Here is a 56,108-nt window from a genome sequence, read left to right as displayed (position 1 = left end):
AGAGCGTCGACGACACCCTGGTCGAGCCGATCCGTGGACAGAGCCTTCCGGCGCGCCAGAAACGCGTCGAGCTTGTCTCTCAGGTTCACGTACTCGAACGGTTTGATGAGGTAGTCCGTGGCACCACCGGTCAGCGCGGCATTGACGGTATCCAATTCGCGAGCGGCGGTGATCATGATGACGCCGACGGCGTTGTTCTGCGCGCGTAACGTTCGGAGGACTTCGAGCCCAGATGCATCCGGAAGATGGACGTCGAGCAAAATCAGATCCGGCTGTAGTTCGGCAATGGCAGTGAGTGCTTCCGCTGCAGTACGAGCTACACCCACTGCCCTGAAGCCGTCTGTCCGGTCCACGAAGCGACGATGAATGTCGGCCACCATGAAGTCGTCGTCGACCACGAGGACGGTCGTCGATGCGGTCATCGTTCTCCTGTGCTCTCTCGCTCCGGCAACGGGATTCGCACCCGGAATCTGGCGCCCCCGGTAGCGGCGTCGTCCACCATCGCTGTTCCGCCGTGTTGCGTACTGACCAATCGGACCAGAGCGAGACCGATTCCGCGCCCGCCGGGTTGGTCGGGTTTCGAGGTCACTCCCCGTGAGAACACGGATTGTCGCATGTGTTCCGGCACCCCTCGGCCCGAGTCGGTGACATCGATGACCAACTCGTCTGTGTCGTCAATGACGACCGTGATGGCACGCTCGCCGCATTCGCGCGATGCGTCGAGTGCGTTGTCCACCAGATTGCCCACCACCGTGATCACGTCCGTCGACATCGCGGGGTCGAGCGGTCTCAGGTTGGATGCGGGGTCGAGAGTCAGGCGCACACCGATTTCTGCGGCCAACGACGTCTTCGCAATGAGTAGCGCTGCCACCGCTGGATCGTGGATGTGTGCGGTGATCGATTCGCTGATCTCCGCGCGCCTACGGGTGAGGGTGCCGACGAGGGCTGTCACCTCGTCGTAACTGCCCAATTGGGCCAAGCCGGAAATGGTATGGAGTTGATTGGCGAATTCGTGAGTCTGGGCGCGGAGCGTGTCGGTGACACTGCGGTGTGACGTCAGCTGACTCTGCATCGACGCGAGCTCGGTGCTGTCACGCATCGTGGTGACGGTGCCGATGTGTTGTCCGCGGCTGGTGGCGGTGCGGCGGTTGAGTGCGAGCACCCTGTGCGCGGTCGTGACGATGAAGTCCGCCACCTCTCCGTCGGACTTCAGAACGTCCAGTACCCCGTCGTCGATGCCGACGTGGTCCACCTGCTTGCCGACCACGGTGGGATCGAGCCCGAGAAGTGTGCATGCGCTGTCGTTGATCACGGTGATGGTGCCGTCGTTTCCGATGGCGATCACCCCCTCACGGATACTGTGCAACAACGCTTCTCGATGGTCGGCGAGGCTGGCGATCTCTGCTGTCTCCAGGCCGAACGTGTGTCGCCGTATCCGGCGAGAGAGCAACCACGACCCCACGGCACCCAGACCGGCACCGATTGCCAGGTACAGAATCAATCTCGCTCCGGACTCGGACAACAGCGTCCACGTAGACGGGTAGCGCTCCGCCACGGTCACGATGGCGAGCACCGAACCATCGGGTGCCAGGACGGGGACGTGGCCGGCAATGGACCGGATGCCCGCAGCTTCGATGTCACCCGACCACCCGCGGCCGTCGAGGACGTCGCTGTCCCCCAGGGCGGCTGAGCTACCGATTCGGGTGGGATCGGTGGACACGATCACAGCACCGTCGGTGGACACTATTTCTGCCAGCGATGCGCCGGAGAGCGCGACCGCCCGATCTACGTCGGGTGCGAGCACTCGTTCGACCAATGGCGCGTCCAGCTGATCACGAACGACGGGAGTCGACGCCAGATTCTCGGCAACGGAAAGCATCCGAGCTCCGCGCAGGTCGCGAAATTCGTCGGTGGACTGCTCTATCGATATCGCGGCGACGGCACCGAGTACGAGGGCGAGGACGGCGAGCTGCAACACCAAGTACTGCCCGGCGAGGGTGAGGGTGTGTCGTCGGTTGACTGCTCGTCGACTCTGTCGTGACCACAAAGAACTTAACTTCCATTGGTTTCTCATCAGTGACTCGCATCACGTTGGAATCGATACTTGCTACCGATCACAGTCTCACAGAGACCGAACCGAAACGAGGACCGATGCCCAGAAGGCTGACAGTGGTGTTGGCACTGATCCCACTGCTCGTGCTGGCGCTCGCATCATGTGGCGTCACCCGAGGCGACGAAGGCGAGGGGCTGCACCGCATCCGGATGATGGTGCCCAACAGTCCCGGTGGGGGTTACGACCTGACCGCGCGAACCGCAGTGAAGATCATGGAGGAAACCGACATCACCGGCCGCGTCGAGGTCTTCAACGTCATCGGAGCAGGCGGAACCGTTGCCATGGCTCGATTGATGAACGAGGCAGGCAACGACGACCTGATGATGATGATGGGACTCGGTGTCGTCGGCGCGATGTACACCAACGGCTCGACCGATCGAGTCTCCGACGCCACCCCGCTCGCCAAGATCGTCGAAGAACAAGAGGGAATTCTCGTCCCCGCGGATTCGCCGTTCCAGACCGTCGCCGACTTCGTCGAGGCGTGGAAGGCCGACCCGTCCTCGGTGACGATCGGCGGAGGATCCTCTCCGGGCGGGCCCGACCACCTGTTTCCGATGGAAACCGCGCGCACGGTGGGCGTGGATCCGACGGCCGTGAACTTCGTGTCCTACGACGGCGGCGGCGATCTGTTGACGGCCCTGCTGGGCAACAAGATCTCCGCGGGCACGTCGGGGCTGGGCGAGTACATCGATCAGATCGAGGCCGGACAGGTGCGAGTGCTGGCCGTGTCGGGAGCCGAGCGACTGCCCGGCATCGATGCACCGACCCTGACCGAAGCCGGTATCGATCTGCAGTTCACCAACTGGCGCGGTGTTCTCGCACCGCCCGGAACACCCGAAGACGTTCGTGCACAGATGGTTGCGGCGTTGACCGAGCTGCACGGCACCGAAGAATGGAAGGAAGCGCTCGTGACCAACGGATGGATCGACGCATTCGAGACCGGACCTGCTTTCGAGCAGTTCCTGCGAGATCAGGACGCCCGGGTCGAGTCGACACTCACAGAACTGGGACTCGTATGACCGCCACGGTCGACCGCACCGACGATAGCGGTGAGACTGGGTCGGAGAAGGTCGGTCCGGACCGCGCGCAGCTCCTGGTCTGCGCGGTACTACTGGTGGTCGGCGTATTCTTGATCGTCGACGCGCTTTCTCTCACAGCGGAATTCGCCAAGGTCGATCCCGTGGGTCCCAAGCTGATTCCCATCGTCGTGGGGATCGCGATGCTCGTCTGCTCCGTCTTGCTCGCCGTGGCAACCCTCAGGGGTAGCCGAGGTGAACAGGACGGTGGTGAAGACATCGACACCTCTACTCCGGCCGACTGGAAGACCGTCGGACTGCTCGTCGGGCTCTTCGTGGCAACGATCGTGCTGGTGGACACGCTGGGCTGGGTGATCGTCGGGGCGATGCTCTTCGGCGGGGCCGCAACGATTCTCGGCAATCGACACTGGATTCGTAACCTGGCCATCGGGCTCGTTCTCTCACTTCTGAGCTTCTATGCGTTCTACGTCGGGCTCGGGATACCGCTGCCTGCAGGCATTCTGGACGGAATACTCTGATGGACAATCTGAACTGGCTGATGCAAGGCTTCTCCGAAGCCGTCACCCCGATGAATCTGCTCTATGCGTGCATCGGAGTGCTGTTGGGCACCGCGGTGGGTGTACTGCCGGGAATCGGCCCGGCAATGACCGTCGCACTGCTCCTTCCGATCACCTACAACGTCAGTCCCAGTGCGGCATTCATCATGTTCGCCGGTATCTACTACGGCGGCATGTACGGCGGCTCGACCACATCGATCCTGCTCAACACTCCGGGCGAATCGTCGTCGGTGATCACCGCTATCGAAGGCAACAAGATGGCCAAGGCCGGGCGGGCCGCGCAAGCACTCGCCACGGCCGCCATCGGATCGTTCATCGCCGGATCGATCGGAACCATGCTTCTGGTGTTGTTCGCCCCCATCGTCTCGCGCTTCGCGGTGTCGTTGGGAGCGCCCTCGTACCTGGCAATCATGGTGCTGGCCTTGGTCGCTGTGACTGCGGTACTCGGCAGCTCGAAATTGCGCGGATGCATCTCTCTGCTGCTGGGACTCGCCATCGGACTCGTGGGAATCGATTTCCTCACCGGCCAACCCCGGGCCACCTTCGGTGTCGCTCAACTTTCCGACGGAATCGACATCGTGGTCATCGCTGTCGCCGTATTCGCACTGGGCGAGGCCCTGTGGGTCGCTGCGCATCTGCGCCGCAAGCCGGCCGAGGTGATTCCCGTCGGGCGCCCATGGATGGGCAAGAGCGATTGGAAGCGATCGTGGAAGCCGTGGTTGCGCGGTACCGCATACGGATTCCCGTTCGGCGCGTTGCCCGCCGGCGGGGCGGAGCTGCCGACGTTCCTGTCGTACATCACCGAGAAGAAGCTGTCCAAGCATCCGGAGGAGTTCGGCAAGGGTGCCATCGAGGGTGTTGCAGGTCCAGAGGCAGCCAACAACGCTTCTGCGGCAGGCACTCTCGTGCCGATGCTGTCGTTGGGTCTGCCCACGAATGCCACTGCAGCAGTCATGCTCACCGCGTTCGTGTCATACGGAATTCAGCCCGGACCCACGTTGTTCGACAAAGAACCGCTGCTGATCTGGACGTTGATCGCGAGCTTGTTCATCGGTAACTTCCTGCTGCTCGTGCTCAACCTCCCGTTGGCACCATTGTGGGCGAAACTGCTGCGCACACCGCGGCCGTACCTGTATGCGGGAATTCTGTTCTTTGCCGTGCTGGGTGCCTACGCCGTCAATCTCCAGTGGCTCGATCTGGTACTGCTGCTGATCTTCGGATTGCTCGGACTGATGATGCGGCGCTTCGGACTACCAGTCCTGCCACTCATCATCGGTGTCATCCTCGGTCCACGGGTGGAGCGTCAACTGCGCCAGACGCTGCAGCTCGGCGGCGGCGAATGGAGCAGCGTCCTCTCCGAACCCATCGCCATCGTGGTCTACGTCGTCATCGTTGCGCTACTGGCTGCGCCGTTCGTGGCAAAGCTCGTACGGCCCCGTACTGCACCCACCCTCCAGAAGACGAAGGAAAATGCATGATCGTCGTCGGCTACACCCCTGACAAATTCGGTGCCGCGGCACTCGAGCACGGAATCGCCGAGGCCAAGTTCCGCAACACCGGCCTCAAGGTCGTCAACACCTCCACCGGCGACTCCTTGGCCGATCCGCGATTCGCGGATTCCGAGGCCGTGACGGAGTTGCACGCCACCCTCGATCGCTCCGGCGTCGAGTACGTCCTGGACCAGGCTGTGGTCCCGGATACCGTCGACGCACTGCTCACCGTCATGGACGGCGACGATGCCGATGTGCTGGTCATCGGAATCAGACACCGGTCAGCAGTGGGCAAACTGCTGATGGGCAGCTCCGCCCAGCAGCTGCTGCTCTCGTGCCCCAAGCCGGTGCTGGCAGTCAAACCGCCTCGATAGCACCGGTTGGGTCCTGCTGTTGTCGCCTGCTCCGCCACACGTGCGGAGCAGGCGACAGCCGTGTCAGACGAGAGGCTTCAATGCCTTTCCTGCCAGCTCGACGGCTCCTGGCTGGTGCCCGTTGGTGATCAGGTTGATGATGACGCCGTCGATGCCCTGATCGAGGACGCGCTTCTGCACCTGCTCGGCGACATCGTCGGGGGTTCCGCAGAAGTGGCGATCGGTGGCCTTCGCGGCATCCTCCTCGGAGAGGTTCGTCAGATCGAGGCCCTGCTTCAGCACGAACTCGCGCTGCAATTCCTTGGCCTTGTCGCCGTCCTCGTCGATGATGACGAACGCGAGGAAGCTCGTTTCGAGGTCCTTCGGGTCGCGGTCGACTTCCTCGCACCGAGCCTGAACGGCCGCCATCTTGCGCGGCAATTCGTTTGCGTCGCAGATGATGTTGAGGTGATCTGCGAACTGGGCAGCCAGGCCGAAGGTCTTCTTCTCGCCACCACCGCCCAGCATGATCGGCAGATCGTCGCGAATGCGCGGCTCGTTCATGGCGTTCTCGACCTGGTACCAGAGGCCGTCGAACGTGGGACGCTGGCCGCGGAGCATGGGTTCGATGATCTGCAGGGCCTCGTCGAGACGCTCGAACCGATCGGTGAAGGTGCCGAATTCGAGTCCGAAGCTCTGGTGCTCGAGTTCGTACCAGCCGGCTCCGATGCCGAGGATCGCGCGACCGCCGCTGACGACGTCGAGCGTGGTGACGGTCTTGGCCAGGATCGCCGGATTGCGGTAGGTATTTCCGGTGACCAGGGCGGAGAGCTGGATGGTGTCGGTGGCCGTCGCAAGGGCGGACAGCGCGGAGTAGGCCTCGAGCATGGGCTCGTCGGGCTTGCCGATTCCAGGGAGTTGGTAGAAGTGATCCATCACGAACGCGGTGTCGAACCCGGCCGCTTCGGCCTCGCGCGCCTGCGCGATGACCTGGGGAAAGAGTTCTGCGACCGAACCGTCGTAGCTGAAGTTGGGCATCTGGTAACCGAGGCGAATAGTCACGGAAGCCACGCTACTCGGATATCGGCCCACAGCACGTGGGAGAGCGCGATAATTCGTCCATGACCACCATTGATCTGGCCCGAGCACCGTTCTCCGGATTCGCCGTCGACGACCTGCCTGCGGCCCGCACGTTCTACGCCGACACCCTCGGTCTCGAGGTGACCGACAACGAGATGGGGATGCTCGAACTACACCTGGGAGCCGCGACGGTGCTGGTCTACCCTCGGCCCGGCCACGTGCCGGCGCAGTACACCATCCTCAACTTCCCGGTGGTCGACATCGAGGCTGCAGTCGATGTGCTGACCGCAAAAGGTATTGCGTTCCAACAGTATCCAGATATGGGGACCGACGACAAGGGAATCTTTCGACACGGTGGGCCGCTGATCGCCTGGTTCACAGACCCGGCGGGCAATGTGTTGTCGGTGTTGCAGGCCTGATCGCCCTCAGGCGCTCGGGGTTCCCTGGGCGAGAGTGACTGTGCCGGTGGTGGTTACGCCTGCATCGTCCACCCACTCCACGACGGCGGTATCGCCCGGGATGCGACCGACGAGTGCCTCCGACAGATCCGCGGAGGACTGCACGTCCGTTCCATCGAGCGAGACGATGATGTCTCCCGCCGACAAGCCGAGAATCTCCGCGGGAGAATCGGAGTTCACCGAGACGACGGCCGCACCCATCGCCGGTTTGTTCTCGAAGACCGACACGTCACGCACCGAGACCCCGAAGTACGGCGTCGGGCCCACATGCACTGTGCCGCCGGACCGCCCGGCCAGCACCTGATCGAGTACGGCAACCGCCTCGCCGATCGGGACGGCGTAGGCCTCGGGTGCCTGTGGTGGTGTGAACTCGGTGCCGTTGCGCGCCTCGTCCGACAGTCCGGCGGTGTTAACACCCACCACCCTGCCCCAGGCGTCGAACAGTGGCCCACCCGAATCTCCCGCTCGCACATCGGCATCGACGCGAATCATCTTGTCCAGCGTGTTACGTGAGCCGTCCACCGAACTGCGAGTGCGCACCTGCTGATCGAGGGCGGTCACAGCCCCGGGCGCCGGTACCAATACCCCTGCGCCCGAGGCGTTCCCGATGGCAGTGACTGCATCACCCACGTCGGGAAGTGGGTCCGTGGCCAACTCGACCACTGGCAGGTTTGCCGCGGTGATCAATTGCACGACCGCCACGTCACGAGATTTGTCGTAACCCAGCACGGTGGCGTCGTAGATCAGTCCGTTGCCCATGTTCACTGCGCTGATCTCGGTGGCGGACTCGACGACGTGAAAGTTGGTGAGCACGATTCCGTCCGGGGCGACGACGAAGCCGGTGCCGGCGACCCCGGAAAACCCGGCTGTCGCCGTCAATGTGACGACGGCGGGATCGACCCGAGCCGAGAGCTCATCGAGGGTCAGGGGCGGTGGTGCGACGACGGGAGCAACGGGTGGGACGGGTGCAGGCGCGGCAGCGAAGTCCGCGGTTCCGGGGTCGAGTGGGGGCGTCGCGAACGCCCACATACTGGCAGCGACCAGCGTCAGAACCACCGCTCGTCCACCCGACCGCATAGGGATCGATTATGGTCCGATGGCGTCGGAGGTGCCAGCTAGTTGACGATCACGGCCCGTGGAACGTCGGCACGCAACGTGAAGTCGGTGACGAACTCGCCGTCCTCGGGCCCGTACCGGTTCTTGATGTCGTAATTCTCGACGTCGAACGCGTCGAGTGACGGCGAATGCGTCGTGACGGCCATCGAGCCGCCGTCCATGTCGAACTGAAGCAGACGCTGAAAGCCGGTACTTCGCTCGCCGTCGACCTCGAAGTACTGGTAGTCGGCCAGCAACTGCACGACGGTGCGGTCGGTGTCGCCGACATTCTCGTCGACCACGGCAACCTGACCGTCCACGTGCCCGGACAAGACGAGGAAGACCGACTCGTGGGGTACGACGAGCCGATTCCAGATCTGCTGGCCGGAGCTCGATCCGATGTCACCGAACCCCATCAGCTTCTTCTCGCCGAGTTCGTCGAGGTAGTAGTGCGTGCCGACGACAACGTTGCGTTCGGGGTGATCGTCGAGTACCCGTTCTGCCCACTGCATGACCTTCTCGGGCGGGTTGTAGCCGATGAAGAGCATGAGGAATTTCGCGCCGGCGATGTCCACCAGATCGTAGTGTGCCGAATTGTCCTCAGCGGTAAAGGAACCGCCCCAGTACGGCTGATCGCGATAGCGCTGCGGGCCGAAGTACTCGTTGTAGAGCGCGTGATTCTTCTCGTGCTCACCGGGCACCAACTTGCCCGCTGCGTTCCAGATGTTGTCGTGGTTGCCGGGCAACACGCCGTGCGCGATGCCGGCGTCCTCGAGGATCTGCATCGATGCGCTGGCGGCCTCGAACTCCTTGCGGGACTGGGCATCCGGCCGACCCGGGCTGATCCAACTCTGAATGAGGTCGCCGGTGTGCATGCTGTAATCGATCTTCAACTCGCCGGCGTTGTCGGCAGTCCATTGCGTCATGTCCGAATACACACCGGGGTCGTCGCGCGAGATGTACTGGGTATCGGTGATGTGCTGAAGCGCGAAGTCGTAGGTGTCGGCGTCCGCGAAGGCCCTGTCGGGGGTGGCGTTGGTCTCGGCGAATGAACGATCCGCTCGGGGGCTGTCGATGACGAGAACCTCGACAGTGCCGCTTGCACTGGCGACCTCGGCGCTCAGTTCGATAGGCCCGCCGGGTGTCGGAGGTTCGGCTGCCGCGAGCGCCGGACCCCAATCGGCCGTCGCTTCGTTCCACACGTGCAACGCGAGATCGTTGTTGTTGACCGAGCGCCCGGACCAGTTCAGCGTGGTTCTCTCGGTTCCCGGCACCACCGACACTGTGTAGCGAAGATACGGGTACTCGGCCCACCCGGAAGTCTGCATCTCGGTGGTCGACGATTCGGTCCCGACCTCGTGCGTTGTCGGATCCGACTCTGCGGCGATTCCCGCCACCATCGACGTGGTGATCGCTGCGGGAACCGTCGTCAACCCGACACCCGGTAGCGCAGCGGCCTGACGAGGCGTCGTCTGGTCGCGACGTTCGGCTGCCGCGTCGGCGCAGCTGACAGTGAGTAACGCACAGACCAGCGCCAGGGAGCCGAAAGCCGATGGGCGCTGCATGCCATCGAGGCTACCGATACCAGCGCCGGAGCCGCGGCGTCACGACGACGAGCAGCACCGCGAGGGCTGTGACCACAGCCTGGCCGACGCGGCCTGCTGTCACACCCTCGGCCGGATCGTGCGGCGGGTAGTTCACGACGGCATTGGCCGCGGCGTCGAGCATCAGTGTCGTGCAACCGATCAGCAGGCCGATCCGTCTGCGCCGCGCGATGAGAACCGCCGCGAGCGGATCGAGGACGACGAGTGTGACGAAGAACCACGCGATCACAACGGGTACACCCGGGTATGGATCCCCGCCGCCGCCGGCCAGTTGAACCAGATGAACCGCCGTGCCGTAGGCGAATACGGCCGCGAACAGATACGTCAGCACGTCGACGTGCCGTGGGACGGAGTGCACGAGAGCGACGGTACCGCCCGTCTACAGTCGGCTCATGTCCGCGCAGCGTCGACCTCGGGTTTCGATCGGTATTTCCGGCTGGACGTACGCGCCGTGGCGAGGAGATTTCTATCCGGCGGGCTTGGCGCACCGCAAAGAGCTCGGGTACGCCTCCGAGCACTTGACCTCGATCGAGATCAACGGCACCTTCTATGCGATGCAAAAGCCTTCGAGCTTCACCAAGTGGCACGACGAAACGCCCGACGACTTCGTGTTCGCCATCAAGGGTGGCCGATACGTCACGCACATCAAGCGACTTGTCGGTGTCGAGTCGGCCTTGGCGAACTTCTTCGCCACCGGGGTCCTGACGCTCGGTGACAAGCTGGGGCCCTTCCTGTGGCAGCTTCCGCCGAATCTCGAATTCGACGCGCAGAAGGTGGCGGACTTCTGTGCCCTGTTGCCCAGAACAGTCACTGCGGCAGTGACGTTGGCCGAGTCTCGGGACGACAAGCTGGCCGAGGACCGGGTGTTGCTGCCCGCCGCGTCGTCTCGGCCACTGCGGCATTGCATCGAAGCCCGGCATGCCAGCTTCGCCTCCGACGCGGCAGTGGAACTGTTGCGCGAGAACGGTATTGCAATCGTGGTTGCCGACACCGCCGGAAAGTACCCGTACATCGACACCCCCACAGCGGATTTCATGTACGCCCGGTTGCACGGGGACGAGGAACTGTACGCCAGCGGTTACACGGACGAGGCCCTCGATCGATGGGCACAGAAAATTGCCGAGTGGACGTCGGTGGGACGCGACGTCTTCGTGTACTTCGACAACGACATCAAGGGTTACGCGCCATTCGACGCCATGAAGCTCATCGAGCGCGTCGGTAGGTAAGTATTCTTCTCTCTACCGCCGAGGCTAGAGATTTGAATACTCGCGTAGCTGTTAACTCGATGCAGGTAGAGCCTCGGCGACCCGAGAGAGGCTTCGCGCCGCCGCAAGTATTGTCTCGATCTTGTCCTTCAAGGCCTCGCCCTCGAAGGTCTCCACGCGGCCACCGACGCTGATGGACGCCACCACCACCCCGTCGCGTCCGAGAATCGGTGCGCCGACTGCTGCGACACCCGCAAGGTAGTCGGAGTTGCTCAGTGCATATCCCTGTGAGCGGATTCGGTCGAGATGGCCGATCAACTTTTCGGGCGAGGTCAACGTCCGGTTCGTGTACGCGGGGAGTTCGCCGCCCAGCCAACGATCGCGAATGCGGGCGGAGAACGCCAGCATTGCCATCGGGCCGGCGGTGGCGTGATAGGGCAGGACGGATCCGATCGAAATGCCGGCCACCACAAGCGGATTGCTGCCTTCATGGCGATCGATGCACACCGCACCCTCGTCTGCGGGGACCATCAGGTAGGCGGTATCTCCGAACTTCCGCGCGATGTCGGACAGGTACGGCTGGGCGGCGCCGCGGATGTCGAGCTGCGTCAGCGCGGACGAGCCGATCTCGAACACCGGCATGGCGATCCGGTACGAACCCTCCGCCGTTCTGTCGACCCAGCCGGCATGAATCAACGTCGTCATCAAACGGTGCACGGTCGTCTTGTTCATTCGACTCGCTGTCGTCAGATCGTTGAGCGTCCACACCGGATGCGTCGTGTCGAAATGGTCGAGCAGAGCGCATGCCTTCACGACGGCACCGACGATGTCGCGGCCGGCCTGGGCGTCGGACTCGGTGGGAACTGCCACGGGTTGTTCCTTCCGGTCGGGTGAAGCGTCGACGCCATCCTACGAACCGACGGCCGATGCGGTATCGATCGACGGGTGTTGACTTGTGATCCGAGCCACTCTAAATTCGGAAGGCGTTCCGCAATACGAAACGGAGAGTGCTCGTGACGATGACTTTGAGAGGCCTGACCGAACAGGGCCTGGTGTATGCCCCGGGCGTGTGGGACGGGTTGACGGCCAAGCTGGCCGAGCAGGCAGGCTTCTCGGCGCTGTGCGCGTCCGGCTTCGCCGTCTCGGCTGCGCTGGGATTGCCCGACGCCGAGCTGTACACCATGACCGAGAACCTCCAGGCGGTCAGAACCATTCGGGAGGCGTCGCCTCTGCCCCTGGTCGCAGACATCGACACCGGCTACGGAAACGCCGTCAACGCTGCGCGCACCGCGACTCGGTTCGCCGAGGCCGGTGTCCAGGGCGTGTTCATGGAGGACCAGCTGTCGCCCAAGAAATGTCCGATCTGCGTCGGCGAGCCGGTGGACTTGATCTCCGCAGAGGAGGCGTCGGGCAAGGTTCGGGCGGTGCGTGATTCGATGCCGGACGACGTTCTCCTCATCGCACGCACCGATGCGCGTGGCGATGATGCGATACGGCGTGCGCAGGCCTACGTCGACGCCGGAGCCGACATGATCATGCCGGTGACGAAGACGTTCGAAACCATCGAGCAGTGGGAGAACTGTCACCGAGCGGTCGGGGTTCCGCTGATGGCCACGCTCACCGCATCGACGTGGACCGAGCGGGAGTTCACTCCAGAGGTGCTGGCGCAGATCGGCGTGCGGCTGGCCCTGCTGCCCACTCAGGTGCTGATGGCCGCAACCGGTGCCGCGCGCGAGGCTCTGCGCCGCCTGGCCGCCGGCGAAGCTCCCGCAGATGTCAGCGCCGACGCGTTGCAGCACAACGAGTTCGTGGACCTCATCGGCTTTCCCGAAGTCGAAGCGCAGCAGCGCAAGTACCTCCCCGCGGAGTCGAACCGATGATTCCGGACTCTTTCACGATGGTGGAGAAGATCCTCGGCAGAACCTGCGGCGACGATCCCGTGCGCGCCGGTGAGAATCATGCGGTGCGTCCGGCTCGGATGATCGCGTACGACTTCCCCGGATACACCGATGTGATGTTCCGCCAGATGCGTGATGACTTCGGTATCACCTCGCTGGAGGACCCAGCCCGGTACGTCGTCTTCATCGATCACATGTTGACCAAGCTCAACGATCGGGAGCAAGAAGTCCACCAGGTCACCCGGGAATGGTGCGAGTACTACGGAATCGAGCTGCACGAGGGCCGCGGCATCGGGCACCAGCTCACCGCCGAGCTCGGCCTGGCCATCCCCGGTGACTTCCTCGTGCACTTCGACGGCCACATCAGCGGAATCGGCGCGTTCGGTGCGTTGGGCTGGGGTATTCGCCGCGACCTGATCGAAGCGTGGGTGACCGGCCAGCTGTACGTGGACATTCCAGCGACCACGCGGTTCGATCTGTACGGCGAATTCGCGCCGGGAGTGGACAGCCGCGATCTGGTGCACTCCATCATCGACCTCGTCGGGGCCGATGGATGCGCACATCAGGTGATGGAATTCGGTGGCCCCGGTGCCCGGTCGATGAAGATCGATCACCGGCAGGGGTTGTGCGGCATGGCCATGTTCACCGGAGCTGTGTCTGCGATATTCGAACCGGACGAGACCTCGCTCGCCTACGCCAACGATGTTGCGAGACAGTCTTTCACGCCGGTCTATCCTGACTCCGGTGCGACCTACGCAGCTCGGCACACCATCGATCTCACCCAGATCGTGCCGCAGGTCGTTCAGCCCGGCTCGGCGCGTGCAGCCAACACCCACACTGCCGCCGAACTCGCCGGCACGCCGATCACCAAAGCGTTCATCGGCTCCTGTGCCAGTGGGCGAATCGAGGATCTGCGCGCCGCAGCCCTTGTACTCGACGGGCGCACCGTCGCCCCCGGCGTGGAGCTCAATGTTGTGCCGACATCGCAGAAGGTGCACGATCAGGCCGAGCAGGAGGGTCTGCTCGACGTGTTGCGAGCCGCCGGTGCGCACATCGCAGTGTCGAGCTGCGACTTCTGTTTCGGCTACCAGAAGCCGTTGGCGGCGGGCGAGAATTGCATATCGACCGGCGTGCTCAACATCTCCGGACGGATGGGCAGCTCGGACGCCAACATCTACATGGGTTCCCCCTACACCGTTGCCGCCAGTGCGCTGGCCGGCACGATCCAGCAGGTGGGCTCGTGAGCGCCTACCCGCCTCCGCCCGACGTCATCTCCGGCCGAGTTGCCTGGGTCTTCGGCGACGACTTCGATATCGATCTTGTTGTCGGCGTTGCGAACATCAAGTCGTACGATCCCGAGCATCTGCGGTCGGTCTGCATGGCCGCATACGATCCGGGTTTCGTCGATCGCGTTCGGCCGGGCGACATCATCGTCGGCGGCCGGAACTTCGGCTACGGCCACCCGCATTACCCACCGATGGTGGCTCTGCGTAACGCCGGTATCCACGCCATCGTGGCGGAGTCGTTCTCGCCGGGGTTCTGGCGTGGAGAGACCTTCAACGGAGTACCCCTCATCACCGTTCAGGGTGTCTCCAGCGCGGTGGAAACCGGTGATGCCGTCGAACTCGATTGGCGACGAGCATCATTGACCATCGCCGACGGCCGATCGATGGTGGGCACCGCGCCGAGCCCTCGTACAGTCGCAGTGATCGAGGCCGGCGGATCGTACGAACTACTTCTTGCCGAACACCGAAGCAAGCAACCACTCACAGGACAGGGACTAGCGCGATGACGAACGTCGACCAGCCTTCTGCGGTCACCAGCGCACCGAAAGCCGACACCAGCACCGCACGCCGTGCGGCGCTGGCCGGTGGCGTCGGCACGCTGATCGAGTATTACGACTTCGCCGTCTACGGCTTTCTCGCCGTAGTCATTGCGCCACTGTTCTTCCCGTCCACGAGTCCCGGCGTATCCATCCTCGCGACGCTGGCTGTATTCGGAGTCGCATACGTCGCACGCCCTCTCGGAGGCATCTTCTTCGGCCGCCTCGGCGACAGAAAGGGCCGTCGACAAGCGTTGGTCGTGACGGTGGTCTGTATGGGTATCGCGTGTGGAGTCCTGGGAATGCTGCCCACTCACTCGAGTGTGGGAGTGCTGGCACCGATTCTGCTCGTCATCATCCGCCTGGCCCAGGGCTTTTCGGCCGGAGGTGAAATCGGCGGTGCGGCAACCTATATCGCCGAATCAGCACCGCCGAACCGGCGCGGATTCTTCGGGTCGTTCACCCCGGTCGGTTCCACCCTCGGGTTTGCGGTCGCCGCAGCCGTCGTCGGAGTGGTCGCCCTCATCACGACCGACGACCAGATGTCGTCGTGGGGCTGGCGCATTCCGTTCCTGCTCGCCCTTCCGCTTGCCCTCGTCTGCCTGCGAGTGCGGCTGAAGCTCGAAGACAGTCCCGAGTTCGAGGAAATGGCAGCCAAGAACGAGGTTGCGAAAAGCCCGCTGAGCGATGTCGTGAAGAAGCAGCCGTGGTCGGTGCTACGTGTCGTCGGTATCGCCATTGCGATGAACGGTTCCGGTTACATCGGTCTGACGTACTTCAGCGTGTACCTGATCAACGACCTGGGATTCTCCAAGGATTCGGTCTACTGGACATCGGCAATCGCAATTGCATTGGCCTGTGCGACTTTCCCGTTGAGCGGCATGCTCACGGACAAGTTCGGTCGTAAGCCTGTACTGCTCGGCGGCTATGTGGCATACGTGGTGATTGCGCTGCCGGTGTTCATGATCCTCGGTGCGACGTCGTCGATCATCGTGGTGGGTTGCGTGTACTTCGTCTACATGGTTCTCAACGGAGTCGTGCAGGTACCCGCGTTCCCCCTGTTCACCGAACTCTTTCCCCGGGCAGTTCGATACACCGGAGTGTCCTTGGGCTTCAACATCGGAACCATCGCCGCGGGCGGAACAGCTCCGTACGTCGCCGCCCAGTTGGTCGAATCGACCGGCAACGCGATGTCACCCGCTTACTGGGTCATGGGTGTCTGCGTGATCGGCGTACTCACAGTGCTGACCATCAAGGAAACCGGACGCGACACACTGCCGGTGTAGTTGGGCCGATGCCGTCCACGGTTCGAGACTCGCCCCACCACGTGCCACTCTGCGTGGTGGGGCGTCTTGCGTGTGGGCGGCCGAGGACGCAGTCGACCGAGGTGGCAAACGCGAGCGCACTCGTCAGGCGCGTTCGGATTTGCGACCCGGGCGGTGTCTACTTCGCGCGCGTCTGGCAAACGCGCGGGCGTTTGCGGAAATCGGGGCCGCTACCCCAGTATTCGGGACTCTTGCGCCACGCTAGAAACGCGTAGACACCGCTACGGAGTGCAGAGTCGCCGCACAGCCGCCTCGATTTTCGACGCCCGACGCTGAATTTCGGCGTCGTCGGCCGACTCGGCGGATGTACTCGGCGTGGTCATCCAGGCCGAGGTGATGCCGAACATCATGGTGATCAGATCGTCGACGGTGAAGGCGTCGGAGATCAGGCCGTTCCGTTGGGCTTCGGCCATGGCATTGCGTCGCTCTCCGATGACCGAGTGGATGTCGTCGGTGCCCGATGCTGCCATGCCGCCCTGGAGTTGGGTCCACAGAAGTAGGCGGTGTTCCTCGGGATGCGCTGCGAGATGAAGGTATTCGCGCGCTGCATAGCCGCCGAGGTCGTCGACCGCGAAGGGTACTTCCTCGATGAACCGGGCAAACCCGTCCTCGACCACAGCGCGGAACAGTGCCTCTTTGTCGCCGAAGTACGCGTACAGGCGCTCCTTGCTGGCCTTGGCCGCTACCGCAATGCGATCGACCCTCGCCCCGGCCAGTCCGTGCACAGAGAACTCGTCACGGGCGGCGACGACGATGCGGGCGCGGGTCGCGCTGGCGTCAGGTTTCATGGCGGCCACCCTACCGCCAACCAACTAGTTCGTTTGACACTCGGCGCCGAGTGGCCTACCTTTCTGCTCGGGACATTTTTCGTGCCCAGAATCAACGAGTACGAGTGGGGTAGAAACATGTCGCAGCACTCCGAGCGCGAAGCGCCGGATCTGAATCCGAACTACGAGCGCCGATGGCTGGTGCTGTGCATCGTCGCCATCACGCAGCTCACCATCGTGCTGGACGGCACCATCGTCAACATCGCGTTGCCGCAGGCGCAGCTGGACCTGGGCATCAGCGACACCAGTCGGACCTGGGTCATCACGGCCTACGCGCTGGCATTCGGTGCCCTGCTATTGCTCGGTGGTCGTATTGCCGACTACTGGGGACGCAAGCGTTCGTTCATCGTGGGCATGGCCGGCTTCGCCGTCGCCTCCGCTATCGGCGGGCTCGCCCAAGAAGGCTGGCAGTTGTTCATCGCGCGCGCCGGCCAGGGTGTGTTCGCTGCGCTGCTCGCCCCGGCAGCACTGGCCATCCTGACGGTCACCTTCACCGACACCAAGGAGCGCGCCAAAGCGTTCGGTGTGTTCGGCGCAATCGCCGGTGGCGGCGCAGCCGTCGGCCTGCTTCTCGGTGGCGTGCTCACCGAGTACGCGAACTGGCGCTGGTGCCTGCTGGTCAACATCCCTGTCGCAGTGATCGCCATCGCCGCAGCGGTCCCGCTGGTGAAGGAGAGCAAGGCACACGGAGACACCCGCTACGACCTGCCCGGCGCAATCCTCGTCGCTCTCGGTCTGGCCTCGCTGGTCTACGGCTTCACCGAAGCCGAGGACGGCTGGGCGACGGTACCCACCATCTCGTTCATCGCGCTCGGCCTGGCCCTGCTGGCGGCATTCGTCTTGGTCGAATCCAAGTCCGACAACCCGTTGCTGCCGTTGAGCGTGCTGCTCGACCGCGACCGCGGAGCCGCCTACATCGGCTCGGCCGTCATCGGTGCTGCCCTACTCGGTGGCACGTTGTACCTCACGTTCTACTTCCAGATCGTGCTCGAGATGAGCCCGGTGATCGCCGGCGTCGCGTCGCTGCCGATGACCGGCGGAATCCTGATCACGGCTGCGCTCGCGTCTGCACTCGTGCCGAAGATCGGACCCAAGCCGCTGATGGCCGTCGGCCCGATCGTCTCTGCGATCGGCCTGCTCCTGCTGACTCAGATCGGCGTCGACACCTCGTACTTCACGCACGTGCTGCCGGGAGTCGTGCTGCTCGGCCTCGGTCTCGGCCTGCTGATGGTCCCGATGCAGAACGTCGCGCTCATCGGCGTTCCGGACCACGACGCGGGTGCCGCATCGGCACTGATCAACGCCACCCTGCAGGTGGGCGGCGCACTCGGTGCCGCGGTGTTCACCACCGTCTACACCTCGTCGAAGACCTCGTACCTGGCCGAGAATCCCGCGCCCACTCCGCCCGCCGGAGTTCCCGCGGAAGCTCTCGCCGGCCAGGAAGTGCCCAGCGACGAGATGCTCGCCGCGCTGCCGGAGCCGATCCGCAACTTCGTACTCGCGACCATCGACCACGCGTTCTCGGCCGAGGTCTCCGGCTACGCCTGGGCGTTCGGCACCGCGGCAATTCTCGTCGCGCTGGTCAGCCCGGTCGTGCTGCTGCTGGTCCGCGCGAAGAAGGACGACCTGCCCGTCGGCGACACCCCGGTTCACATCGGATAACGCCGGTAGGACACAACCCCGCTGCTCACCCGTCGAGCAGCGGGGTTTTCGTTATTCGAAAGTGTGTTTTCAGTCCGGATCGATCGCGTCGGCCTGCGCGGTGAGCAGCATGTGCAGCAATTCCGGAGGCAGAGCCATCGGGGGCATCGCACCGAGGGTGATGGAGTTGTCGGAATCTCCGTTCAATTCCTCGACCTCGTCGTGCAGACTCTCCATCTTCTCGTCGAGTGTGTTGGCCGTTTCGGCGGCCTCGGTCAGTTCCGCCAACAGGTTGGGCGGTATCTGCCCGCGATACTTGTAGAAGATCTTGTGCTCGAGGCTCGCCCAGAAGTCCATGGCAATCGTGCGGATCTGGAGTTCGACCTGTACCGGTTGGACGCGGTCGGACATGAAGACCGGGATCTCGACGATGAGGTGCAAACTCTTGTAGCCGTTGGCTTTCGGGTTCGCGATGTAGTCCTTGACCTCGACGACCCGAATGTCGCTCTGACTGCTGAGCATGTCCGCGATGCGGTACGTGTCGGAGATGAAGCTGCAGGTGATGCGTACACCGGCGATGTCGAAGATATTCGCGCGAATGGCGTCGAACGTCAGGGGGCAGTTCTTTCGCTGCGCCTTGTCGAGGATGCTCTCGGGTGTCTTGAGCCGCGACGAGACATGCTCGATGGGGCTGTAGCGGTGGATGTGGGTGAATTCTTGCTTCAGGATGTTGATCTTGGTGATCAGCTCGTCGATCCCGAACTTGTAGCTCATCATGAAGCGTGTGAAATCGTGCCTCAGCCGCACCAGGTCGACGACGGTTTCACTGTTGCTCATGCTCTCGATTGTCCACGATCGACGGTCGTGACCGCGCGGCGCGGGAATCGAAGCTGGCATCGCTGCACGTCGGACCGAGTTCCGGGGTGAAACGCACGAGACCACAGCTCTCGCATTGATGGGTTCGGTGATGGCCTCGGTCGCACGAGCAGGCACGTGAACCCACCAACACCGAGCCGGGGACGAGCGGATGGCCATTGGTGCAGTGGGTAGGCGCTCGTTCGGCCCATCGATCGCCGACGCGATAGAGCGAGCCGGCAACCGGGTCGGATTCACGCTCGCCGGATGCCATCGCGCGCAACCGCCTTCGAGAATATCTACCGCCCGATATGGACCGCCCGAAGTGGCTCGGCTGGCTGCGTCGCCAACTCCGGGGGCCTGCTCATGTTAGCAGCTATCGAACGTATGTTCTAACGCCTGGCTAAAACCACGTCTTGCGGCCACCGACTGCGCGCCCCATCGAACCGAGCAACGTCAGAACCGCGCCGACGACCACCAAAATGATCCCGATCGTCGTCAAAATTGAAATGCCGGCGAAATAGCCGATGAGGGCGAGGATGATTCCGAGAACGATCATGACTACTCCTGGTGCCACTGTGAGCCCACTACCGACGAATGTCGATGGGACCGAACCTACTCGGGCACGTGGAGGATTGCTCACAATTGTCGCTATTTTTCGGCATCCACTTTCGCCGCGAGGAATGCCTCCGGGTCGATCAGATCCGCTTGCCCGACGATCGATCCCAGATCCGCGATGCGCTCGATGCCGGTGAGCACCATTTCCTCTTCGACGGTGCCCTCGGCGTATCCGTAGTAGCAGGTCGACGTCGTGTGGTTGTGGTCCTTGTCGATGCGGTTGGCGCGGCCCTCGATCTGCCTGATGTCGATGGGTGTCCACCGAGGATCGTGAATCAGAGTCACGCGCGGGGCGAGAGTGGACACTGTCCCTTCGGGAAGCAGTAACTCGTTGGTGTGCAGGTTGATTGCGCTGGTGGTGGTCGAGACGATGACCGACGCGTCGCCAGTCTGGAAGCGCCTGATCGACGCCTCCTGCTCCGGGCTGCTCATACTGCCGTCGACCACGGCAACGTCGAGTCCCTCGTCCCGCAGAGTCTGCGCCAGCGCGGAGACGGACTCGCGGTAGAACATGGAGACGAACACCTGGTTGCCGGCCTTGACCCACGTCCGCACCTGGTCCGCCGACGCGGGAATGCGCAGGTACGAGCACTTCTGGCGAAATCGCAGCGTCGCAGCGCGCGTACTGGGGTTCTTCTGCAGCACTCGCCTTCCTCCGACGGCCTTCCAGTTCGGCAGGCCTACCTCCTTGCGGTAGTCCACCCACGCGGAGTTGTACAGCCGCTTCTGCGCGGCGGTGAGTTCCTGGCCGAGAGGTTCCCGCGGGGTCGGTGGAGACGGCCTCGAAATCGACCACGGCACGGCACCTCCCGACAACCAACCGTGCACCGACGCGATGTCGCGGGCCCGTTTCGACGCGTCCTCCGGCTCCCACCGCCACGTGGTCAACCCCGTCGTCGCCTTGCCTGCCTTGACGGCGAACCCGGACTCGATCAAAAACTCCGCCCACTTCATCGTCACCGCGTAGCCGAGATATTCGTCGTCCCCCAGAATCTCGACCCCGCGGCTGCGCTCGACTGCGCGAGCCATGTACGCAAAGTGCAACGGCTGATAGCCGGGCGTCGCAGACATCCACACCACCGAGCGGGCCGCCTCCTGATACCGCCAGAGGATCTGCGACTGCTGGGACTCGATGTTCATCAGTGCGTGCGATTCGTCGGCAATCACCACATCCATATCGAATCGCAGCTCACCGAGCGAGATGGTTCGTTTGTTCTGTGTCCGTTTGCGTTTGCCCAGATCGGTCTCGGGAGGAACAGACAGCAGCTTCTTCGTCGACTGATACGTGATCAGCAGCCAGCGCTTGCGATCGGACGGCGCGATGTCGGCCTCGCTGTCGGCAATGGTGCGACGCCACCCCGGCAGCGCACCCTTCGGTGCCACCACCAGAACGGTCCCGATCTCGGCGGCCGACATCTGCCGGACTGCCTCGCACACAGCCAGCGTCTTGCCCAGGCCCGTCGAATCCATCTGCGCGAAGTACGGGAATCCCGCGTCGAGCGCAGCGAGGTGTCGTCGTACCGATTCGAGTTGAGTGTCTCTGGGCTGCATCGCCCGCTCCCGAACCGTCTCGTCACGCCAGACATCGTTGGCGTCGTCCTCGAGCCACCGTTGCAGGCTGTACGGCGTCGACTCGTAGGGCTGCAGATACTCGGGCAACTCGACGCCGTAGTACGCGAACACCCGAGGACCGGGATACCAGCGCGCCCCGGCCGCGCCCGCCGCCGATCGATCCTCGAACGGCACGTCCAGTACCCAGACACGCTCGCCGGGATCGGGAACCCGGAGGTCCGGTGCGGCAGCCTTCCGTGGCGAGGTCTTGCGCGGCGCTGCCCGCTTGCGTGGTGCGTTCTTCTTCGGGGCAGCCTTCGTCGTTGCAGGCTCACCGTTCTTCGTGGCTGCGAACTTTCGCGCAGCACTGCTCTGCCCGGCCTTGACGGTGCGGGCAGTGGTGGATCGGGCTGTGCGTCTACGAGGTGGCATCGGATCCAGTCTGTCGTACGGTGTGCACGAACACCGTAAAGGAGCCCTGTGACATACCCGAACCACCCGCGCGCCGTCGTTCTCGTCCACGATCAGGATCCAATCCTTGCGCGACGCGACATCGGCACTCTCGATGCCGAATTGCGCACCAGGGGTTTCCAGTTGGACGTGCACTCCTTCGACCACAGCCCCGATGTCGCTCCGCCGACGCTGTCCGACGCGCAGGTGCTGGTGGTCATGGGCTCGCCCGATGCTGCCTACGACGACACGCTGACGTGGCTCGCTCCGGAGATTGCCTACGTGCAGGACGCGATCGATGCGCAGGTCCCGATTCTGGGTGTGTGCTTCGGCGGGCAGCTGCTTGCGCGGGTACTCGGCGGCACCGTCCGCAAGTCCGAACACCCCGAGTACGGATTCGTCGAGGTGGACACCTCCGATCCCGAGCTCATCGCCGAGGGCCCGTGGATGGAATTCCACGGCGACACGTTCACTGCTCCCCCGCAGGCCACGGTCATCGCCCGCAACGCGGCCGCGCAACAGGCATTCGTCTGTGGCCCGCACCTCGGGTTGCAATTCCATCCCGAGATCGACCTCGATACTTACGACGCATGGGCGGCTGCGTGGGACCGCGATGGCGTCGAACACGGGGTGGACGTGGACGAGATCAGGAGGGATATCGCCGACGCGGAACTCGCAGCTCGGGCGCGGTGCTCGGCCCTGCTGGACGCCTTTCTCGCCCGATCCTCGGCGGTGCCCCGGTAGGGTCGAACGATGACCGAGGCCAGGCCCAGCAACTTCAGTGATCACCAACTCGGCATCTACGCCGCCGGGATGTTCGCCCAGCAGACGCCGCCGATCACGACCAATCTGGCGAGGCTCGAGGATCAGGCCGCCGAGAAGCTCTCGCCGGAGGCCTTGGGTTACATCGTTGCCAGCGCGGGCAGCGGATCGACGGCGCGGGCGAACCGGGCGGCGTTCGACAAGTGGGCCATCACGCCGCGAATGCTGCGCAGCTCGGCGGCTCGTGATCACGCCTGCACCGTGCTGGGTACCGAGATGCCGGCTCCCCTGCTGATCGCGCCCGTCGGCATCCAGACTCTCGCCCATCCCGACGGGGAGCTCGCGACCGTTCGCGCGGCTGCGGAACTCGGTGTGCCGTACATTCATTCGACGCAGGCCTCGCATTCGTTCGAGCAGATCGCCGAGGCAGGCGGAGATGCTCCGCGCTGGTTTCAGTTGTACTGGCCGACCGACGAATCGGTGCTGCTGAGCTTTCTGCAACGCGCAAAGGACACCGGTTTCACCACGTTGGTGCTGACTCTCGACACCACGTTGCTGGGCTGGCGGCCCGCCGATCTCGATCGCGGGTACCTTCCGTTCCTGGCCAACCTCGGTATCGAGAACTATCTGAGCGATCCGGCGTTCCAGGCCGGACTCGCGCAGCCGGTCGAGGAGAATCCCGTTGCGGCCGCTATGCATTGGGCGCAGATGTTCCCCAACCCGGGGCTGTCGTGGAAGAACCTGGCGTTCCTGCGGGAGCACTGGGACGGCCCGATCGTGCTCAAAGGCATCTGCACCGTCGGCGATGCGCGAGAGGCCGTCGCTCACGGAGTCGACGGCATCGTCGTCTCCAACCACGGTGGACGTCAGATCGACGGGGCCAAGCCATCTCTCGACGCGCTGCCGTCCATCGTCGATGCGGTCGGAGACGATCTGACGATTCTGTTCGACTCCGGTGTGCGCACCGGTGCCGACATGGCCAAGGCGCTGGCGCTCGGTGCCGATGCGGTGTTGCTCGGCCGGCCGTTCCTGTACGGCCTCGCGCTTGGCGGGCAGGAGGGTGTGGCACACGTATTACGTTGCCTACTCGCGGAATTCGATCTGGTGACGAGTTTGTCGGGGCACACCGGTGCCGCCGAATTGGGCCGCTACTCGATCGAGGCGTCCTGATGGAGTGGACGAAGCACGCCATCTGGTGGCACCTGTACCCACTCGGCTTCACCGGCGCTCCGGTACACGGCTGGGACGGTGAATCCCAGTCGGACCTGCACCGGCTGAACAGAATCGAGAAGTGGCTCGACTACGCCCTCGAACTCGGCGCGTCGGGTATCGCCCTCGGGCCGATCTTCGAGTCCGAGAAGCACGGCTACGACACTGTCGACTACTACCATGTCGACGGCAGGCTCGGCACCGACGAGGACATCGACTCCTTGATCGCGGCCGCACACTCTCGCGGCCTGAAGGTCATGTTCGACGGCGTCTTCAACCATGTGGCACAGAGCTTCCCGAAGTTCCGTGAGGCCCTGGCCGAGGGCCCTGACTCCGAGGCTGCCGGGTGGTTCCACATCGATTGGTCCGGCGACGAGCCGACGCATCGCAACTTCGAGGGCCACGACGAACTGGTGGCGCTCAACCACGAGAGCCCGCACGTGCAGCAGTACGTCGTGGACGTGCTCTCGCATTGGCTGGACCGCGGCGTCGACGCCTGGCGACTCGACGCAGCCTACGCGGTACCGCCACGCTTTTGGGCCGCGGTGCTGCCGAAGGTCCGTGAGAAGCATTTGGACGCATACTTTCTCGGCGAAGTCATCCACGGTGACTACGACCGGATCGTCTCGGCGTCCACACTGGACTCGGTCACCCAGTACGAACTGTGGAAGGCGATCTGGAGCGGTCTGAGCGAGAAGAACTTCTTCGAGCTCTCCCATGCGCTGGAGCGCCACAACGGCTGGCTCGATGCCTTCGTACCCGCCACCTTCGTCGGAAATCATGACGTCAATCGCATCGCCAGCGTCATCGAGGACGAGCGACATCTGCTGCACGCATTGGTGGTTCTGTTCACGGTGGGCGGGATGCCGATGATCTACTACGGCGACGAGCAGGCCTTCCGCGGCATCAAGGAGGATCGCGTCGGCGGTGACGACGAGGTGCGTCCCGAATACCCGGAGACGTCCGAGGATCTGGCTCCGTACGGTTGGCCGGTCTATCGCGTGCATCAGGAGCTGATCGCAGTACGGCGTCGCAATCCGTGGTTGTACTCTGCGCGCACCGAGACGCTCGAGCTCACCAACACCGCACTGCTCTACCGCGTGTACGCGGACGAGCATTCGATGACTGTGGCGCTCAACCTCGGTGACGATGCCATCGATTACCCGGCTCAGGGCAGTGAAGTATTGGCCGGTGAGGCGAACCTGAACGACGGACGGGTGAGCGTTCCGCCCCACGGCTGGGCCGTCATCGTCTGACGGCCCGTGGCCGCCTCGGCGTGCCGGTGGACGCGATCGGCCATGGCGGCACCGTGACTTGTGATCGATATATTCGGGTATCTAGCGCACGACCTAGAGATCCCTATCGGCCACAATGCAGCGAGCTGCCGGGGCCGGTGGGTACAGTCGAACGCGACACGGGGTGCCCGACAGGGCTGAGATCACACCCGTCGAACCTGATCTGGTTAGGACCAGCGAAGGGAATGTCGACGTTTCGGTATTTCCTGTCCCTCGCGACGGTCCCGACCTCCGACGAGAGGCGAGGCGCATGAAAATCAACGAGCAGACAGTGTTGGTCACCGGGGGTGGGCGCGGACTCGGAGCAGCGATTGCCGGGGCGTTCGCCGGTCAGGGTGCACGTGTGGTGATCGACTACCGCAACAGCAAAGAAGCCGCCGAAGCGCTGGCGGACAAGCTCGGCGACCGTGCATTCGCTGTCCAGGGCGACGTGACCGACGAGAGCGCGGTGACCACGGTGTTCGACTCGGCCCGTGCGCATTTCGGCACCCCGATCACCACTGTTGTCAACAACGCACTGGCCGACTTCTCCTTCGACGGAGATGCGCGGCCCAAGGCCGACACCATCACCTGGGACCGCTTCGACGCTCAGCTGCGCGGCAGTGTCCGTGCCGCGCTGCTCACCACCCAGGCCGCACTGCCGGGGATGCGCGAGGCTGGATTCGGTCGAATCATCAACGTGGGCACCAACTTATTCCAGAATCCGGTGGTGCCGTACCACGACTACACCGCGTCCAAGGCGGCTCTGCTCTCGCTGACCCGAACGCTGTCGGCGGACCTGGGCGCAGACAACATCACCGTCAACATGGTCTCGGGCGGCCTACTGCGGACCACCGACGCCAGTGCCGCCACCCCGGCCGAGGTGTTCGATTTCATCGCGGCCTCGACCCCGCTGCAACGCGTCACCACCCCCGAGGAATTCGCCGACGCCCTGCTGTTCTTCGCCTCGCCCTGGGCGCGGTCGGTGACCGGTCAAAATCTGGTGGTCGACGGCGGCCTGGTGAAGAACTGAGATGCACCTCAACGCATTTCTGTACGGCTGCGGGCACCACAGCGCCGCGTGGCGGCACCCCGATTCTCGTGTCGAAGATCTCGGCGACATCGCGTTTTACGAGGAACTCGCGCAACTCGCCGAGCGGGGAAAATTCGACGCGGTGTTCTTCGCCGACGGACATTCGGTTCGGGACCCGGCGGGAGCCGGAACCTGGTTTCTCGAGCCGATCACCGCGCTGTCGGCCATGGCCCGAGCGACCACCCATATCGGGCTCGTCACCACGGTGTCGTCGACGTTCTACACACCGTTCCACGCCGCGCGCATGCTGGCGTCGCTCGATCACATCAGCGGCGGCCGGGCGGGCTGGAACGTCGTCACCTCCATGTTCGACGCCGAGGCGCGCAATCACGGGATGGACGCCATCCCGGCTCGTGAGGAGCGATATGCCCGCGCCGAGGAGTTCGTCGATACGGCACTGGCGCTGTGGGATTCGTGGGACGCCGATGCGTTGACACTCGATCGCGCCGGAGCGTACGCCGACCCGGCCAAGGTGCATGCCATCGATCACGACGGCAAACATTTTCGGGTCGACGGCCCGTTGACGGTGCCGCGGTCGCCGCAGGGCAGGCCGGTGCTGTTCCAAGCGGGGGCGTCGGGGCCGGGTCGTGATCTCGCTGCGAAGTACGCCGAGGCGATCTATGCCGTTGCCTACGATCTCGTTGCAGCGCAGAGCTATTACGAGAACGTGAAGTCGCGCATCACCCACGCGGGCCGCGACAGTGCGGCAGTGGGCATCATGCCTGGTTTGGTGACGTACATCGGATCGACGACGGACGAGGCCCGACGCAAGAAGGCCGAGCTGGATCAGCTACTACCTACCGAGCAGTCACTGGCGATGCTGGCGACGTTCACCGGGCAGGATTGTGTTGCTTGGGAACTGGATGAGCCGGTGCCGCCGCTCCCGCCGGCGGCAGAGTTCGCCGGACCGCAGGGCCGCTACGAGACGATTCTGCGCATCGTCGAGAAGGACGCTCCCACCGTGCGTGAGTTGCTCGGCACGCTGGCTGCCGGCGGCGGGCACGCCACGATGATCGGCACGCCGGAGTCCATCGCCGACGAGATGGAATCGTGGATCGGTCGCGGTGCCGACGGATTCAACCTGATGTGCCCGCGCTACCCGGATTCATTGGCCGACTTCGTCGAGCACGTGGTCCCGATTCTGCAGCAGCGTGGCCTGTTCCGGGCCGAATACACGTCGTCGACGCTGCGAGGCCATCTGTCCGGATGACCCGGTACGGGTTCAATCCAACGTGTCGATGAACTCTCGCGTCAATCGTGCAATGTCGTCGGCGTGCGAGATCGGCGACCAATGCCCCGCCGGAATATCGTTGCGGGTGAGGTTCTTCACCCATTTGCCGGTGTCGTCGTAGTGGTACGGACGCACTGCGACGTCCTGGGTGTTGACGATGAGCTGAACGGGAATGTCGATGTATCGATCTCGCGGATTGGTCAGCAGCGGAATGATGTTGGCGCGGTACAGCTTGGTTCCGTTGGTGGCATCCGACCACAGGGTGGGGTTCTGCGTGACGAGCGCCGGGTCGACTCCCGAGAACTCCTCGAGGAATGCCGGCCAGCCCTTGGCGAACTGCCGTTTGATTCGCAGGTTGGCAAGGATCGGGACATGGAAGGTTGCGGTGTACCAGGACGCGCGTACCTGGGCGAGCACCTGTTTGATGCCGGTGAGAGTGGGTTTGCGCAATCGCGACTGCGACCACTTTCCGAGATGGTCGAGGTTGGGTCCCGAAACGGAAGTGTAGGAACGGATTCGATCCCTCGCCTGCGGTTGGGCCGCGGCCTCCCATACCTCGACGGCACCCCAGTCGTGTGCGAGCACGTGCACCGGGGCATCGGGGCTGACCGCATCTGCCACGGCGTAGAAGTCCGACGCCAGGCGCGCCAACTTGTAGGCCGACTGCTCGGTGGGCACTGTGCTCTCGCCTGCTCCGCGCGAGTCGTAGCTGATCACCCGGAAGCGATCCTCGAGCTGGGGCACGATGTGGCTCCACAGTTCGTGAGTATCCGGCCAGCCGTGTACGAGGACGATGGGATCGCCGTCGGGATTGCCGCTCTCGAACACCGCCAACCGAAGTCCCTCGTTGACGACTGTCGTACGAACTGCGTTGCTGTTCAACAGTGTTCCGTTCTATAGATCGAGTACGAGGCGCGCGCTTCGGGCACGTGACACGCAGATGAGCATGTGATCGCGTTGCTCCTCCGGGGTCAATCGCGACTCCAGGTGTTCGGGCTCGCCGGAAAGCACCCGGACCTTGCAGGTACCGCAGAAGCCCTGCTGGCACGAGTACGCGATATTGGGCTTCTGTTCCTTGACTGCGGTCAATACGGAAGCGTCGGCGGCCACCTCGAGCACAGCTCCGCTGCTGATCAACTGCACCTGGAACGGTTGGCCGTCGAGAATCGGTGGCGGGCCGAAGCGCTCGAAATGCAGTGCCGTGGAGGGGCACTCACGGAAGTCGCGGCGGACGGCGTCGAGCATGGGGGTAGGTCCGCAACAATAGACGGCACCGCCGGCCGGGGCACGCTCGAGCAGCTCGCCCTCACCGGGGTAGCCGTGCACGTCATCGGTCCGGATGAACACGCGGTCCGACTCCCAGCTTTCGATCTCCTCGAGAAAGGGCATCGTGTCGCGGGAGCGACCGCAGTAGACGAACTGCCAGTCCATCCCGAGAATCCGTGCCGCGCGGACCATCGCGATGATCGGGGTGATACCGATGCCGCCCGCGATGAACAGGGCACTGCCCTCGGCGACGAAGGGGAAGCCGTTGCGGGGACCGCGAACGATGACCTCGGTGCCGGGCTCGAGTGCATGCATCTCGATGGAACCACCTGCGCCGGTGGGAATTCGGCGCACTGCGATGCGGTAGCAACTGCGATCGGACGGATCACCGCACAGCGAGTACTGCCGACGGCGACCCGACGGCAGGTGCAGATCGAGGTGGCAGCCAGGATGCCAGGCCGGCAATTGCTCCCCCGTCGGCGACGCGAGGGTCAAGGCAGCGACATCGTTGTCCTCGGCGACTATCTCGCGGTCCACGACCACCAGCCGCAGCGCGGAATCAGGATTGTGGCCGGCTACTGCGTCGTCGTACTCCTTGCCCGCCGTCGCATGCATGTAGCCGTTGAGGAATGTACCGAGCATCTGCATCGAGCGATCGGGTCGGGACCGTCCGCGCAGATCCGGCGGCGGATCGTTGGGTAGCAACCGCGGAACGCGGCGCGTCGAGAGTTTCACCGCGCGGCAGCCTGTGCGGCCGGGGAGGATGCCAGGTAGCGCACGGCCTGAGCCGTGGAGCCTTCCTGGCTCGGGTGGTACGACTTCTTGAGGTAGCGCGACATGCTGCGGCCGACGTGCGTCAGCGCGGGCAGGGTGCCGCGTTTGACCGACTTTCTCCACAGTGCGGAGCGCGGCTTCCGTACGGACTTCGGGGCGCTCTGCAACTCGGGGTCGTTCTTCATCAAGAAGATGATCCCGCGCTGCCAGATGTACGCCATCAACGGCACGACCACGACGAATGTGCGCAGGCGACGTACCTCGCGCTTGTCGAAGTAGCGAAGGGTGTCGTACGCGACCGAGCGATGCTCCACCTCTTCGGCACCGTGCCAGCGCAGCAGGTCGAGCATCGTGGGGTGGATGCCCGCGCGGTCGAGGCCGTCGGCGTTGAGCACCCAGTCGCCGAGGAATGCCGTGACGTGTTCGATGGCGGCGATCAGAGCCAGTCGCTCGACGAGGTTGTTCTTGGAGCGCAGGCTGGTGACCGAGTCGGCTCCGAGCACCTTGCCGAAGGTCCAGTCCATCTGGTCGGTGAACGGCTTGGGGTCGAGTCCGTTGGCCTCGAGATGTACGAGGACGCCGGTGTGGGCCTCGGCGTGGACGGCTTCCTGGCCGATGAAGCCGATGACGTCGTCGCGCAGCTTCTCGTCGTCGATGTAGGGCAGAGCTTCTTTGAACGTATCGACGAACCAGTGCTCACCGGCGGGAAGTATCAGGTGCAGCACGTTGAGAACGTGTGTGGTGTACGGATCGCCCGGCACCCAGTGCATCGGCAGATCGCTCCAGTCGAACTTGACGTTCCTGGCCTGAAGCATCACTTCGCCCGGATCCGATGCGACGGCAGTGCGCTTGTTCATCGAGCCGACCTCCTCCACGTCCGCGATGTGGCCGATGCCACAGTGCGAGACTTAGTATAAACACCGGTTACAGGTAAAAGGAACCATGTCTGTACCGAGTGAGAGACTCCTGTGATGACCGACCCCTCCCCAGCGGCTGTTCCCCCGAACAGCGTCCCCATTGTCTGGCCCACCGAATGGCCCGCCGACGTGCGAAAAATCGCCGACGCCACCGTCGAGGCCCTCGCCGCGGTTGCGACGAAAGATCCGGTGGCATTCGAAGACGCCGTCGACATGCTGGACCGCTCGGACCCGGCCAGGGCCGGGCGCGTGCATGCAGAAATGGTACGGAGTTTGCTCGAAGAGGTATATAGCGACGGTTTGACCGGCGAGAACGTCCAAGAAGTACTTGCTCGAACAGTCAAGGGCGCGGGATGGTTGCCGAACCTGGACATCGCCGGGTTCGTCGAGGTGCTCACCGGAGCGTTGGGTGTCACCGATGTCGACGAACCGTCGCGCTCGAGGCCGCGGCCTGCGCACGCGCTGTTGGTGGTGGCGGATCTGCTCGCTGTTCGCAAGGGGAAGGCCGAAACGTACGTGCGCCATGCACTGGCGGAAATTCACCGCGCTCAGACAATCGAGATGCCCTAGCGAGATCTTCGACTGTATTGCTCGAGTGCTAGACAGGCGAAGAAAGCGCTACCGACGCGAGGCGCGTGTCGAGATCGCCTTTGTGCAGGCGAGGAGGGCATTTTGGCCAACACAACTGCGAACTCGGCACTGGGTTGGGGCTACCTATGCAAGAGGTTGGCCCCGGCGATGACGGCCCGCACGGCCGACAGGTGCGCGTCGGCATCCATGCCCATCGACCATTCGCGGCGACCGTCGTGCTCGACCTGGATGAAGGTGGCGGTCTCGTCGCCGATGATCTGCTGGTGAAACGAGAGAATCTCGACGCGGAATCCAGCATCGTGCAACATCGACGTCAGCGCCTCGATCGGACCGTAGGTCGTTGCGGCACAGGTAATGATGGTGTCGCCGATGCCGAAGGTCGCATCGAAATCGGTTCGCCCACCAGGTGCCCTACCGGCAGTCCACGACCCCAGGCGGAGCGGTCCGGTGGTGGGTGAGAAGCGTTCGATGAAGGTCGCCCACGACATGTGTTGCCAGGTGATCTCGTCGCACATGGTGCGCGGCAGCGGGCAATCGAATCGGTCGAAGAAGGGATCGGTGGCGAGAGAAGAAGCAAGTGCATTCATGGGAATGGTCTTCCGAATGTGAAGGGAGGACCGAGAGAGCACGACGACCCGCAGCGAGGGGTCGGTCCGAATCAGACCCCGCTACGGCGGCGTACTACGAGAATGCGCTTCACAACGCCGACAGTAGCCCCGACCTTTGCGGTGTCGCAAGTATCGAACGAATACTGATCTCTAGGACACGAGCTAGATGTCCGCATATATTGCACGATTCGTTGTAACTTTGGCCCCATGGACCCCGTGCGTAACCCCTACGCTCCCGGCGCCGGCCAGCGCCCACCCGAGCTCGCAGGCCGAAAGAAGCAGCTCGACGCCTTCGACGTCGTGCTCGAACGCATCACTCGCGGCCGACCGGAACGCAGTGTCGTGCTCACCGGGCTGCGGGGCGTCGGGAAGACGGTGCTCCTCAATCAGCTCCGTTCCGCAGCCATCGCGCGCGGATGGGGAACCGGGAAGATCGAGGCCAGACCCGACCAGGAATTGCGTCGACCGCTGTCCTCTGCCCTGCACATGGCGGTCCGCGGCATCGCCGCCTCGCATCGCGATCCCGAACGCGTCGACGAGTTCCTCGGAGTACTCAAGGCCTTCGCCCTGCGCTCCACGGCCGACAAGGGGATGCGCGAGCGATGGCAACCGGGCATCGACGTTCCGGCGAAGACGGGCCGCGCCGACTCCGGCGACATCGAGATCGACCTCGTGGAACTGCTGCTCGACGCCTCCGCGCTGGCCGGCGACGTGGGCGTGGGCATCGCCATCTTCATCGACGAGATGCAGGACCTCGGGCCCGCCGACATCTCCGCGCTGTGTGCCGCCTGCCATGAGCTCAGTCAGGACACCGCGCCGCTGATCATCGTCGGGGCCGGGTTGCCGCACCTACCTGCGGTGCTGTCGGCATCCAAGAGTTACTCCGAGCGCCTCTTCAGCTACCACCGGATCGGTCGGCTGGAGCGAGCCGCGGCCGACCTCGCGCTGATCGCACCGGCCGATCGGGAAGACGTCGAATTCACCCCCGATGCCCTCGACGCGCTGTACGCGGCAGCTGACGGCTACCCGTATTTCGTTCAGGCCTACGGCAAGGCGACATGGGATCTTGCGGCCGACACCCCGATCACCGTCGAGGATGTGCGCGTCGCTGCCCCCACCGCGGAAGAGGAATTGGCCGTCGGATTCTTCGGTTCCCGCTACGAACGCGCGACACCCGCCGAGCGCGAATACATGCGTGCGATGGCGGAACTATCGGTGGACGACGGATCGGTGCCGACCTCGGCGGTGGCGACCGAACTGAAGCGCAAGCCCGCGTCACTGTCTCCGGCCCGTGACGGCCTGATCAAGAAGGGGCTGATCTACTCGGCCGAGCGCGGCACCATCGCATTCACCGTGCCGCACTTCGGCCGTTACCTGCGCGCGCAGACCGACGAGCCCGCCGCAGTGTGAACTATCGGTTCGCTTGGGCTCGCTCGCCGCACAGTTGCTCGAGCTTCCGCACTGCCTTGGGGTCGGAGCGATCCACGTTGACCAGGTCTGCGTCCCCGTCGTAGAAGTCGATCAGTCGTTGGTCCATCACCCGGCGCCACAGCGGCGGAACCAGCGAGCAGAAGATCATCACGGCGTACCCGGCCGGGAGCTGCGGGGATTCGTCGACGGTACGCAGGGCCTGGTAGCGGCGAACCGGATTCGCGTGATGATCGCTGTGGCGTTGCAGGTGGTACAGAAAAAGATTGCTCCACAGGTGATCGCTGTTCCAGCTGTCCCGGTGAGTCGGTTTGCCGTATCGCCCGCTCGGCCGCTTCCGACGCAGCAACCCGTAGTGCTCGAGGTAGTTGGCGGCCTCGTACAGAACGATGGCAATGGCGGCCTGCAGCACCAGATACGGCACGATCACGGTGCCGAAGACAGCGATCAGTACGCCGAACAGGGCGACGCTCATGGCCGCGGCGTTGAACAGATTGTTGCGGTACGACCACCGCGACAGGCCTTGCCGGGCGAGGCGTCGGGATTCGAGTTTCCACGCCGAGCGCAGACCGTGCACGACGGTGCGCGGCAGGAACTTCCAGAACGACTCGCCGAACTTGGCCGATGCCGGATCCTCCGGGGTGGCGACGCGGAGGTGGTGGCCGTGATTGTGTTCGACGTAGAAGTGGCCGTACAGAGTCTGTGCCAACGTCACCTTGGAGAGCCATCGTTCGAGGCGTGCCCGCTTGTGGCCCAATTCGTGCGCGGCGTTGATACCGACTCCGCCGACGATGCCGACAGTGATGGCCAGGCCGATCCGCTCGGGAACCCCCAGGGGGCCGTGCGCCCACAGGTAGCAGGCGGCAACGAGCCCCGCGTACTGCAGTGGCAGAAACAGGTAGACGCACCAGCGGTAGTAAGGATCGTTCTCCAGCGCGGCGATGGCCTCGTCCGGGGGATTGCTGCGGTCGACACCGGCGAATTTGTCGACCAGCGGCAGTGCGATACCCATGATCATCAGACCGAGGGTCCAGAAGGCACCGGGACCGAGGAGGGTCACCAGACCCCAGGCCAGGAACGGACTCAGAGGAATAGTCAATCCCAGCGGCCACAGGTAGCGCTTGGGGTCGCGCCACCGGGGCGACGTGCTGGTGGCGGACTCGTTACGCATTCTGGATTCTTGACTCCTTGTTCGTGGCCGAACCTCGGGGTCGAGGCAGGGGGTAGTGGCGACTCACAATGACATCGTCCGCTCCGTCAGGATAGTTACTCGAGCGAATCTTTGCTCGTTCGCCGATGGGCCATCGCACGACCCGTCACCCTTGTACGGTGACCGCATGAAGCATGTCGATTCGTCGTTCGCCGGAGTCCACGGAACCCGAATCGTCTACGACGTGTGGACCCCCGAGACGGCAGCCGAGAACACTCCGACCGGCGTTGTCGTGCTGGCCCACGGTTTGGCCGAGCACGCGGGCCGGTACCGACACGTCATCGAACGGCTCTGCTCCCTCGGCCTGGTCGTCTATGCGCCCGATCATCGCGGCCACGGGCGCTCCGGCGGCAAGCGGGTGGCGCTGGCGAAGTGGTCCGACTTCACCGACGACCTGCACACGCTGTTCGGAATCGCAGCCGACGAGTACCCGAACAAGCGCACCTTTCTGCTCGGCCACAGCATGGGCGGCGCGATCGCACTGTCCTACGCCCTCGACCATCAGGCCGACCTCGATGGACTGATGCTGTCCGGCCCCGCAGTGGTCCCCAGCGTCGGGCAACCGAAAGCGCTGGTGGCGGTCGGCAAGATCCTCGGCCGCTTGGTACCGGCTGCTCCCGTGTTGAAGCTCGACCCCAACCTGGTGTCACGCGACAAGAAGGTCGTCGACGACTACGTTGCGGACCCGTTGGGCTACCACGGCAGCGTCTCGGCGGGCCTGGCCGCGGCGATGCTCGGCGTGGGCGACACTTTCCCGGCGCGCCTGCCGTCGCTGACGATCCCGGTGTTGCTTCAGCACGGAACCGCAGACGGATTGGCCGATGTCTCCGGCAGTGAACTCATCGCCGAACTGGCCGGATCCCAGGACCTGACCCTGAAGAAGTACGACGGGCTCTTCCACGAAGTGTTCAACGAACCAGAGAAGGAGCGCGTCCTCGACGACCTCATCGCCTGGCTGCGTCCGCGAGTACAGACCAGCGCTGTAAGTTCCTGACGGATCTTTTCGATGAAGGGAGTAAGGCCATGACCAGGCGAGCACTCGTATTGGGCGGCGGCGGAGTCGCAGGTATTGCGTGGCAGACGGGTGTCCTACTGGGATTGGCAGAATCCGGAGCCGACGTCACCGACGCCGAGATGCTGCTGGGCACCTCGGCAGGCTCCTCGGTGGCAGCCCAGATCTCGGGCGGTGCCACGTTGGCCGAGTTGTTCGAGCGTCAGGCAGACGAGTCGAAACAGGACGACGAGCCGCACGCCGAGGCGACCATCGACGAACTGGTCTCCATGCTGGCTCGGGCGGCCCAGAATTCGGACGGCAGTGCCATCGACACTCGACGCCGCATCGGCAGCGAGGCGCTGGTGGCGTCGACGATCACCGAGCGGGAGCGAAGGGCCATCATCGAACGACGGCTACCGTCGCACTCGTGGCCGAGCCGCGATCTGCGGATCGTCACCGTCGATGCAGTGTCCGGTCGGCATCGGGTTCTCGATCGGGGCTCGGGCGTTCAACTGGTCGACGCGGTGGCCGCGAGCTGCGCCATCCCGGGCATGTGGCCGCCGGTGACGATCGGTGATCACCGCTACGTCGACGGCGGCATTCGCGCTAGCGAAAATGCCGATCTCGCAGTCGGATTCGAGAAGGTGCTGGTGCTCAAGGTCGGTGCACTCGACCTCGAGGACGATCCCTTCGAGATCGAACGAGAGCGGTTGGTCAAGGGTGGATCGAAGGTGGAAGTGATTGCCCCCGACGCCGATTCGTCGGCGGCCATCGGGCCCGACGCCACCGATATCGCTGTTCGATCGGCTGCAGCCGTGGCCGGCCGAGCACAGGGTAATGCCATCGCAGCGCGTATCGCCGAGTTCTGGGTCTAGGGCAGCTCCTCTAGCCGAACAGTGCAGCGCCGTTGCCCCAGCACACGGCGCGAACCCAGTCGTCTCCGAGATCGAGACGGCGTACTGCATTCAGAGCGTCCAGATAGGGATACGGGATGTTGGGAAAGTCGCTGCCGAACAGAATGCGATTCTGCAGATCGAGCAGCCGAGGAAGCTCGTGTCTCGGAAATGGTGCCCCCGCCCCCGAGAAATCGGTGAATGCCATCGTGGTGTCCAGCCGAACGTTCTCGTAGCGGTCGGCCAGGTCGAGGAAGTCGACGTACTCGGGCATGCCCATGTGCGCGATGATCAACGGAAGCCCGGGGAACCGTTGCAGCAGTGCAGCAATCGGCTCCGGTCCGGTGTACGCGCCGGGTGCCGGGCCGGAACCGCAGTGGATCACCACCGGGACCTGCGCGTCCGAGAGTGCGCCCCAGACACCGTCGAGCAGTTGATCGTTCGGTGAGTAGTTGCCGACCTGGATGTGCGACTTGAAGATTCGGGCACCGTTCGTCAACGCCTGCTCGACGTACTCGACCGCACCGTCCTCGGGGTAGAACGTTGCGGTCTGCAGGCAGTCGGGCGTCCGCGCCGCGAAATCGGCACCCCAGGAGTTGAGCCACGCCGCCATCGCCGGCTTGTGCGGGTAGATCATCGAGGTGAACTTCTGCACCCCGAATCCGCGAATGATCTGCAGCCGTCGGTCTTCGGCGAAGCGATACGAAATGGGCCAGACGCTGCCCGTCAACGGCCCGGCGCTGTCGAAGTAGCTCCACACCTTGTCCATGACGTTCTTCGGCATGAAGTGGGTGTGGACGTCGAACAGGCCGGGCAACGACAGCTCGGTCCAGAAGGCGACGATGCGTTCCGTCTCCTCGAGAAGTTCGGCGTCGGAACGCGGTTGTTCAGCGTGCGACATGCGCGTCGAACCACTCGAGCGTCTTGCCCCAGGCATCGGCCGCAGCGTCCGCGTCGAACACAGCGGGGCGGTCGTCGCAGTGGAACCCATGCTTGCCCTGGGCGTAACGGGTGATCTCGGTGTCGACCGAGGCCGTTGCGGTGATCTCGCGCAACGTCTCGACGTCCTGGAACGGGATGCCCTCGTCCAGGTCTCCGAAGAATCCGTGCCACGGTGTCCGAAGTGCATCGCCTACCGAGGTCATCGCCGGATAACCGAAGCGGCCCTCCGTGATTCCGCCGCCGTAGAAGGTCGCTGCCGCTCCGAGTTGCCGTCGGACAGCGGTATGGAACGCGACAGTGCCGCCCATGCAGAAGCCGACGATCCCGATGGACGAGGGCTCGAATCCCAGTTCGGCGAGGGCACTCGCGGCCGCGTCCACGTCGGAGTCCACCTCGTCCGCCTTCAATTTGCCGATGGCGGCCATGGCCGAGTCCATGTCCGAGTAATCGAGAACGGTGACGCCGTCCTGTCGGTGGAACAGATGCGGAGCGACGGCGACCCACCCTGCGGCCGCGACACGATTGCAGACGTCGACGATGTGGTCGGTGACGCCGAAGGCTTCCTGAATGACGATGACGCCGCCGCGGGCGGTGCCTTCGGGCTGAACGACGGTGAGGGGAGTGGTGTTCATCATTCGATTGGAGCACACAACCTGTGGCGGATACCGGTAGCGGTGGCGGTTGCTGCAGTTTTGTACGGTGGCGGGCAGGGAACGATCCCGACCGAGAGGACAACTCATGCGCGCGGTACAGATCTCCAGCCTCGACGGACCCGACTCGGTGAGCGTGGTGGACATCGACGAGCCTGCCCCGCGCGATGGCTCGGTGGTTATCGAGGTCCACGCCGCGGGCGTCGCCTTTCCCGATGCGCTGCTCACCCGTGGGCTGTACCAGTACAAGCCGGAATTGCCGTTCGTTCCAGGAAGCGAGATCGCCGGAATCGTCCGGTCGGCTCCGGCGGACTCCGGTTTTTCGGCGGGCGATCGCGTCGCGGCGCTGACGGGCTTGAGCGACGGAATGGCCGAGGTCGCCGTGGTCTCACCCGATACGGTGTTCGCCCTGCCGGAGTCGGTATCGCTCACCGCAGGGGCCGGTCTGCTGTTCAACGACCTGACCGTGCACTTCGCACTACGTGAACGCGGACGGCTGGCGGCGGGCGAGACCGTGCTGGTGCACGGTGCCGCCGGCGGTATCGGAACCTCGGCGCTGCGGATGGCGCCGGTACTCGGTGCGTCCCGAGTGATTGCCGTCGTGAGCTCGGAGGCCAAGGCCGACATCGCCCGCTCCGCTGGAGCCACCGACGTCGTTCTCGTCGACGGGTGGAAGGACGCGGTCAAGGAACTGACCGGCGGCCGCGGCGTCGATGTGGTTGTGGACCCGGTGGGCGGCGACCGGTTCACCGACAGCATCCGATCGCTCGCACCGTCGGGCCGAATTCTGGTGCTGGGCTTCACCGGTGGTGAGATTCCGACGGTCAAGGTGAATCGGCTGCTGCTCAACAACGTCGACGTCGTGGGCGTGGGCTGGGGCGCGTGGTGGATGACGCGGCCGGGTTACCTCGCCACCCAATGGGCCGAGATCGAACCGCTGCTCGCCGACGGTTCGCTCGTCGCACCCGAGCCCTCTGTGTTCCCGGCCGACGATGCCGCCGCGGCCATCGCGTCACTGGAGAACCGCACTGCCGCAGGCAAAGTGGTGCTCGACTTCAGTCGCTGACGCTGTGTCGAGCTGCCGGGTCACTCCGGCAGCTCGACGCCCCTCGCCTCGGCCAGGGCGGCTATCTCGGCGGGGAAGACATTCCTGAACACGAACGGATCCGTGCCGAGTGCCCAGTCGGGTGCGAGCTCGATGGCGTATCTCTCGAAGTAGCCGAGTTGCTTGGCCACCAGGATCAACTCCTCGGGGCTCGACGTCTTGTACTGCTTTCCCATGCTCACCAGGGCCCGGATGAAGTCCGCCAGGCTGAAGTGCGCAAGGGTGGTCGAGAGCATCGGGGCGAACACCGATTGCAGTATCGCTCCGACCTCGGAATCCGAACCCATCTGCGGGGCAACGATTCCCAAGCGTTTGACCGTGCCGGCGAGCCGGGTGAAGTCGCCGTCGATCACGGTGGCGTGGAACAGGTCGAGCAGCAGTGCTCGCCACTGCTCGTCCACCTCGCCCATGACGCCGAAGTCGAGGAACGCCACTCTGCCGTCGTCGAGCACCCATACGTTGCCAGCGTGCACGTCGCCATGGAAAAGACCATGGAGCACAAGCGCTTCCATCCAGACCTTGGCTGCTCGACGGACGATGAGCTCGGACTGATCGCCGGGCTCGTAACGGTCGAGGGGGGAACCGTGCATGCGTTCCATGCAGATCACGCGACCGCCGCAGTAGTCGAGGAACACCTCGGGGGCGGTGACGTGCTCGTTGTCTCCGAACGCGCCGATGGCGGCGCGAAAGCTGTCCTGCCGCCTGGCTTCCACGGCGCTGTCGAGTTCGGCGAAGGTGGCGGCATGCAGGTCCACGATGATGGCCGACGCATTGGCGGTGGCAAAGAACGGAATGAACTTCTCCAGCCCGCGGGCGATGAGGTAGGCGATCCGTAGGTCGATCTTCATGCGGTGGTAGATGCCGCGCCGCTGCACTTTCATGACCACCTCGCGTCCGTTGTCGCGGCGCACGCACAGGTGTACCTGAGCAACCGAGGCGGACGAGAGCGGCACGTCGTCGAACGAGGAGAACAGATCGTCGATTCCGCGGCCGAGATCGGCCTCGATCACCGCGCGTGCTTGCGAGCCGGGGAACGGTGGAACCTCGTCGAGACACCGCAAGCATGTATCGGCGAGGACCTTCGGGAACAGCCCCGGTGAGGAGCCCATCAGCTGCCCGACTTTGACGAAGGTGGGACCGAGAGCGAAGAACGCGTCGACGACGGCCTCCGAGGCGTGCACCGGCCACCCGCGTCGGGGTGCCCGAACCCAGCGCCCGATCGCCACGAACTGGAAGTACGTCAACACCGAACCGATGACGATCAGCCGCAGCAGTTCTCGTATCCCGAAAGTCTTCAGTTCGGGTGGGGGCTTCGGTGTCGCGGGCTCGGGTGTGACGGGCTCGGGTGTCGTGGCGTCGGGGGTCATGCGTGCACTCCTGCGGGCAGGCGTGCGGCCGATGCTTCCAGCCGTGTCAGCAGTCGATCGAATCTCGTCTCGTCGTCCGATGCGCGCGAGAGCACCAACGCGCCTTGGATTCCGGCGACGATCTCCTCGGCGAGTTCGGCTGCCGACTCGCCGTGTCCGAGTCGGTTCAGTACCGGGGTGAGGGCTTCGATCCAGTGCGCGAAATGTGTTGCGACGCGTCCGGAGAAGGCCGCGCGCTCCAGCCCGAGCGTGAATGCCCCGAACAGGCACACCAGGCGGTTGGAGCGGAAGTAGCGGGCGGTCTGCTCGAACATCTCGTGCGTGGTCGACGCGGCATCGGTACCGTGCCGCAGCGGCTCGAACACGTTCTGGTGAAACCACTGCTCCACGTCGTCGAGGACGGCCTCGGCCATCTCTTGCTTACCGCGCGGAAAGTAGTGGTAGAGACTGCCTTTCCCCAGGCCGGTCTGCTTGCTGATGACCGCGAGAGACGAACCGTCGAACCCGTGGTCGCGGAACACCCCTGCGAGTATCGGCACCACGTCGTGGCGATCGCTCATGAGCCGGTACTGTACCAATCGGTACACGCCGGGTGTAACTGGGTTCTCGAGATCGGACCATGCCGCTGTGAAGAGAACTACCGTCCTGGCCGCCGGAGCCTTCTTGGTCGGCGGGGTGACCTATCTGGCCGCCGAAGCAGTTGCGGCGCTGGGCTGGACCGATCGGCCGTACAGCTACGCACGCAACAACATCAGTGACCTCGGGATCCCGGACATCTCACCCTGGCACCCGGTGATGAACACCGGTTTTGTGGTCGACGGCACGCTGTTCGTTCTTGCCGGCCTCGGATTGTCGGTGTTGTTCGAGGGTCGAGCTCGGTGGATCGTGCTGGGCACGTCGGTCGTGCACGGCGTCGGCAGCATCGTGGTCGGGCTCGCGCATGCTTCGGTCGACGGCGCATCGGCTCCGCATGCAGCGGGCGCAGGTATGGCGATCATCGGCGGAAACCTGGTGCTCCTGGCTGCGGGCCGTTACGGCGGCCGCGTCGGAGCACCGCGTTGGTACACGGTGGGCAGCGCCCTGGCCGGTGTCGCGGGACTGGCAGGTTTCGTGTTGTTTCTCGCCGATACCGGCATCTTGGGCGGCGGAACGTTCGAGCGCATCTCGGTCTACACCATCATCGGCTGGGAGATCGTCACCGGCGCAGCGATTCTCGCAGAGCGGCGCCTATCGAAATCTCGGTGACTCCTTGGCGAGGAAGGCGCTCACACCTTCCCGGCCGTCCATCGACTCGAACGCTTCCTCGAACACCGGTAGTGCTCGTCGTGCCGGTTCGTACGGTGATGGCCCGAACGTGAGCTCGAGTGCTCGCTTGTTGGCGTGCACCGCCGAGCGAGATTTTCCGGCAAGCGTCTGCGCCAGGTCCAAGGCCACCGACAGCGATGCACCGCGCGGTGCCACGCGATTGATCAGACCCCACTCGAGCGCCGTCTCGGCAGTGATCGGCTCGCCGAGTAGAACGAGTTCGGCCGCGCGGGCCTGACCCACTCTGCGCAGCGCCCGCATCGCCCCGCCGCTACTGGGGATCACGCCGAGGTCGATCTCCGGTAGCCCGAGTCGAGCTCCCGCATCGGCGACGACGAAATCGCAGCACAGCGCCATCTCGAGTCCGCCGCCCAACGCGAATCCGTCCACCGCAGCGACCGTCGGCAGCGGCAGGTCGGCCAGCAGATCGAGCGTGGCGTTCTCGAAGGTGCTCTTGCGTGCGAGTACGTCACCGGCGCTCTGCATCTCGGGCATTTCGGAGATGTCCGAACCGGCGCTGAACACCCGCTCGCCGGTGAGAACCACCGCTCGAACGGTGGCGTCCTGGGCCAGTTCTCGTAGAACGGCGTGCAGCCGCCGCGTCGCCGGTCGGGTCAGCGCGTTGACCGGTGGGTTGGTCAGCGTGATCTGTGCAACGGCCCGGTGGGGAAAGGACAGGAGGGGAGAGGACTCGGTGGGCATACTCTGAACCGTAGAGCGTTGACCAGGCGATTGGGAGACTGCCGAGATGGCATGTACCGTTGGGGACACACAGCGCGGGGTGGAGCAGCTCGGTAGCTCGCTGGGCTCATAACCCAGAGGTCGCAGGTTCAAATCCTGTCCCCGCTACGAAAATAAAACCACGGTCCTCACGAGGGCCGTGGTTTTTTCATGTGGGCCTGCGCTGCCTGTGCGATGCAACTCTTGCTCCACTCGGCAGCGACAAGTCGAGAAGACTCCGGTCCGCGACCGACAGTGGAGCATCTGTTGCAGCAGAAACGCTCAACCGTCATCCTGTGTCACTTCACCACCGCGTAGGCCTTGGTCCGAGTGGTGTCGCTGGAAGGTCCCTCAGGGCTGCAGTCTGAATTGCACGACGGCCGTGACGTTGTCGATGGCGTCGTCGAGTGCCGTCTTGCGGGCTCGGGCGTCCGGTGCCGACAGAATGTCGAGTCGATCGGACTGACCCATCGGGATCAGTGCAGCCAGCGACCAGATTTTCTCGGCGGCCGAGATCGGTAGGCTCAGAAAGTCCGGAAAGCCAGGTGTCGCAATGTTTTCGGTGGATTCGAGCTGCCCGATGAGCTCGTACAGATCCTCGACCCGAGCCCAGGTGGTGTCGAATTCGGTATCGGCAATCACCGTGTCGACGTTCTCGTCCTGCCACGGTCGTACGTCGGCCAAGGGATAGGGATCGTCGGGCAGCCAGGCGTCGATCCGGATCCGTTCGCCACCCACACACTCGAGGAGATACCTGCCGTCACCGATGGCCTCGTGCCCGATGATGTGAGCGACCGTCGCCACGTCGTGCCGAACGTCGCCGCCCCCTGCCTCGTGTCCGCGCGCGATGAGCACGACGCCGAAGCTGGGGTCTTCCTGCTTCAGGCAGTCGTGGACCAGTGCCTGGTAGCGCGGCTCGAAGATGTGCAGCGGTAAGCGTTCGCCGGGGAGCAACACGCTCCCGAGTGGGAACATCGGAATGACACTCACGGGCGGTGCAGCGGCATGACTGCCGGAGTGATCTCTTCGGACGTGTCCGTCCCCGCCGTGACACCCTTCCCCTGGCTGTTCGAGTCCAAGAATTCGTCCAGCAGGCGGAAGAAGAAGTCAGGCTCGTCGAGCTGCGGAAAGTGACCGGCATCGGGGAAAATTTCGACGCGGCTGTTGGGCACCTCGCGTCGGATGTTGTCCGCGTGTTTGGCGGGAATCATACGATCTTTTCCGCCCCACACGAGCAGAGACGGAATCGACTCGAATTTCTCGAAATGCTGCTTGGCGCTCACGGTCTGACCGCGCGGGCCCACCACTGCGCGCGTCGACGCCAGAAAGGCCTCACGAGTGGAGCGGTCGGCGACCGACCGGAACGATCGCCACGTCTCGGCCATGCTCGGACCGGGCTTGACCGGAAGGCCCCACTTGCCCAGCTGTGCCAGTGCGCCCTCGGCGTTCTTACGGAACCAATCGGATGCCAGCAGCGGGAGCACCAACTCGCTGCCGGGTAGCGTCGCGGCCTTGAGAAGGAGGCTGACCTCGGGGCCGAGGCCACCACTGCTGACCAGGGCGAGGCGATCGACCCGTTCCGGGAAGAGGTATGTCAGCTGCATGATGATGCCGCCGCCGAGAGAGTGACCGACCAGCGGAGCGGAGTCGATCTTCAGGTGATCCATCAGATCGCGGATGGTGGCCGAGTGCGAGCTCAGCGAGTAGTCACCGGACGGCTTGTCGGACTCGCCGTGCCCGAACAGGTCCGGTGCGATCACGCGGTACTTGTGCGAGAGGCGCTCGAGCTGGGGGGTCCACGATTGATGGGACCCGAGCAGACCGTGCACCAGAATCACGGGCGGACCGTCGCCGATGTCCACGTACCGCAGGACGTCCTTGTGTAGTTCTACGGACTTCAACTCGTACGGTGAACTCATTGTCGGCCTCCCTGTCGTGTAGTTCGGACCTGTCGCGCCTTCTGGCACAAACGTACAAGCTGTGCCGTCGTCGCGACAGACCGTCCTGCAGGCCGCCGAGCTTCAGCGCCCGCTTCCGACGGTGTCGTCGATGATCTTGGCCAGCTCCTCGGCCATGGGCTCGCTCAGCATGTCACCGTGATCGCCGGTGATGTCGACGAAAGTCAGTTCACCCCGAGCAACTGTCTGCCACGACCGGGCATCTTTCACGTTTTCTGCTGTGCGAACCACGGTCATGGAACCTGACCACTGAGTCGGCACGTGCTTGTTCAACGCCACGTACCCGATGCTTGCAAAGACCAACCATTCCATGGTCGTCGGATACCGCAGCAATCCGGCGAACTGCATGCGTACCCACAGTGCGGCCGTGCCGAGACGGCCGAGGTGGAAGCCCGCGTCTTCGCGTGTCTGGGCCGGTGGCGCAGCCGGAACCTCGGTACCGCCGGGCAGCTTGTCCAACAGGTGCCGGAACAGCCGAGTGTCCAGGAGCAGCAGGTGCGGAGAGCCGAGACCGCAGTCCCGGATTCTCTCGGCCATCGCGATGGCGATCCACCCGCCGAGCGAATGGCCGACCAAGTGGAACGGGCCCTCTGGCTGGACTGTGCGCATCGCGTCCACGTATCGCTTCGCGGTTCGCCGGATAGTGCGGTCCGGTAGTCCGCGCTTACCCCGGCCGTGCGCCTGCAATGCGTACACCGGATGGTCGTCGTCGATGTGCTTGACGACATTGAGGAATGCCATCGCGCCCACGCCGGCTCCGCCGATGAGGAAGATCGGAGCCTTGCTGCCCTCGGTGCGCAGCGGTACGAGTACGTCGTGTTCGCCGGAGGTGCGTCGGCGAACGGTGGCCGCGTCTCGCAGGCGGGCATCGACCGTCGCGGCAAGCGTTCGAACTGTCGTCGCTGCGAACACGTCCTCCGCCGTGAGATCGACCTTCAATCCCTCCCGTAGTCGAGCGAGCATCGCCGTTGTCGTCAGCGAGTTACCGCCCAGAGCCAGGAAGTCCTCGTCTCGGCCGATGGTGTCCAGGCCGATGGCCGCCCGCGCAGCCTCCGCCACGATGTATTCGGTCGGCCCAGCGGCTGTCCGCTCGACCCGACGATCCGCCGGCTCGGGCAATGCCATGCGATCGAGCTTGCCGCGTTCGTTGCGCGGCATCGAGTCGAGAGCGACGATATGCGTGGGCACCATCCATTCCGGGAGGGTCCGGCGCAGTGACGCTCTGATCTCGCCGACGGAGGGGCGTCTGGCGGATCCCGCCGAGCACACGTAGGCCACCAGGTCGGTGTCGGTGCCGGACTGTCTGCCGATCACCGCAGCCTCGTCGATCTCCGGCATGGCCCGCAGAGCTGCCTCGATCTCGGCCGGCTCGACCAGGTATCCGCGAACCTTGACGGCGTCGTCTATGCGTCCGGCCAGGTGCAGCGTGCCGTGTTCGTCCAGGCGCCCCAGATCGCCGGTTCGATAGCGGAACAAGCCGTCGTCGAGGGCGGCGAATCGTTCGGAATCCAGACCTGCGTCGCCGAGATAACCGTCGGCCAGGCAGTTCGACGTCACTCGGACTTCGCCGATCGCGTCGGGCACACACAACGAGCCGTCGGTGGTGACGACCTCGACGAGCTTGCCAGGAATAGGCCTTCCGGCGGGGAGGAAGCCCGTCGGCAGCGTTCGCTCCGGTGGGAACTCGCTGTAGGCGACGCCGCCGGCTTCGGTGGTCGCATACCAGTTCACCACCGTGGCACGCCCGTCGAACATTCGCCTGAAATTGTCGACGTCGTCCGAATGCAGAGACTCCCCGTACGTGGTGGCCACCCGCAGACTGGGCACGGCGGTGTGGCCGTGGTCTGCTGCCGCGATCGTGCGCAGCAGTGACGAGGAGCAGTGCAGTGTGGTCAGTGATTGTGCGGCTATCCACTCGGCGATGTCCGACGGGACACCCGACCGAGGGTCTCGGCAGTGGACCGCGGCACCGCTGAGCAACCCTGCGAAGAGCGTGTTCAACCCGGCACCGAAACTGACCGGCAGCGAATTGCCGACGCGATCGTGCGGGCCGATCGACAACGCGGTGGCAACCTCGTATGCCTTGGTCAGGCACATGCGATGGCTGAGGATCACGCCCTTGGCGGTGCCCGTCGATCCCGAGGTGTAGTTGATCACTGCGGTGTGATCACCGGACAGCGTCGGTAGTGGAACACAGGAATCCACGGTCTCGGCAACGGTGGCGGCGTCGATTGCCGTCGCATTCGCTCGTTCGATGATCGTGGCGCGCCGCTCGGCGGGAAGCATCGGATCGAGTGGCACGAGTGGGTGACCGGCGGCAACGACGGCAAGCATCAGCACGATCGATGTCGGAGTGTCGTCGGTATCGACGGCAAGCGGCCGAGAGTCGCCGGGGAAGAGGGTGGCGATCTTGCGGGCCTGCGAATAGGCGCGGTGCAGGAGTTCGTCGAAGGTGAGCGAGCTTCCGCCGACGCAGAGGGCAACGGCGTCCGGCACGGCACGTGCCACCTCCCGGTAGCGCGCCATCAGTGTGTCGCGGCTCTCGGGCCGGCACAGCGGGGCCAGGGAGGGACGGGTGGGTGCATCGATGTCCTGAACCGACATGATTCTCCTCGTACGAGCCCGACCCGCGTTGTCAGAGTTGGTTTGAGTCACCCAAACCTACTTGAAGACTGTTTTACCTCCCCAAAGGTAGACGCGTAGAACCTTTCGACGCAAGCCGAAAACCGGACATTTCACAACGATCGGGTGTCGTTGCGAAATGCCCGGTCCGGTTCGGGACTGTCAGAGGTCTGCGATTGCCTCCAGCGGCTTCGTCCGGGCCGCCCGAACCGCAGGCCACAGTGCGGCCAGTACCCCTACGACGGCCGATCCCACCAACATGGACGCAACCTGCCCCCAGGGGACAGTCATGGTTCCCAGGCCCTCGTCGCGCAGCGTTTGTACGAATCCCCAACCGAATGCGATGCCGAGGGCGACTCCCACGATCGCGCCGAACAGCGCGATGAGCAGCGACTCGAGGTAGATGATGCGGCGAACCTGTGGACGCTGCATTCCGATGGCCCGCAGCATGCCGATTTCTCGACGACGCTCCACGACGGACAGAGCCAGCGTGTTGACGATGCCGAGCACGGCGATGACGACGGCCAGCGCCAACAACCCGTACAGGACCGCAAGCAGGGTGTCGATCTGTTGTCCCTGACTGCCCTTGAACTCGTCGACGTCCTGAACCTGAACGACGACGAACGGCTTGGTGGCCGTTTCGAGGTCGGTGCGAAGTGTGTCGAGATCGGTTCCCGGCACGGCCTTGACGAGCACCAGAAGATCCGACCGCGTGATGGACGGCGTCACCTTCTCGTATATGTCGCCCGAAACGATCCAACTGCCGATCAGCGGATTGTCGGTGAACACCCCGGTGACGGTGACCGGGACCGAAGCCCCGTCGACGGTGTCGAAGGTGACCTCGGTGCCCACGGTCCACCCACGGTCGGCGGCTTCCGTTTCCGAGATCGAGAAGCCGTTACTGTCGAGGTCTGCCGTGCCCTGGACCATCGACAGATCGAACAGGCCTTCGGGCGAACCGTCGATGGCGGCTCCGAACTCTTCCTGGCCGGCGATCGTGACGAACACCGGGTGCAGAACCGCGGTGCGGTCCACGCCGTTCACCTGTTGCGCCGCCGTGGTGGCGCCGGTCGGAACACCGATCGACTGGGGGCCCGAGAGGATGTAGTCGGCCTCCACGCCGGTGTCGACGAGCGAATCGACGCTGGCCTTGGCAGTGGATCCCAGCACGCCGATCACGGTGACGAGCATGAGGCCGAGCATCAGCGCGAAGGCGGTGGCCGCGGTGCGACGCGGGTTGCGCACGGAGTTGGTCCTGGCCAGCCGTCCGATCGCACCGAACGGACGGGTGATGACGGCACCGAGTGCACCGACGATGGGCCGCGACAGAGACGGTGCGGCCAGTGCCGTGGCGACGATGAGTGCGACGGCACCGGCCCCGACCGTCGCGGCCGCGGCTCCGCCGGTCGACTGTGCGCCGATGACGAGTGCTGCCGCGCCGGCAATTCCCAGCCCGACGCCCACGAACGTCCGAGTACGCAAGGTGTCGCCGGCCGAGGCGAACTCCTCGCGCATCGCGGCGACCGGCGGAATCTTGGCTGCTCGACGCGCCGGTGCGTATGCGCTCAGGACGGTGACGATGATGCCGACGGCGAAGGCCACGGCGACGGTGCGGGGTTCGAGCGCCAATGGTCCCGACGGCAGCCCCAGATCGAACGCGTTGAGCAGCGCCCGTAGGCCGTAGGCCAACCCGACTCCGCCCGCGAAACCGAGGATGCTGCCGATGACGCCGACAACGAGTGCTTCGAGTACCACCGAACGGCTGACCTGGCCGCGGCTGGCTCCGATGGCTCGCAGCAGTGCCAGCTCACGGACTCGCTGGGCAACGATCATCGAGAACGTGTTGTAGATGATGAACGTGCCGACGAGCAGTGCGATTCCGCCGAAGGCGAGCAGGAAGTAGTTGATGAACGACAGGGCCGACTCCACCTCGGCCTGGGTCTCTTCTTGCACGTCTGCGGCGGTCTGCACCTTCAGGCCGGGGAGCGCCGCGGAAATCTCGTCCCGCAGATCGCTCTGGGTGAGCCCCTGCGCGGCGAGATCGTTGCCTGCAACGTCGATGTACTGCACATGGGCACCGTCGGTGAACAACTCGTTCGCCTGGCTCTGAACGAACTGGAGTCCGATGAAACCGCCGGATTCGGTTGCGGTGGAGTAGATCCCGGAAATCGTGATGTCGGTGATGCCCTTGGACGGCACGAGCACCTGGGTGGCGTCGCCCACCTTCAACCCGGCGCGATCGGCACCACCGGCATTGATCGCGACCTGCCCCGGAGCGGTGGGGGCCGAGCCGTCGACGAAGGTCGTCGCGTCGCCCAGTCGTTGGTCTTCCGGCAGGTAGGACTCACCGATGGTCGGTGCCCCGCCCGATTGAACGGCGGCACCGTCGGTGCCGAGCAGCACGATTTGCCCACTGACATACGGGGACACGGCGCGTACGTTCGGCAGGGCCGAGATCGCGGCGATGTCCTCGTTGGGCACCCCGCTCGAGCGGGCGTCCTCGGGGCTCACGCGAACGTCTGCGCCCTGCGCAGTATCGGCGAACAACGAGGAGAACGTGCGTTGAAGTGTGTCGGTGAAGACGAACGAACCCGCGACGAACGCGGTGCCGAGGACGACGGACAGAACCGTCAGCGCCAGCCGAACCTTGTGTGCAGCAAGGTTTCTCAGGGAGACCTTACGCATCGGATTGCCCGCCGGCTTGGATCGAGAACGCGTGTTGGAGACAGAATGCGCCATTATCGGACCGTCTCCAGCTTCTTCATCCGCTCGAGTACGGCGTCGGCCGTGGGCGAGTCCAGCTGATCGATGACGGCACCGTCGGCGAGAAACACGACGCGGTCTGCGTAGCTGGCTGCGCGTGGATCATGGGTGACGATCACGACGGTCTGGTCGAATTCGTCTGCGGCAGTGCGCAGAATCGACAGCACCTCGCCGGAGGATCGGGAGTCCAGGTTGCCGGTCGGCTCGTCGCCGAACACGATGTCGGGTCGGCCGGCCAGCGCACGGGCGCACGCCACTCGCTGCTGCTGTCCGCCCGAGAGTTCGCTGGGGCGGTGATCGAGACGGTCGCGGAGGCCGAGTCGGTCGACGACGGTGTCGAGCCACCCCTGATCGGGAGCGCGACCCGCGATGTCGAGTGGCAGGGTGATGTTCTCCAGCGCGGTCAGCGTGGGCACCAGATTGAACGCCTGGAACACGAATCCGATTCGGTCCCTGCGTAATCCGGTCATCTCCTTGTCGGAGAGCGCCGTCAGCTCGGTGTCTCCGATGGTCACCGTGCCCGACGATGCAGTGTCCAATCCGGCCAGGCAATGCATCAGAGTGGACTTGCCCGAACCCGACGGGCCCATGATGGCGGTGAATTCTCCGCGAGCGAACTCGACGCTCACCCCGGACAGTGCGTGCACCTGGGTGTCCCCGGAACCGTAGACCTTCGATACGTCGACCGCGCGTGCGGCAATGTCGCTCATGCGAGCCAGTGTTCCAGCGTTCTGCGCCCATCGCTATCAGGGGAGACCCTGAACACCACCCTATGATGGACGTCATGCGCATCGGAGCACACGTCCGCGACAGCAGCGACCCTCTCGGTACCGCCGAGGCGCTCGGCGTCGATCTGGTCCAGATGTTTCTCACCGATCCGCAGAAGTGGAACAAGCTGGAACCACACCCGCAGGGCGAGGCTCTGCTGGCCGGCTCGGTCGATGTGGTGGTGCACTCGTCGTACGTGCTCAACGTCGCGAGCTTGAACAATCGGATCCGCATCCCGTCCAGGAAGGCCGTCGTCGAGCAAGCAGTCGCCGCAGCCGAGATCGGGGCCATCGGGCTGGTCGTGCACGGCGGCCACGTCCGCGAGGGCGAGGACACCGCCAAGGGAATCGACAACTGGCGCAAGCTCTTCGAGCGTCAGGCCGAGCAGGGCGGCTTCGCGGTGCCGATCTTCGTCGAGAACACCGCGGGTGGGGACTCGGCAATGGCTCGCCACTTCGACGACATCGCCCGGCTCTGGGACGCGATCGGCGAGTTCGGTGCAGGCTTCTGCCTGGACACCTGCCATGCGTGGGCAGGCGGCGAGGATCTCGTCGACGTGGTCGATCGCATCAAGGCAATCACCGGTCGAATCGATCTGGTGCACCTGAACAACTCGCGCGACGAATTCGACTCGGCCAGAGACCGGCATGCGAACCTCGGCGCCGGAACCATCGACGCCGAGATCCTGACCGCAGTCGCATTGGCCGCCGACGCGCCGGTGATTCTCGAGACGCCGCCCGAGGGGATCGAGGACGACGTCAGGCTGCTGAAGAGCCTGTAGCGACGGATGCGATCGTGGTCAGGTGGTGGGCGGCTACCGACCACAGTCGGATCAGCTCGTCCATTCCTCTGAGATCTGCAGCCCAGGTCACGTGTGCCTGCGCGGTACCGGGCCCCGCTGTGGTGATGGCGATGTCGATGGCGTGATCGCGGCTGGGCTGTGCCAGGACATCGTCACGGACGATGATCTGCGCTCCCGCGCGCGAAGCCAGAGCTGGGTAGTTACGCGTCAGTGCGTAGTCGCGGCCACCGTTCGGCACCGAGGCGAGTCGACTCGAGACGTCGGCGAGAAGGTGCTGCCCGTGGTCGGCGGCGGTGAGGGCGTCGGCGTGGACCGCGGGGAGCCGGACCGGGTGAACTGCTGCGGCACCCTCGAGATCGAGGTCGACCAGCACGCCGGCCGAGGATCCGCGGCAGTTGTTTCTCTGCCAGGTGCACACGGCCGATCCCAGAGCAGCAAGCAGCAGGACGCGGGGTTGGTGGACGCCGTTCGGCGACGCGAATGTCACCGAGGTCTGCTCGAATGTCGTGGGCCGTTCGGCGAGCAGCGGGCGTTCCGCCGGTGTCAGGACGGCGACCCAGTACGGAACCTGCTCGGCCACCTCGGTGCAGAGAGTACGTCCGAGCTGGGCCGGGCTGATCGTCTCCTCGCTTGTCAGTCTCTGTCGCGCGAGTCGTAGCGGTGCGAACACGGTCACGCCGGGGAACCCCACTTCCGGTGCAGATTGTCCTAGCCTTACCTAATTCTCTAAGGCTAGCTCGAGCCCGGATCGGGTGCCAGGACACCCCTGCGCGGATCGATCGCGCGCAGCACGGGAATACCGGGGGAGACCGGCAGGGTTCCGGTCTCCAGATCGTCGAGCAGCCCTTCGGACCAGGCCAACAAGCCGCTGACGTCGACACCGTGCGGAGGGTCGGCCTCGAAGCCGACCAAGCGATCGTGTCCCTGCCGAAGGAGCGATGCGGCACCGATGCGATTACCGCGCAAGAGGTGCGTCAGGCCGACGGCGAGTTGGGCGAGTCCTTGCCACAGCGGACGCTCGTCGGTCGGGCAGCTCTTCCACGTGCCCTCGAGTACTTCGTGTGCGTGGAACGGCATGTTCGCATCGAGGAACTTCTGCGCCTCGACGAGTGCTGCGCCGGGCGGAAGCCGCACGTCGTCGGGCACGCGTGGAATTCCGCTTCCCCCGCGGGCGAGGGGTCGCCCGAGACCGTCGCGAGGCCTGGCATTGAGGGGCTTACCGCGCGCATCGCGCTCGCGTTCGGTCATGGCGGTCACCCTAGTGGGTGGGCACCGCTCCCTCGGTCGTTTGCCGCGCAGACGACCGCGCGGTGACGACGCCCAGGGCGATCAGTGCAGCAGCGGACGTCACGACCATGGTGATGGACACGGCCACCGCATCGTTTCCGAGTGCGCCTACGACAGGAGCGACGATGGCACCGAGACCGAACTGCGCCGCTCCGAGAAGTGCAGCAGCACCACCTGCGGCCTCACCGTGCCGGGACAAAGCGAGTGCAGGCGCGTTGGGCATCACGAATCCGACGGCCCCGAGAACGAACCACAGTGGGACGACGAAGCCCGCCATACCGCCGGTCCCGGTCACCGCCAATGCCACCATGATTCCGCCGGCGACGACGCCGAACGACAGTGCCGACAGCACGATCTGCACCGGGGCGAAGCGTCCGAGCAGGAGGACGTTGAGCTGGGATGCACCGATCAAGGAAATGGCACCGGCCGCGAAGACGATGGCGAATTGTTGCTCGTCGAGGCCGAACTCCTCCTGGAGGACGAACGACGAGCCGGCGACGTACGCGAAGAGCGACGACATGGCCAGGGCTGCGACCATGACGAGGACGACGAACTGCGCATCGCCCAACAGTGATCGGTAGGTCCGGAGCACGGGCATGACGCCGCTGGCCCGACGACGCTCGGGCGGCAGGGACTCGCGCAGCGACACGATCGCCAGCGTCATCAACGCCACTCCCATGATCGCCAACGCGGCGAAGACGAGCCGCCACGAGCCGACGAGAAGCACTGCACCGCCGAGCGACGGTGCAAGAACCGGCGCGACACCCATGACGAGCATCAGCCGCGACAGCACGGTGGCGGCCGCGCGGCCACTGAACAGATCACGCACGATGGCCATTGCCACCACCGCGGCCGCGGCAGCGCCGAGACCCTGTACGACGCGCAGCCCACCGAGAACGGCGATGTTCGGGGCCATGATGCAGGCCACGGAAGCGAGGATGTGTACCCCGGTACCGACGATCAGGGGTAGTCGTCGGCCGACGATGTCCGACAGCGGCCCGATGACGAGTTGGCCGAGGGCGAGCCCGACCAACGTGCCGGCGAGCGTGAGCTGCACGGCGGACGACGGAGTGTTCAGGTCGTCGGCGATGGCAGGCAGGGCCGGCAGGTACATGTCGATGGTCAACGGACCGAGGGCGATGAGCGCGCCGAGTACCAGAATCACCCGCAGGCGCTCCCGCGACGTCGGCTCGGTCACAGTCGCCTGGGCGGTCGTAATCGGCGCTGACGGGTTTGGGGCGGTCGTATTCGTCACTGACGTGTTCGATGCTGGGGCCACCCGAAGGTCAGCAACCGGGGTACTCGTTCTGTTCCCGTTGCTGACTACAACTTTCGTGTTCTACGCCACGGCGTCGGACAGAACCGTCAGTTTTTCGACTTCCTGGCTGGTCAGAGTCAAGGCCGGTGCGTCGAGCAGGGCGGGCAGCTGAGACATCTTGCTCGCACTGGCAATGGGCGCGGTGATGCCTGGACGCGCCAGCAACCAGGCGAGAGCAACGCTCGAAATCTTGGCGGATCGCGATTCGGCTATCTCACGCAGACCCTGCACCACGTCGAGCCCGGCATCGGAGAAGTATCCCGTGGTCAACCGCTCGCGCTGTTGGCCGGCGAGGTCCTCGCGGGTGCGGTACTTGCCCGTCAGGAATCCGGCGGCGAGGGAGAAGTACGGAAACACGCCGAGGTCGTGCTCGACAGCCAGCTTCTGCAACTCGCCCTCGTAGTCGCGACGGGCGACCAGGTTGTAGTGCGGTTGCAGCGCGATCGGAGCGGCGAACCCGTTCTCCTTCGCCAGTTCGAGCCACTCGCGCACCCGCGCCGGGGTGTAGTTCGAGATGGCGACGTGGCGAACCTTGCCTGCCGTGACCAACTCGTCGAATGCGGCAAGAGACTCGACCAGCGGGGTCTTGTCGTCGTCGTAGTGCGCGTAGTAGACGTCGATGTGGTCGGTCTGCAACCGGGTGAGCGACGCGTCGGCGGCAGCCCGGATGTTGTCCGGGGCCAGCCCGCGGAAATCGGGATGCTGGCTGACCTTGGTGGCGATGACCACGTCGTCGCGGTTGCCACGTGCGTTGGTCCACTTGCCGATGATCGTCTCGGACTCACCGCCGGAGTTGCCGTCGGCAAACGCCGAGTACGAGTCGGCGGTGTCGACAAAATTGCCTCCGCCTGCGGTGAAGGCGTCGAGAATCTCGAAGGACGCAGCCTCGTCGCTGGTCCAGCCGAAGGTGTTCCCGCCGAGAGCGAGCGGAAAGATGTCGAGATCGGAACGGCCGATGGCAACCACGGATAAACCCCTTACGTTGGCGTACAACTCGACTGTACGAGCAGCCGAGGGCTCAGTGCCACGTGTGGTCCACCAGAGCGGTTCGGGGACCGAACTTCGGCTTGGTGGCCTTCCCGCTCAGGTACAGCAGTCGAATCGCGCGATGCCTGTGCGGAGCCAAGGGCCGCAGATACTCGACCATCTCCGCGTCGTCGATCGGTCTCCCCAGCAGTGACCAGCCCACCACCGACGCCAGGTGATAGTCGCCCACCGACAACGCGTCGGGATCCCCCAGGGCGCGTTGTGCCGTCTCCGCCGCGGTCCAGATGCCGACGCCCGGGATTGCCCGTAGCCTGCGCTGCGCATCCTCGGGTGTCATCGTCGACGCCTCCTCCAGGCGACCGGCCGCCTGCGCGGCGCGCACGATGGTCTTCGACCGGGCCGGGTCCACGTTGGCGCGGTGGTACTCCCACGAGGGAATGCGACGCCACACGTCGGGAGTGGGGAAGACGAACATCGGTTTGGGAGTCGGTCCCGGTGCGCTCTCGCCGAACTTGCTCACCAGAGAGCGCCACGAACCGAACGCCGAAATACCGTGTACGCGTTGCTCGATGATCGCCGGGATCAAAGCCTCGAGCACCAGACCGGTTCTGCCCAGCCGCAGGTGCGGCAGCTGCCGATGTGCCTCTTGCAGAATCGGGTGCTCCGGCGCGAACGTCGAGGCGTCGTCTTCCAGGCCGAGCAGCGCGGGCACCGCGTCCAGCAGTTCGGGTGCGCCGGGACCCCACGCGCGGGCCTGAACACTGGTTTTCGAGGCCTGCATCAGGCGGTACGTCACCGGACCCGACAGCATCCTCGACGTGCGCCAGATTCCGCCGTCCGGCGTCGACCCGTAGGTGGGATCCCCGCGGCCCCGACGCAGTGGCGACAGCGACATCCGCACGTCGAACCGCGTCTCGGACGTGACGAGGCGAGCGATTCCGCTGGACTCGGTGGCGTCGGACATGGCGGTTCGTCACCTCCTGGAGTGTGCAGGGCCGGCGTCGACGGTGTATCTCTGGCAGAGCCCAGTCAACACCTTCGGCGGAGTCGCCGGGAAATAACGTGCACCCGCACAAGGAGGACAATCGTGACTCGTTCGAGGGCAGCATCGTTCGTCGGGGTCGCATTCGCGTTCGTCGTCGCGATGATGGGCACGACGATGCCGACGCCGCTCTATTCGCTCTACGAGGTCGAGTTCGGGTTCTCCGTATTCGTCGTCACGTTGGTGTTTGCCGCATACGCGGTGGGCGTGCTCGGGGCACTGTTGGCCTTCGGTCGTTGGTCC

At 64.6% G+C, this 56,108-nt stretch carries 55 protein-coding genes, 1 tRNA gene and 1 riboswitch (2 of these 57 only partly in view); of the genes, 25 read left to right on the top strand and 31 right to left on the bottom strand.

Translation table 11 applies throughout. From position 1 onward, the window contains the following. Together AC5WEY_RS03325 and AC5WEY_RS03320 are read right to left on the bottom strand one after the other, a co-directional pair. Nucleotides 1-422 carry the 5' portion of a response regulator gene (locus AC5WEY_RS03325; protein WP_495644669.1) on the bottom strand. It extends 253 nt beyond the left edge of the window, so only the first 422 of its 675 coding nucleotides appear in the window; it begins with the start codon at nt 420-422; its stop codon lies beyond the left edge, outside the window. Then, the gene (locus AC5WEY_RS03320; RefSeq protein WP_495644668.1) at nt 419-2,074 is read right to left on the bottom strand and encodes a sensor histidine kinase; all 1,656 of its coding nucleotides are present in this window, start codon (nt 2,072-2,074) and stop codon (nt 419-421) included. The genes AC5WEY_RS03325 and AC5WEY_RS03320 overlap by 4 nt, the downstream gene beginning before the upstream one ends. Nucleotides 2,075-2,151: 77 nt before the next feature. On the opposite strand from AC5WEY_RS03320, the gene AC5WEY_RS03315 reads away from it, so the two are divergent. From AC5WEY_RS03315 to AC5WEY_RS03300, 4 genes are read left to right on the top strand one after another with little or no spacing between them, the layout of a single operon-like run. Further along, nucleotides 2,152-3,132, top strand: a complete 981-nt coding sequence (locus AC5WEY_RS03315; protein WP_283311075.1) for a Bug family tripartite tricarboxylate transporter substrate binding protein — start codon at nt 2,152-2,154, stop codon at nt 3,130-3,132. Continuing rightward, entirely contained in the window at nt 3,129-3,668 is a 540-nt protein-coding gene (locus tag AC5WEY_RS03310; protein WP_037172412.1) for a tripartite tricarboxylate transporter TctB family protein, read from the top strand. The genes AC5WEY_RS03315 and AC5WEY_RS03310 overlap by 4 nt, the downstream gene beginning before the upstream one ends. Then, the gene (locus AC5WEY_RS03305; protein WP_283311077.1) at nt 3,668-5,185 is read left to right on the top strand and encodes a tripartite tricarboxylate transporter permease; all 1,518 of its coding nucleotides are present in this window, start codon (nt 3,668-3,670) and stop codon (nt 5,183-5,185) included. The genes AC5WEY_RS03310 and AC5WEY_RS03305 overlap by 1 nt, the downstream gene beginning before the upstream one ends. Further along, nucleotides 5,182-5,571 carry a universal stress protein gene (locus tag AC5WEY_RS03300; protein WP_057476809.1) on the top strand — a complete coding sequence of 130 codons (390 nt, stop codon included), beginning with the start codon at nt 5,182-5,184 and terminating at the stop codon, nt 5,569-5,571. Before AC5WEY_RS03305 ends, AC5WEY_RS03300 begins: the two co-directional genes overlap by 4 nt. Nucleotides 5,572-5,634: 63 nt before the next feature. On the opposite strand, the gene AC5WEY_RS03295 is transcribed toward AC5WEY_RS03300, so the two are convergent. Beyond that, a complete protein-coding gene (locus tag AC5WEY_RS03295; protein ID WP_032368006.1) occupies nt 5,635-6,612 on the bottom strand; it encodes an LLM class F420-dependent oxidoreductase in 978 nt (325 codons plus the stop codon). 59 nt (nt 6,613-6,671) lie between these two features. Here AC5WEY_RS03295 and AC5WEY_RS03290 point away from each other — a divergent pair, with 59 nt between their 5' ends. Further along, nucleotides 6,672-7,049 (top strand): VOC family protein, encoded by a 378-nt coding sequence (locus AC5WEY_RS03290; protein ID WP_495644667.1) that lies wholly within the window; start codon nt 6,672-6,674, stop codon nt 7,047-7,049. 6 nt (nt 7,050-7,055) lie between these two features. On the opposite strand, the gene AC5WEY_RS03285 is transcribed toward AC5WEY_RS03290, so the two are convergent. From AC5WEY_RS03285 to AC5WEY_RS03275, 3 genes are read right to left on the bottom strand one after another with little or no spacing between them, the layout of a single operon-like run. Further along, nucleotides 7,056-8,165, bottom strand: a complete 1,110-nt coding sequence (locus AC5WEY_RS03285; protein ID WP_495644666.1) for a S1C family serine protease — start codon at nt 8,163-8,165, stop codon at nt 7,056-7,058. Between the two features lie 38 nt (nt 8,166-8,203). After that, the gene (locus tag AC5WEY_RS03280; protein WP_495644665.1) at nt 8,204-9,748 is read right to left on the bottom strand and encodes a metallophosphoesterase; all 1,545 of its coding nucleotides are present in this window, start codon (nt 9,746-9,748) and stop codon (nt 8,204-8,206) included. Nucleotides 9,749-9,758: 10 nt separating this feature from the next. Next, nucleotides 9,759-10,145, bottom strand: a complete 387-nt coding sequence (locus AC5WEY_RS03275; RefSeq protein ID WP_495644664.1) for a hypothetical protein — start codon at nt 10,143-10,145, stop codon at nt 9,759-9,761. Nucleotides 10,146-10,179: 34 nt separating this feature from the next. On the opposite strand from AC5WEY_RS03275, the gene AC5WEY_RS03270 reads away from it, so the two are divergent. Then, complete coding sequence (locus AC5WEY_RS03270; RefSeq protein WP_037172427.1) at nt 10,180-11,013, top strand: DUF72 domain-containing protein; 834 nt, start codon at nt 10,180-10,182, stop codon at nt 11,011-11,013. A gap of 51 nt (nt 11,014-11,064) precedes the next feature. On the opposite strand, the gene AC5WEY_RS03265 is transcribed toward AC5WEY_RS03270, so the two are convergent. Further along, complete coding sequence (locus AC5WEY_RS03265; RefSeq protein ID WP_495644663.1) at nt 11,065-11,862, bottom strand: IclR family transcriptional regulator; 798 nt, start codon at nt 11,860-11,862, stop codon at nt 11,065-11,067. 149 nt (nt 11,863-12,011) lie between these two features. Between AC5WEY_RS03265 and AC5WEY_RS03260 the strand changes: the two genes are divergently transcribed. From AC5WEY_RS03260 to AC5WEY_RS03245, 4 genes are read left to right on the top strand one after another with little or no spacing between them, the layout of a single operon-like run. Beyond that, complete coding sequence (locus tag AC5WEY_RS03260) at nt 12,012-12,872, top strand: isocitrate lyase/PEP mutase family protein (protein WP_495644662.1); 861 nt, start codon at nt 12,012-12,014, stop codon at nt 12,870-12,872. Next, entirely contained in the window at nt 12,869-14,134 is a 1,266-nt protein-coding gene (locus tag AC5WEY_RS03255) for a 3-isopropylmalate dehydratase large subunit (protein ID WP_495644661.1), read from the top strand. The genes AC5WEY_RS03260 and AC5WEY_RS03255 overlap by 4 nt, the downstream gene beginning before the upstream one ends. Next, complete coding sequence (locus AC5WEY_RS03250) at nt 14,131-14,682, top strand: 3-isopropylmalate dehydratase small subunit (RefSeq protein ID WP_495644660.1); 552 nt, start codon at nt 14,131-14,133, stop codon at nt 14,680-14,682. The genes AC5WEY_RS03255 and AC5WEY_RS03250 overlap by 4 nt, the downstream gene beginning before the upstream one ends. After that, on the top strand, nt 14,679-15,998 hold the full coding sequence (locus AC5WEY_RS03245) for an MFS transporter (RefSeq protein ID WP_057476816.1): 1,320 nt from the start codon (nt 14,679-14,681) through the stop codon (nt 15,996-15,998). The genes AC5WEY_RS03250 and AC5WEY_RS03245 overlap by 4 nt, the downstream gene beginning before the upstream one ends. 260 nt (nt 15,999-16,258) lie before the next feature. Here AC5WEY_RS03245 and AC5WEY_RS03240 read toward each other — a convergent pair whose 3' ends face one another. After that, the gene (locus tag AC5WEY_RS03240) at nt 16,259-16,825 is read right to left on the bottom strand and encodes a TetR family transcriptional regulator (protein WP_495644659.1); all 567 of its coding nucleotides are present in this window, start codon (nt 16,823-16,825) and stop codon (nt 16,259-16,261) included. Nucleotides 16,826-16,906: 81 nt separating this feature from the next. On the opposite strand from AC5WEY_RS03240, the gene AC5WEY_RS03235 reads away from it, so the two are divergent. Further along, nucleotides 16,907-18,526, top strand: coding sequence for an MFS transporter (locus AC5WEY_RS03235; RefSeq protein ID WP_495644658.1), 1,620 nt, complete (start codon nt 16,907-16,909; stop codon nt 18,524-18,526). Between the two features lie 69 nt (nt 18,527-18,595). On the opposite strand, the gene AC5WEY_RS03230 is transcribed toward AC5WEY_RS03235, so the two are convergent. The 3 genes from AC5WEY_RS03230 to AC5WEY_RS03220 all read right to left on the bottom strand — a co-directional run bounded on the left by AC5WEY_RS03230 (nt 18,596) and on the right by AC5WEY_RS03220 (nt 21,961). Beyond that, a complete protein-coding gene (locus tag AC5WEY_RS03230) occupies nt 18,596-19,342 on the bottom strand; it encodes a GTP pyrophosphokinase (protein WP_495644657.1) in 747 nt (248 codons plus the stop codon). Between the two features lie 421 nt (nt 19,343-19,763). Beyond that, a complete protein-coding gene (locus AC5WEY_RS03225) occupies nt 19,764-19,919 on the bottom strand; it encodes a DUF6131 family protein (RefSeq protein WP_094611554.1) in 156 nt (51 codons plus the stop codon). A gap of 92 nt (nt 19,920-20,011) precedes the next feature. Next, nucleotides 20,012-21,961, bottom strand: coding sequence for a helicase-related protein (locus AC5WEY_RS03220; RefSeq protein WP_495644656.1), 1,950 nt, complete (start codon nt 21,959-21,961; stop codon nt 20,012-20,014). A gap of 48 nt (nt 21,962-22,009) precedes the next feature. Here AC5WEY_RS03220 and AC5WEY_RS03215 point away from each other — a divergent pair, with 48 nt between their 5' ends. The 5 genes from AC5WEY_RS03215 to AC5WEY_RS03195 all read left to right on the top strand — a co-directional run bounded on the left by AC5WEY_RS03215 (nt 22,010) and on the right by AC5WEY_RS03195 (nt 27,527). After that, nucleotides 22,010-22,723 (top strand): type 1 glutamine amidotransferase, encoded by a 714-nt coding sequence (locus tag AC5WEY_RS03215; protein ID WP_495644655.1) that lies wholly within the window; start codon nt 22,010-22,012, stop codon nt 22,721-22,723. A 9-nt stretch (nt 22,724-22,732) separates the two neighbouring features. After that, complete coding sequence (locus AC5WEY_RS03210) at nt 22,733-23,911, top strand: alpha-hydroxy-acid oxidizing protein (protein WP_495644654.1); 1,179 nt, start codon at nt 22,733-22,735, stop codon at nt 23,909-23,911. Continuing rightward, entirely contained in the window at nt 23,911-25,206 is a 1,296-nt protein-coding gene (locus AC5WEY_RS03205) for an alpha-amylase family glycosyl hydrolase (protein WP_495644653.1), read from the top strand. The genes AC5WEY_RS03210 and AC5WEY_RS03205 overlap by 1 nt, the downstream gene beginning before the upstream one ends. Nucleotides 25,207-25,355: 149 nt before the next feature. Further along, nucleotides 25,356-25,448: riboswitch (TPP riboswitch) on the top strand. Nucleotides 25,449-25,495: 47 nt separating this feature from the next. Next, nucleotides 25,496-26,257, top strand: coding sequence for a 3-oxoacyl-ACP reductase (locus AC5WEY_RS03200; protein WP_495644652.1), 762 nt, complete (start codon nt 25,496-25,498; stop codon nt 26,255-26,257). A gap of 1 nt (nt 26,258) precedes the next feature. Next, nucleotides 26,259-27,527, top strand: coding sequence for an LLM class flavin-dependent oxidoreductase (locus AC5WEY_RS03195; RefSeq protein ID WP_495644651.1), 1,269 nt, complete (start codon nt 26,259-26,261; stop codon nt 27,525-27,527). Nucleotides 27,528-27,539: 12 nt separating this feature from the next. On the opposite strand, the gene AC5WEY_RS03190 is transcribed toward AC5WEY_RS03195, so the two are convergent. The 3 genes from AC5WEY_RS03190 to AC5WEY_RS03180 all read right to left on the bottom strand — a co-directional run bounded on the left by AC5WEY_RS03190 (nt 27,540) and on the right by AC5WEY_RS03180 (nt 30,445). After that, the gene (locus AC5WEY_RS03190) at nt 27,540-28,430 is read right to left on the bottom strand and encodes an alpha/beta fold hydrolase (RefSeq protein ID WP_495644650.1); all 891 of its coding nucleotides are present in this window, start codon (nt 28,428-28,430) and stop codon (nt 27,540-27,542) included. Between the two features lie 12 nt (nt 28,431-28,442). Continuing rightward, complete coding sequence (locus AC5WEY_RS03185) at nt 28,443-29,462, bottom strand: PDR/VanB family oxidoreductase (protein WP_495645514.1); 1,020 nt, start codon at nt 29,460-29,462, stop codon at nt 28,443-28,445. Nucleotides 29,463-29,545: 83 nt separating this feature from the next. Next, entirely contained in the window at nt 29,546-30,445 is a 900-nt protein-coding gene (locus tag AC5WEY_RS03180; protein ID WP_057476913.1) for a metal-dependent hydrolase, read from the bottom strand. 114 nt (nt 30,446-30,559) lie between these two features. Here AC5WEY_RS03180 and AC5WEY_RS03175 point away from each other — a divergent pair, with 114 nt between their 5' ends. Continuing rightward, complete coding sequence (locus AC5WEY_RS03175; protein WP_495644649.1) at nt 30,560-31,075, top strand: hypothetical protein; 516 nt, start codon at nt 30,560-30,562, stop codon at nt 31,073-31,075. 140 nt (nt 31,076-31,215) lie between these two features. Here the strand turns inward: AC5WEY_RS03175 and AC5WEY_RS03170 are convergent, their stop codons facing one another. Beyond that, nucleotides 31,216-31,683 (bottom strand): alpha-isopropylmalate synthase regulatory domain-containing protein, encoded by a 468-nt coding sequence (locus AC5WEY_RS03170; protein ID WP_495644648.1) that lies wholly within the window; start codon nt 31,681-31,683, stop codon nt 31,216-31,218. Nucleotides 31,684-31,911: 228 nt separating this feature from the next. Here AC5WEY_RS03170 and AC5WEY_RS03165 point away from each other — a divergent pair, with 228 nt between their 5' ends. Next, complete coding sequence (locus tag AC5WEY_RS03165) at nt 31,912-33,114, top strand: ATP-binding protein (RefSeq protein WP_032378585.1); 1,203 nt, start codon at nt 31,912-31,914, stop codon at nt 33,112-33,114. Between the two features lies 1 nt (nt 33,115). Here AC5WEY_RS03165 and AC5WEY_RS03160 read toward each other — a convergent pair whose 3' ends face one another. After that, nucleotides 33,116-34,303 (bottom strand): alkane 1-monooxygenase, encoded by a 1,188-nt coding sequence (locus AC5WEY_RS03160; RefSeq protein WP_495644647.1) that lies wholly within the window; start codon nt 34,301-34,303, stop codon nt 33,116-33,118. A 166-nt stretch (nt 34,304-34,469) separates the two neighbouring features. Between AC5WEY_RS03160 and AC5WEY_RS03155 the strand changes: the two genes are divergently transcribed. Both AC5WEY_RS03155 and AC5WEY_RS03150 read left to right on the top strand, forming a co-directional pair. Further along, nucleotides 34,470-35,336 carry an alpha/beta hydrolase gene (locus AC5WEY_RS03155; RefSeq protein ID WP_057476833.1) on the top strand — a complete coding sequence of 289 codons (867 nt, stop codon included), beginning with the start codon at nt 34,470-34,472 and terminating at the stop codon, nt 35,334-35,336. Nucleotides 35,337-35,365: 29 nt separating this feature from the next. After that, the gene (locus AC5WEY_RS03150) at nt 35,366-36,211 is read left to right on the top strand and encodes a patatin-like phospholipase family protein (RefSeq protein ID WP_057476834.1); all 846 of its coding nucleotides are present in this window, start codon (nt 35,366-35,368) and stop codon (nt 36,209-36,211) included. 10 nt (nt 36,212-36,221) lie between these two features. On the opposite strand, the gene AC5WEY_RS03145 is transcribed toward AC5WEY_RS03150, so the two are convergent. Together AC5WEY_RS03145 and AC5WEY_RS03140 are read right to left on the bottom strand one after the other, a co-directional pair. Beyond that, complete coding sequence (locus AC5WEY_RS03145) at nt 36,222-37,130, bottom strand: amidohydrolase family protein (protein ID WP_495644646.1); 909 nt, start codon at nt 37,128-37,130, stop codon at nt 36,222-36,224. After that, nucleotides 37,117-37,803 carry a dienelactone hydrolase family protein gene (locus tag AC5WEY_RS03140; RefSeq protein WP_495644645.1) on the bottom strand — a complete coding sequence of 229 codons (687 nt, stop codon included), beginning with the start codon at nt 37,801-37,803 and terminating at the stop codon, nt 37,117-37,119. Before AC5WEY_RS03140 ends, AC5WEY_RS03145 begins: the two co-directional genes overlap by 14 nt. A 106-nt stretch (nt 37,804-37,909) precedes the next feature. Between AC5WEY_RS03140 and AC5WEY_RS03135 the strand changes: the two genes are divergently transcribed. Continuing rightward, the gene (locus tag AC5WEY_RS03135; RefSeq protein ID WP_495644644.1) at nt 37,910-38,887 is read left to right on the top strand and encodes an NADPH:quinone oxidoreductase family protein; all 978 of its coding nucleotides are present in this window, start codon (nt 37,910-37,912) and stop codon (nt 38,885-38,887) included. A gap of 20 nt (nt 38,888-38,907) precedes the next feature. Here the strand turns inward: AC5WEY_RS03135 and AC5WEY_RS03130 are convergent, their stop codons facing one another. Together AC5WEY_RS03130 and AC5WEY_RS03125 are read right to left on the bottom strand one after the other, a co-directional pair. Continuing rightward, the gene (locus AC5WEY_RS03130; protein WP_495644643.1) at nt 38,908-40,293 is read right to left on the bottom strand and encodes an ABC1 kinase family protein; all 1,386 of its coding nucleotides are present in this window, start codon (nt 40,291-40,293) and stop codon (nt 38,908-38,910) included. Then, entirely contained in the window at nt 40,290-40,853 is a 564-nt protein-coding gene (locus AC5WEY_RS03125; protein ID WP_495644642.1) for a TetR/AcrR family transcriptional regulator, read from the bottom strand. The genes AC5WEY_RS03130 and AC5WEY_RS03125 overlap by 4 nt, the downstream gene beginning before the upstream one ends. Nucleotides 40,854-40,920: 67 nt before the next feature. Between AC5WEY_RS03125 and AC5WEY_RS03120 the strand changes: the two genes are divergently transcribed. Then, nucleotides 40,921-41,538 (top strand): DUF998 domain-containing protein, encoded by a 618-nt coding sequence (locus AC5WEY_RS03120; RefSeq protein ID WP_495644641.1) that lies wholly within the window; start codon nt 40,921-40,923, stop codon nt 41,536-41,538. Here the strand turns inward: AC5WEY_RS03120 and AC5WEY_RS03115 are convergent. After that, nucleotides 41,521-42,300 carry an enoyl-CoA hydratase/isomerase family protein gene (locus tag AC5WEY_RS03115; RefSeq protein ID WP_495644640.1) on the bottom strand — a complete coding sequence of 260 codons (780 nt, stop codon included), beginning with the start codon at nt 42,298-42,300 and terminating at the stop codon, nt 41,521-41,523. The two genes, AC5WEY_RS03120 and AC5WEY_RS03115, sit on opposite strands and share 18 nt — an antisense overlap. A 73-nt stretch (nt 42,301-42,373) precedes the next feature. On the opposite strand from AC5WEY_RS03115, the gene AC5WEY_RS03110 reads away from it, so the two are divergent. Then, nucleotides 42,374-42,447: transfer RNA gene (locus tag AC5WEY_RS03110), tRNA-Met, on the top strand. A gap of 222 nt (nt 42,448-42,669) precedes the next feature. On the opposite strand, the gene AC5WEY_RS03105 is transcribed toward AC5WEY_RS03110, so the two are convergent. The 5 genes from AC5WEY_RS03105 to AC5WEY_RS03085 form a co-directional block, all read right to left on the bottom strand. Next, a complete protein-coding gene (locus AC5WEY_RS03105) occupies nt 42,670-43,308 on the bottom strand; it encodes an LON peptidase substrate-binding domain-containing protein (RefSeq protein WP_057476841.1) in 639 nt (212 codons plus the stop codon). Beyond that, nucleotides 43,305-44,237, bottom strand: a complete 933-nt coding sequence (locus AC5WEY_RS03100) for an alpha/beta fold hydrolase (RefSeq protein ID WP_495644639.1) — start codon at nt 44,235-44,237, stop codon at nt 43,305-43,307. Before AC5WEY_RS03100 ends, AC5WEY_RS03105 begins: the two co-directional genes overlap by 4 nt. A gap of 102 nt (nt 44,238-44,339) precedes the next feature. Next, the gene (locus tag AC5WEY_RS03095) at nt 44,340-46,880 is read right to left on the bottom strand and encodes an alpha/beta fold hydrolase (protein WP_495644638.1); all 2,541 of its coding nucleotides are present in this window, start codon (nt 46,878-46,880) and stop codon (nt 44,340-44,342) included. Nucleotides 46,881-47,060: 180 nt separating this feature from the next. Next, the gene (locus tag AC5WEY_RS03090) at nt 47,061-49,583 is read right to left on the bottom strand and encodes an ABC transporter permease (RefSeq protein WP_495645513.1); all 2,523 of its coding nucleotides are present in this window, start codon (nt 49,581-49,583) and stop codon (nt 47,061-47,063) included. Between the two features lie 53 nt (nt 49,584-49,636). Further along, complete coding sequence (locus tag AC5WEY_RS03085) at nt 49,637-50,371, bottom strand: ABC transporter ATP-binding protein (protein WP_057476844.1); 735 nt, start codon at nt 50,369-50,371, stop codon at nt 49,637-49,639. Between the two features lie 74 nt (nt 50,372-50,445). On the opposite strand from AC5WEY_RS03085, the gene AC5WEY_RS03080 reads away from it, so the two are divergent. Then, the gene (locus AC5WEY_RS03080; RefSeq protein ID WP_495644637.1) at nt 50,446-51,210 is read left to right on the top strand and encodes a deoxyribonuclease IV; all 765 of its coding nucleotides are present in this window, start codon (nt 50,446-50,448) and stop codon (nt 51,208-51,210) included. Here the strand turns inward: AC5WEY_RS03080 and AC5WEY_RS03075 are convergent. The 5 genes from AC5WEY_RS03075 to AC5WEY_RS03055 form a co-directional block, all read right to left on the bottom strand. Then, complete coding sequence (locus AC5WEY_RS03075; protein WP_495644636.1) at nt 51,188-51,907, bottom strand: hypothetical protein; 720 nt, start codon at nt 51,905-51,907, stop codon at nt 51,188-51,190. The two genes, AC5WEY_RS03080 and AC5WEY_RS03075, sit on opposite strands and share 23 nt — an antisense overlap. Nucleotides 51,908-51,963: 56 nt before the next feature. After that, nucleotides 51,964-52,479, bottom strand: a complete 516-nt coding sequence (locus AC5WEY_RS03070; protein WP_495644635.1) for a DUF309 domain-containing protein — start codon at nt 52,477-52,479, stop codon at nt 51,964-51,966. A 10-nt stretch (nt 52,480-52,489) separates the two neighbouring features. Further along, the gene (locus AC5WEY_RS03065; protein ID WP_495644634.1) at nt 52,490-53,773 is read right to left on the bottom strand and encodes a multidrug effflux MFS transporter; all 1,284 of its coding nucleotides are present in this window, start codon (nt 53,771-53,773) and stop codon (nt 52,490-52,492) included. A gap of 84 nt (nt 53,774-53,857) precedes the next feature. Then, nucleotides 53,858-54,802, bottom strand: a complete 945-nt coding sequence (locus AC5WEY_RS03060) for an aldo/keto reductase (protein ID WP_495644633.1) — start codon at nt 54,800-54,802, stop codon at nt 53,858-53,860. A 52-nt stretch (nt 54,803-54,854) separates the two neighbouring features. After that, nucleotides 54,855-55,787, bottom strand: a complete 933-nt coding sequence (locus tag AC5WEY_RS03055) for a DNA-3-methyladenine glycosylase family protein (protein ID WP_495644632.1) — start codon at nt 55,785-55,787, stop codon at nt 54,855-54,857. Between the two features lie 123 nt (nt 55,788-55,910). On the opposite strand from AC5WEY_RS03055, the gene AC5WEY_RS03050 reads away from it, so the two are divergent. Continuing rightward, a protein-coding gene (locus tag AC5WEY_RS03050) for an MFS transporter (RefSeq protein WP_082520898.1) crosses the window boundary here: on the top strand, nt 55,911-56,108 show its 5' end (the start). It continues 996 nt past the right edge of the window; the window shows 198 of its 1,194 coding nt (coding positions 1-198); the start codon lies at nt 55,911-55,913; the stop codon falls past the right edge of the window.

The organism is Rhodococcoides sp. S146-33, from assembly GCF_059489205.1.
This window is presented reverse-complemented; position numbering and strand designations above follow the sequence as displayed.

Coding starts and splice junctions, on each gene's coding strand:
- AC5WEY_RS03320 (WP_495644668.1), bottom strand. CDS start 2,074: ATGAGAAACCAATGGAAGTTAAGTTCTTTGTGGTCACGACAGAGTCGA.
- AC5WEY_RS03315 (WP_283311075.1), top strand. CDS start 2,152: ATGCCCAGAAGGCTGACAGTGGTGTTGGCACTGATCCCACTGCTCGTG.
- AC5WEY_RS03310 (WP_037172412.1), top strand. CDS start 3,129: ATGACCGCCACGGTCGACCGCACCGACGATAGCGGTGAGACTGGGTCG.
- AC5WEY_RS03305 (WP_283311077.1), top strand. CDS start 3,668: ATGGACAATCTGAACTGGCTGATGCAAGGCTTCTCCGAAGCCGTCACC.
- AC5WEY_RS03300 (WP_057476809.1), top strand. CDS start 5,182: ATGATCGTCGTCGGCTACACCCCTGACAAATTCGGTGCCGCGGCACTC.
- AC5WEY_RS03290 (WP_495644667.1), top strand. CDS start 6,672: ATGACCACCATTGATCTGGCCCGAGCACCGTTCTCCGGATTCGCCGTC.
- AC5WEY_RS03285 (WP_495644666.1), bottom strand. CDS start 8,165: ATGCGGTCGGGTGGACGAGCGGTGGTTCTGACGCTGGTCGCTGCCAGT.
- AC5WEY_RS03280 (WP_495644665.1), bottom strand. CDS start 9,748: ATGCAGCGCCCATCGGCTTTCGGCTCCCTGGCGCTGGTCTGTGCGTTA.
- AC5WEY_RS03270 (WP_037172427.1), top strand. CDS start 10,180: ATGTCCGCGCAGCGTCGACCTCGGGTTTCGATCGGTATTTCCGGCTGG.
- AC5WEY_RS03260 (WP_495644662.1), top strand. CDS start 12,012: ATGACTTTGAGAGGCCTGACCGAACAGGGCCTGGTGTATGCCCCGGGC.
- AC5WEY_RS03255 (WP_495644661.1), top strand. CDS start 12,869: ATGATTCCGGACTCTTTCACGATGGTGGAGAAGATCCTCGGCAGAACC.
- AC5WEY_RS03245 (WP_057476816.1), top strand. CDS start 14,679: ATGACGAACGTCGACCAGCCTTCTGCGGTCACCAGCGCACCGAAAGCC.
- AC5WEY_RS03240 (WP_495644659.1), bottom strand. CDS start 16,825: ATGAAACCTGACGCCAGCGCGACCCGCGCCCGCATCGTCGTCGCCGCC.
- AC5WEY_RS03230 (WP_495644657.1), bottom strand. CDS start 19,342: ATGAGCAACAGTGAAACCGTCGTCGACCTGGTGCGGCTGAGGCACGAT.
- AC5WEY_RS03225 (WP_094611554.1), bottom strand. CDS start 19,919: ATGATCGTTCTCGGAATCATCCTCGCCCTCATCGGCTATTTCGCCGGC.
- AC5WEY_RS03220 (WP_495644656.1), bottom strand. CDS start 21,961: ATGCCACCTCGTAGACGCACAGCCCGATCCACCACTGCCCGCACCGTC.
- AC5WEY_RS03210 (WP_495644654.1), top strand. CDS start 22,733: ATGACCGAGGCCAGGCCCAGCAACTTCAGTGATCACCAACTCGGCATC.
- AC5WEY_RS03205 (WP_495644653.1), top strand. CDS start 23,911: ATGGAGTGGACGAAGCACGCCATCTGGTGGCACCTGTACCCACTCGGC.
- AC5WEY_RS03200 (WP_495644652.1), top strand. CDS start 25,496: ATGAAAATCAACGAGCAGACAGTGTTGGTCACCGGGGGTGGGCGCGGA.
- AC5WEY_RS03195 (WP_495644651.1), top strand. CDS start 26,259: ATGCACCTCAACGCATTTCTGTACGGCTGCGGGCACCACAGCGCCGCG.
- AC5WEY_RS03185 (WP_495645514.1), bottom strand. CDS start 29,462: ATGCAGATGCTCGGTACATTCCTCAACGGCTACATGCATGCGACGGCG.
- AC5WEY_RS03180 (WP_057476913.1), bottom strand. CDS start 30,445: ATGAACAAGCGCACTGCCGTCGCATCGGATCCGGGCGAAGTGATGCTT.
- AC5WEY_RS03175 (WP_495644649.1), top strand. CDS start 30,560: ATGACCGACCCCTCCCCAGCGGCTGTTCCCCCGAACAGCGTCCCCATT.
- AC5WEY_RS03170 (WP_495644648.1), bottom strand. CDS start 31,683: ATGAATGCACTTGCTTCTTCTCTCGCCACCGATCCCTTCTTCGACCGA.
- AC5WEY_RS03165 (WP_032378585.1), top strand. CDS start 31,912: ATGGACCCCGTGCGTAACCCCTACGCTCCCGGCGCCGGCCAGCGCCCA.
- AC5WEY_RS03160 (WP_495644647.1), bottom strand. CDS start 34,303: ATGCGTAACGAGTCCGCCACCAGCACGTCGCCCCGGTGGCGCGACCCC.
- AC5WEY_RS03155 (WP_057476833.1), top strand. CDS start 34,470: ATGAAGCATGTCGATTCGTCGTTCGCCGGAGTCCACGGAACCCGAATC.
- AC5WEY_RS03150 (WP_057476834.1), top strand. CDS start 35,366: ATGACCAGGCGAGCACTCGTATTGGGCGGCGGCGGAGTCGCAGGTATT.
- AC5WEY_RS03145 (WP_495644646.1), bottom strand. CDS start 37,130: ATGTCGCACGCTGAACAACCGCGTTCCGACGCCGAACTTCTCGAGGAG.
- AC5WEY_RS03140 (WP_495644645.1), bottom strand. CDS start 37,803: ATGAACACCACTCCCCTCACCGTCGTTCAGCCCGAAGGCACCGCCCGC.
- AC5WEY_RS03135 (WP_495644644.1), top strand. CDS start 37,910: ATGCGCGCGGTACAGATCTCCAGCCTCGACGGACCCGACTCGGTGAGC.
- AC5WEY_RS03130 (WP_495644643.1), bottom strand. CDS start 40,293: ATGACCCCCGACGCCACGACACCCGAGCCCGTCACACCCGAGCCCGCG.
- AC5WEY_RS03125 (WP_495644642.1), bottom strand. CDS start 40,853: ATGAGCGATCGCCACGACGTGGTGCCGATACTCGCAGGGGTGTTCCGC.
- AC5WEY_RS03115 (WP_495644640.1), bottom strand. CDS start 42,300: ATGCCCACCGAGTCCTCTCCCCTCCTGTCCTTTCCCCACCGGGCCGTT.
- AC5WEY_RS03100 (WP_495644639.1), bottom strand. CDS start 44,237: ATGAGTTCACCGTACGAGTTGAAGTCCGTAGAACTACACAAGGACGTC.
- AC5WEY_RS03095 (WP_495644638.1), bottom strand. CDS start 46,880: ATGTCGGTTCAGGACATCGATGCACCCACCCGTCCCTCCCTGGCCCCG.
- AC5WEY_RS03090 (WP_495645513.1), bottom strand. CDS start 49,583: ATGCGTAAGGTCTCCCTGAGAAACCTTGCTGCACACAAGGTTCGGCTG.
- AC5WEY_RS03085 (WP_057476844.1), bottom strand. CDS start 50,371: ATGAGCGACATTGCCGCACGCGCGGTCGACGTATCGAAGGTCTACGGT.
- AC5WEY_RS03080 (WP_495644637.1), top strand. CDS start 50,446: ATGCGCATCGGAGCACACGTCCGCGACAGCAGCGACCCTCTCGGTACC.
- AC5WEY_RS03070 (WP_495644635.1), bottom strand. CDS start 52,479: ATGACCGAACGCGAGCGCGATGCGCGCGGTAAGCCCCTCAATGCCAGG.
- AC5WEY_RS03055 (WP_495644632.1), bottom strand. CDS start 55,787: ATGTCCGACGCCACCGAGTCCAGCGGAATCGCTCGCCTCGTCACGTCC.